This window comes from Nocardia sp. NPDC003999, assembly GCF_053604885.1.
In genome coordinates this window covers 57,672-115,070 of the sequence record NZ_JBSGIB010000014.1, presented here as the reverse complement: position 1 = coordinate 115,070, position 57,399 = coordinate 57,672, and the positions used below count along the sequence as shown (strand labels likewise).

The following is a 57,399-nucleotide window of genomic DNA, read 5'->3' as shown; positions in this document are numbered from 1 at the left end:
CGGCGCGGCGCCCCGAGACGCACGGCGCGTCACCGAACGCGCACCGCTCGCTGCTCGCCGCGGCCTCGGTCCACCTCCCCGTCGCCGCCGCCGCCGCACTGTCCGCCGTGGCCCGCAAATGCGACGATCCCGCCTGGCAACGGGCCTTCGACCAGCTCGCCCATGACCTCAACAACCGCTCGATGATGCTCGAGGAGTTGCGATGACCACCACCGACCCGACGCCGGATCTGCTGCGCCCCCATGCCGAACAGGCGTACGCCGACGAGCTGCGCGCCCTCGCCGCCGCCGACGACCGGCCACGCCCGCCGTCGTGGCGGCTGTCGCCATGGGCGGTGGTCACCTACCTGCTCGGCGGCACCCTGCCCGACGGCACCGTGATCACCCCGAAGTATGTCGGCCCGCGCAGGCTCATGGAGGTCGCGGTCGCGACGCTGGCCACCGACCGCGCACTGCTGCTGCTCGGGGTGCCGGGCACCGCCAAGACCTGGGTGTCCGAGCATCTCTCCGCCGCCATCAGCGGTGCGTCGACGCTGTTGGTGCAGGGCACCTCGGGCACCGCCGAGGAGGCGATCCGCTACGGCTGGAACTACGCGCGGTTGCTCGCCGAGGGACCGAGCGATGCGGCGCTGGTGCCGTCGCCGGTGCTCACGGCCATGCGGACGGGCTCCATCGCCCGCATAGAAGAGCTCACCCGCATCCCGTCGGACGTACAGGACGCGCTGATCACCGTCTTGTCCGAGAAGACGCTGCCGGTGCCCGAACTGCGCACGGAAGTGCAGGCCGCGAAGGGCTTCAACGTGATCGCCACCGCCAACGATCGCGACCGCGGGGTGAACGAGTTGTCCTCCGCGTTGCGCCGCCGGTTCAACACAGTCGTGCTGCCGCTGCCCGCGAGCGAGGACGAGGAGGTCGCCATCGTCAGCAGGCGGGTCGAGCAGCTCGGCTCCGCGCTGGAACTGCCGACCGTGCCCGCGGCGGCCGAAGAGGTGCGGCGGGTGGTGCGGGTCTTCCGCGAGCTGCGCTCCGGCAGTACGGCCGACGGCCGGACCAAGCTCAAGTCGCCGTCCGGAACACTGTCCACGGCCGAGGCGATCTCGGTGATCACCAACGGAATCGCGCTCTCGGCGCACTTCGGCGACGGCGTGCTGCGCGCCTCCGACATCGCGGGCGCGCTGCTCGGCTCGGTGATCAAGGACCCGGTGGCCGACGCGGTGGTGTGGACGGAGTACTTGGAGGCCGTGGTCCGCGAGCGACCGGATTGGGCGGATTTCTACCGCGCCTGCCGCGAGGTCACCGGGTGACCTCCGGTGTCGAAACCGCCCCTGTGACCAGGGTATTCGGCATCCGCCACCATGGTCCCGGCTCGGCGCGCTCGCTGCGGATGGCCCTGGCGGATTTCCGGCCCGACATGATCCTCATCGAGGGGCCCGCGGACGCCGATCCGCTGGTGGGCTTCGCCGCCGCCGAAGGGATGGCCCCTCCGGTCGCGCTGCTGGCGTACGTGCCCGACGCCCCCGCCACGGCCGCGTTCTGGCCGTACGCGGTGTTCTCCCCCGAGTGGCAGGCGCTGCGGTACGGCGCGGACAACGCGGTGCCCGTACGGTTCTGCGATCTGCCCGCGAGCGTCACGCTCGCGACCGAGGACGAGCCCGGCGACCGGTTCGATCCGCTCGCCGCGCTCGCCGAAGCGGGCGGCTACGACGACGCCGAACGCTGGTGGGACGCCGTCGTCGAAACCGTGCCGGACGCGGACGCGTTCGACGCGATCACCGAGGCGATGGGCGCGCTGCGGGAAGGCGCCGAGCGCGACGCCACGCATGGCGACCCGACGTCGGCCGCGCAAGACAGCCCGGCGCGCCAGGGGCCTGCGGGCACCGAACCGGCTGATGACCGACCGACCGCCGAATCGGGACGCGATCGAATGGACTCTACGTCGGAGTTGGATTCGGTCGCGGAGGCAGTAGCCGAATCGGCCCTCGTGCCGGAACCACCGCCCGAACCACTCGTGGTCGACGCCCACACCCTCCGGCGCGAGGCTTATATGCGCCAGACGATGCGCAAGGCCCTCAAAGACGGTGCGATGCGGCTGGCGGTGGTGTGCGGGGCGTGGCACGCGCCCGCGCTGACCGGCGCGCTCGGTCCCGCCGCGCCGGACGCACGGATGCTCAAGGGCCTTCCGAAGATCAAAACCAGGCTCACCTGGGTGCCGTGGACGCATTCGCGGCTGTCCACGACCTCCGGCTACGGCGCGGGCGTCACCTCACCGGGCTGGTACCACCACCTGTTCACCGCCACCGAGCGGCCGATCGCCCGCTGGCTGACCAAGGTCGCCGGTGTGCTGCGCGCCCACGATCTGCCCGTCTCCAGCGCCCACGTCATCGAGGCCGTCCGGCTCGCCGACACCCTCGCCGCGCTGCGCGGTCGCCCGCTCCCCGGTCTGTCGGAGGTGACCGAGGCCACCCGGTCGGTGCTGTGCGGCGGCGACGAGACGATGCTGCGGTTGGTGATCGGCGAACTCGTCGTCGGCGAGGCGCTCGGGGCCGTTCCGGAGCAGACGCCGACCGTGCCGCTGGACGCGGACCTGCGCGCCACCATCCGGTCGCTGCGGATGAAGCAGGAGCCCTCGATCCGTACCGTCGACCTGGATCTGCGTAAGGATCGCGAGGTGCGGCGGTCGCGCCTGCTACATCGGCTGCGGGTGCTCGACATCGAGTGGGGCACGCTCACCACCAGCGACGTGCGCAGCACGGGCACCTTCCGGGAAACCTGGACGCTGCGATGGCAGCCCGAGTACGCGATCTCCATCATCGAGGCCTCTCGCTGGGGCACCACCATCCGCGCCGCGGCGGAGGCGAAGATTCTCGACACCGCGAGCCGCGCCGACCGCTCGGTCGGCGAATTGACCGCCGCGCTGGAAGTCGCGCTGCTGGCCGACCTGGGCGGCGCCACCGACGGATTGATCGCCCGGCTGGAATCCACCGCGGCGCTCGACCACGACGTCACCCACCTGCTGGCCGCGCTGCCCGGCCTGATCCGCACACTGCGTTACGGCGACGTGCGCGGCACCGACACCAAAGCGCTGGCCCACGTGGCCGATGGGTTGCTGGTGCGTATCTGCGCCGGCCTGCCCGCGGCGGTCACCGGATTGGACACCGACGCCGCCACCGAGCTGCGCGGTCTGCTGGACGCGGCGCACACCGCCATCCACACCAGGGACGACGGCTGGGCCACCGGTGAGTGGCTCGCCGCATTGCGCCGGGTCGCCGACCGCGACGACGTACACGGCGCGCTGGTCGGTCGTGCGGTCCGTTTGCTCGCCGACGCGGGTCGCATCGATGACGCCGAATCCGCGCGCAGACTGTCCGCCGCCCTCTCGGTGGGCGCCACCGCCTCGGCCAAGGCGGCGTGGATAGACGGATTCCTCGGCGGTCGCGGCCTGCTTCTGGTGCACGATCGGGAGTTGTTGCGGCTCATCGACGACTGGCTGCGCGGACTCGGCGACGACACGTTCGTCGAGACGCTGCCGCTGCTGCGCCGTACCTTCGGCGCGTTCGAATCGGGTGAACGCCGCGCGATCGGGCAGGCGGTCCGCGACGGCGGTTCGGTGTCCGCGGCGGCGGCCGTCGCGGGCATCGACTCGGAGCGAGCCACCACCGCGGTGCACACGGCGGCGGAGATTCTGGGGGTCACGGTATGAGTGGTCGGAAAGAGCAGCGGTGCATGACGAGACGAGATCCCGCTCATGCCGGAATCGAACGCTGCGTGAGCGGTCAGGTGCGAAGGCCGCAGGGCAGCGTAACCGCACAGGGCCTCGCTGATGTCGAAGTCGGATACGGCATGAGCCGCCAGGAGCTGACGCGGAAGCGCAACGTAGCCGCACAGGGCCCCGCCCATGCCGAAAAGCGACGCTGCGGAAGCGGTCGGGCCCGAAAGCGGCAGCGCACCATGACCACGCAGGGCCCTGCTGATGCCGGAACGGGACACAGCATGATCGATCAGGCAGCGGGGCGACGCCACACCGACGCCAGCGCTCGCGCTCGGAAGGACACGCCGTGACCGGCGAAGCACAATCTCGGCGTTGGCGATTGGTGCTCGGCGCGGCCGCGGAGGAGGGACTGGGCGGGCTGGGCTCCGGCGCCGACGCGGCGATGGACCGGGCGCTGTCGGCGCTGTACAACACCGATGAGGAGACCTCGCCCGGCAAGCGCACCGGTGGTTTGCAGGGCTCGGCGCCGCGCGTGGCCCGCTGGCTCGGCGATATCCGCAGCTACTTCCCCGCCTCCGTCGTCGAGGTCATGCAACGCGACGCAGTGGAGCGGCTCGATCTCACCCAATTGCTGCTGGAGCCGGAACTGCTCGAGGCGGTGGAACCGGACGTGCACCTGGTCGGCACCCTGCTGAGCTTGAACCGGGTGATGCCCGAGACCACCAAGGCCACCGCGCGCATGGTGGTGGAGAAGGTGGTGCGGGAGATCGAGCAGCGCATCGCGGCGCAGACCGTCGCCGCGGTGTCCGGTGCGCTGAACCGCGCCGCCCGGGTCACCCGGCCGAAATTGCGGGATATCGACTGGGACCGCACCATTCGCAAGAACCTCGCCACCTACCTGCCCGAGCATCGCACCGTGGTGCCCGAACGCCTGGTCGGCTACGGCCGCAAGGCTCAGGCGGTCCGGCGGGACGTGGTGCTGGCCATAGACCAGTCCGGTTCGATGGCCGCCAGCGTCGTGTACGCGTCGGTGTTCGGCGCGGTGCTCGCCTCGATGCGGTCGCTGCGCACCTCGCTGGTGGTCTTCGACACCGAGATCGTCGACCTGACCGACAAACTCGACGACCCGGTAGAGGTGCTGTTCGGCACGCAACTCGGCGGCGGCACCGACATCAACCGGGCCCTCGCCTACTGCCAGTCCCTGGTCACCCGCCCGGCCGATACGTTGTTCGTCCTGATCTCCGACCTCTACGAGGGCGGCATCCGCGACGAGATGCTGCGCCGCGTCCGCTCGCTACAGGATTCCGGCGTGCAGGTCGTCGTGCTGCTCGCCCTCTCCGACGACGGCGCCCCCGCCTTCGACCACGACAACGCCGCAGCCCTCGCCGCACTGGGCATCCCGGCCTTCGCCTGCACCCCCGACAAATTCCCGGAACTCTTGGCACTGGCTCTCGACCGCGGCGACGTCCAGTCCTGGGCCCACGCCAACGCCGCCCAGCACTGACGCGAGTCCCTCCGGGTCTGCCACGCGGGACCAGCAAATCGCCACCGCGTAGGTCGACGGTGCGCCGTCGCAGCTCGAGCCGGTCGTTATGTCGCCAACCCACGTCGCCCGGGCTGGAAGCGCGAGGCCTGGGAAGGTGCAGCGGCGCAGGCTGATTCCGCGCCCCGTCTCAGCGGCTCGGTCAAGTGGTTTCGGTGAGTAGACGGCGCAGCGCCGTGGGGGTGTGGCCGAGGTGTTCGCGGACGGTGCGGGTCAGGTGTGCCTGGTCGGCGAAACCGAGGTGCGCGGCGAGGTCGGCGAGGCCGGTTTCTCCGTCGGTGAGCCGGTCGATGGTCCGGCCGACCCGTACTCGGTTGCGGTAGCGGGTCAGCGACAGCCCCATGTGCTGCGAGAACACCCGGCTCAGCCGGTACGGCGAGACCTTCAGTAAGGCGGCCAGAGATTGCAGGCCCACCGATTCCGGTGCGCCGTCGATGATCGCCTCGCGGGCCGCGGTAACCAGCGCCCGGTCGGTGGGCCGCGACCGAGGGATCGGCCATCCGGCGGCGAGTGCGACGAGCCGGACAAGCTCCTCGGTCAACGCGTAGTCGATGTCGCCGCCTCGGACGGCAGCGAGAACACGGTGGTGCGCGAGATCGATACGGGCATCGATGTACACCGCACGCGGATCGACGGCCCCTTCCCAACGGCCGGGCGCGACGGTCACCACGGTGCAGACGTCGCCGCCGGCGGGATGGGCGAACCGTTCCTCTTCGCCCGGTACGCCCAGGTAGCCGACTGTCGGATCCAGGTCGGCCCGGTCGCCGTCGGACTGTCGCTGGAACCGGCCACGGCGCACGAGCACGAGGCGATGGTCGTCGCGGACCTCCGGGTCCGAGAAGTGGGTGTGGTCGGAGCGGCAGTTCACCGTGGTCACGGTGAACTCGGGCCGGGCGGCAACGGTTGTCGTGGACAGCACCTGCGGACCGTACGCCGAGGGTACGACGAAAACGCCCGCAAGGATCTTCAAGACCCGCGGCTGGGCCGGCGGGAATGCTGAGACGGCAACCGAATCACCGCGGCCCGACCAGGAGGACCTCATGGCATCCGTTCACAAAGAATTCGACATCCACGCCACGCCCGAGCAGGTATGGGACGCTGTCAGCGATTTCGGCGCGGTGCACGAGCGCCTCGGCCCGGGTCTCGTCGCCGACGCACGGCTCGACGCGGACACCCGTACCGTCACCTTCGCCGACGGCACCGTCGTCGTGGAACGGCTCGTCGACCTCGACCCGGTGAGCCGGCGTATCGCGTACTCCATCGTCGGAGGCAGTCTGCATTCCTCCCATCACCACGCCTCGATGCAGGCGCTGCCCGGCAAGGAAGGCGGGACCCTGGTCGTGTGGCACACCGATGTCCTGCCCGAGGCTCTCACTGTGCCGATAGCCGAGTTCGTCGAACAGGCGTCGGCTGTCATGCGCCGGACCCTGGAGGCAAGGGGATCCCAGGAGCCGGGTGGCAGCGAACTCGCACCGTAGGGCGCTCATCGGGCAGGCTGCGTGGCCGCGTGCCGCCGCGGCCGGTCGGCCAGGGTGACCCCGCCCGCCGCGGCCGTGGCGACCGCGGCGAGGGCGATCAGACCGGGCCAGCCGAGCCAGCCGACGGCGGCGGCGCCGAATGCGGTTCCCAGGCTGCCTCCGACGAAGTACACAGACATATACGCACTGTTGAAGCGGGCAGGCGCGGACGGGTCGATGGCCAGGACCGTGCTCTGGTTGGCCACCTGGGCCGCGAACAGTCCGGCATCGAAGAGCCCGAGGCAGGCCAGGGTCACCACAGTGTTCGAGAGGGCGACGCCCAGGACAACCGTCGCGACAAGGGCGAGCGCGAGCCCCACCAGGATCACGTTTCGCGGGCCGACCCGGTCGGTCCATCCGCCGGCGATCCGGGTCGCGAGGACACCGGCGAGTCCGGCGCAGGCGTACAGGCCGATCCGTTCGGGTGAATATGAGTACGGAGGCTGCGACAGCGCCACCGCGAGACCTGCCCAGATCGCACAGAACGCGAAGAACCACAGCGCTCCCCGTGCCGCCGCCCGGCGCAGTGCGGCGAAGCGGGCGAAGAGCCCGGGAATTCCGCGCACCGTATCCAGATATCCGGCATACGTGCGACCCCACGCGGTCGGCAGGGTGGACAAGGACACCGCCGCGACCACGACACACGGCACAGCGAATACGAAAAGCATTGCTCGCCAACCGATCACATCGGCGAGCCAGCCGCCGACGATGCGCCCGGCGAGGATTCCGGCAGATATGCCCGCGGTCACGATACCCAAGACCGTGGCCCGCCGACGACGCTGCGCGAAACGCCCCGCCACCGAACTCAGCTGAGCCCCGACCGCCGACCCCGCCCCGACCAGGCCCATGACGAATCCAAGGCCCCAAGGCGATCCCGCTACCGCACCGGCGGCGGAGGCAACCGCCAGCGCCACGAACTGGGCCGCCACCACGGCCCGTGGCGCGAACCGGTCGACGAGCGGCACCAGCAGAACCAACCCCACCAGATAGCCGACCGGCCCGCACGCCAAAGCGGTGCCGGTCGCCGCCGTAGAGGCGTGCAGGGAACCGGCAACCTCCGCGACGGCCGGTTGCAGTAGGTAGACACTCGCCGTCCCGAGCGCGGCCGCCAGCGCCATGAACCACACGACAGGCGTCCGCAACTCAGCATTCCCGACATCCGGGATCCGTTCGCTTTCCATTGCATCGACGGTAGGAATCCCGGCATCAGGGTTCCGGCGAGAAATAGACAACACCGTCCCGTTCCCGGCCGCGCATGTATTCGCGACAGCAAGTCGGCGAGGAACGTCCCATGACGGCGCTTTCGCGTTCCGCGATCAAGACGGACGGACCGCGGTGACCTGGACCTATTCGTTCCAGCCCACCGCGGTCCCGTTGCGACCACTGGTATCGGCCCTCGTCGGCCGGACCATGCCCGCGCTCATGCGGGAGACACTCGCCGCGATGAAGAGCGGCGCGGAAGCAGCGGCAACGGATCAGCCGGGGTAACCCCCGGGGAATCCGCCCAACAGGGCGAACACCTGGATGGCAAGCGAAGACAGCAGATCCGCGATGGTCATCGGTTCCATGGCAACTCCTTGTCCGGATGGGCGAACAGGACGGCTCTGCGATCGTACGCGCGACGGAGCGCTTTTCCGGTGAGCGCCGCCGGGTGCGTGATGGACTGTCAGGAGCTGGTCAGCATGGGTTTCGACGAAACGGGACCCATCACGCCCCACGCCGTGGCCGCCGCGGGCACCACGAGGGGATGCAGTACGGCGGCCACCGCGAGCAACATGACAGCGACAATGGTGTCCAGCCAGTAGTGATTGGCGGTGCCCACCACCACGAGCGTGGTCAGCGCCGGATGGGCCAACGCGAGCCAGCGCCACGGTGTGCGAGTCGCGGCGACGACGGCAACACCGAGCAGCAACGCCCAACCGACGTGCAGCGAAGGCATGGCCGCGAACTGATTGGACAGACCGCCGGAATCGGCGGCGCCGTAGACGGATTGGCCGTATCGCACGGCCAGATCGACGAAACCCTCGTCGGGCAGCATGCGCGGCGGCGCGAGCGGGATCAGGATGTGCACCGCGAGCGCGGCTCCCGTCAGCGCCGCCATGAGGTTCCTGGTCCAGCGATAGTGCTCCGGCCGGAACGTCCACAGCCACAGCAGGACTCCGACGGCCACGGTGAAATGCGCGCTGGCGTAGTAGAAGTTGGCCGGAACCGCGAGGAATTCGCGGTTCAGGAACAACGACTGCACCGTCTGCTCGTCCAGCAGGCCGAGCCGGTCTTCGAGTCCGAGCAAGCGGTGCGCGTTGACCAGGGCACGCCCCGTGTCGTCGGCGGTGATCAGACGGCCCGCGCGATACCCGAGGTAGAGCACCGTGATGAGAAGAAGCTGCCCGACCGCCTCGCCCCCGCGACCGCGCACGGCCGCGCGCACCCGTTCGACGACTCCGCCCGACGCGAGCTCGAGCCCGGCGCCCGGACCCCCGAAGTCCACAGCGACCATCGCGCGGCCTCCTTCCCCGTTGAATCAGGCCGTTTACCGAGAATTAAGTGGAGTGGTAACCTCCGTTTAAACTAGCACTACCGAACGGACAACTTCAGCAAGATGTGACGGGGTATACAGCCGCCTGCCACCAATTCGAGTTTGCTTGCAAGACAGGCGATCTCGCGATCTTCGCTACCCATCGACCGCACCGCCGAGCACGCCAGAAGCATGGCTGACGACCTGGCGTGGCCACCGGCTCCAGCCGTTCCACGGGCGATCCGCGCTTGCCTCCACCGGTGGGCGAATGTGGCCCCAGAGGGCTGAGCTTTCGCCGACATCGATCCGGCCCGATTCACGGCCTCTCATTCCGCCGGTGTGAATCCGGCACAACCCGCCCTGCGGCCACCAGCACACCCCAGGCGGCGCGTTTGCGGGCACACCCGTGTTCGCGGTGCCACTGCATGGCGACATGAGCTTCGGCGACCGTGAAGGGCTCCGGCGGTGCCGTGCAGGTCCATTCCGCAGGCCACCGGAACGCCACCCGCTTCGCGGCGTCCGGGAGGCGGCGACGCCCATCGGAGCGTCCCGGCGAACCGGTCGGCCACAGACAGGCCAACGCGAGCGCCACACACGATCCGCCGCCGACAGTCGCGGCGGCACTGCACACCAGATCCCACACACTCAAGGCATCACGCCCCTTCGAGCGGCGGCACGACCTCCCGTCCTGGCGGTAGCAAGGACTGATTCAGCATGTCCAACACGTGCCGCAACGTTCGCGGCGCCACACCGACCTCGGTCGAGGCGCGAACATCGTCCATCGGAGGGAACGGGATGTTCCTCTCGGCGGCACGCTCACGCGGACTGAGCGTTTGCGGCACGATCCGGCCACGCACGACAAGCGTGTAATACGCCAGACGTTTCCATGCGCACCGGTCGATGCGGCATGCCCGATGCCGCCGCATGATCCGATGAGCGATTTCCACGTCCACGTCACCGCAGATCAGCGGTGGCTCGACAACGGTCTCGACCCCCATCACGCCCCCTCGCCGGACACGAGCCTGGACGAGCGCGTCCATGTGCCCTGCGGGCTGACGGTCTCGAGATCGAATCCCCTGTCGCAGATCAAGGCCGGTCGATCATCCACATGCCCCAGCTCGAACACGACGATCACATCGACACCGAGCCCTGCGGCGAGGCCGAGCACGTACTCGATCGGACTGTCCACATCGACCGGTGGACGAACGGTGTACACGTAATGGTGCCCCAGTCCGAGAGCATGCCGCCACACCTCGGCGGCATGACGTGGGGCATGGATGCCGGACAGGTCATTCCGAATGAATCCCAATGATTTCGGCCTGCCCGCGATGGGCGGCTCGATTGCGTTCGCGTAGGTCATTGATTCCCCTCGAAGCTGGTCGGAGTACTGGAAGCACACCACCGCCTGAGCAGGCTGCCGCTGTCTAACAGAAAATTTCAGCAATTCGGCCCAAATCCCCTGGATCACCGCCAAACTGAGAGTGAAAGGCGATCGAACTGATAATGCCTACCAGGGGGTCGGAATGGGGAAGCAAGGCACAAGCGCGTCGCTGCCGCGCCGACAGATGGGTCGCTACCTGCGTGAATCGCGCGAGGAGCAGAACCTGACGCAGGGACAGGTAGCCACCATCATGGATTGGAGTGTGAGTACCCAGTCCAGGCTGGAGCGGGGAGATGTCGGCCGGCTGCGCGCACGTGACATCGAATTGCTCTGCCAGAATTTAGGTCTGGATCACGAGAAGAGCGCCGCGATGGTCGGCCTGTTCAAGCAGGGAGCCGAGAAGAGCTGGTGGCACAGCTTCGGCGATCTCATTCCGGAGACGTTCAATGTCTACATCGGCCTGGAAGCCAGTGCTCGCCAGATCGAGATCTTCCGACCCGACATCATTCCCGGGCTGTTGCAGACCAACGACTACGCGGCGACGCTCGACCGGATCTACTTTCCGAAAGACTCCGAGGAAGAACGCCGACGCCGCATCGAACTGAAGACCAAGCGTCAAGCGATCATCACACGCAAGGCGAACCCGGCGACAATCGACGTCATTCTCGGCGAAGCCGTCCTGCACGCGGTCGTCGGCAATCCCAAGATCATGTCCGCGCAACATCGTCACCTTGCGGAGCTGAGCACGTGCCCGAACGTCACGATTCGAGTTCTTCCGTTCGGTGCGGGCTTTCCGGTCGGCGGACCCGTCGGACCATTTTCGATCCTCGACTACGGCCTCGACGCCGCAGGTGGCGTCGCGGAACCGACAGTTGTCTACGTTGAGGGCTTCACTGGTGCGATGTACTTTGAGGGAGAGTCGGATCTTCGGCGGTATCGCGAGGCCCTCACGATCATTCGACATACCGCGCTGGACGCAGTCGCGAGCAGGAGGCTGCTTCGGCAAAGAATGAAGGAGTACTTGGCGTGAACATCGACCTATCCGGAGCCGAGTGGTTCAAGAGCACCCGTAGCTCGATGGGCCAAGATTGCGTTGAGGTCGCCTTCTTGGAGCAGGGCATGGTGGGGGTTCGTGACAGCAAGAACCCCAACGGTCCCGCCCTGGTGTTCGCTCCGGGCCAGTGGGATACGTTCACCAATGCCGTTCGACTCGACGGTTCCACCGGCGCAGCCTGAGCCCACAGCAGTTCCCGCGAGGACACGCCGCAGTCACGTGCGGCGCACAATGATTGTGCGCCGGTTGTCGCAGCACGGGATATTCGAGTCGTTCGCCGACCAGTTCGAACAGATCTGGGGCACCATCACCCCGTACTCAACTACGCAAGGATTCGCCAATGGGCTCACGGCGTGACTACTACCGAGATCCGAACGCACCACGGCCGAACTCGCTGAAGCCGGGAGCGTCCGCGTTGGTGACCGACGAGCACGGGCGCGTGCTGATGCAACGCCGTGGCGACTCGGGTAACTGGTCTCTACCCGGCGGAATCATGGAAGTAGGCGAGACCCTTGAGGATTGCGCGGTTCGGGAGACCCGCGAAGAGACCGGGCTGGACATAGAGATCACTGGTTTGCTCGGTATATACACCGACCCTGAGCACGTGATCGAACACGCGGACGGAGAGGTCCGGCAAGAGTTCGCAGTGGTCTACTTCGGCAGGGTGACCGGTGGGGAAATCTCCGTATCCGATGAATCGACCTCCGTCGAGTTCCTACGACTCGAAGAACTCGAGACGCTGCCCGTGCACGAGACTGTCCGGCTCCGGTTGCAACACCACGCCGAACAGCGCACGAGTCCGTATCTTGGTTGAGCGAGATAGCTTTCTACGGCCGAGCGTTCGACGTCCTGGCGAAACAAGCCGCAACCCGGGAAGGGGCGGCGGTTGCAGAAGATCACGAAACGGAATCGCCGATATCAGCCGCGAAACTCTGCGTCAGATCCTCGAGGCCGAGGGGGTTCACTCCAGGTCAGTGGGACACGTTCATCGATGCCGTTCGGCTCGACGGGTCCACCCGTCGAGCCCGGGTCCGCGAAAGCTCACGTGAGAACTTGCCGCAGTCCGTGCGGCGCACAATGATTGTGCGCCGCACGGACCTGTCAGAGATCGGCGATCGCGGCCAGTGGTGGCGTGCGCGCCGCCCGCACCGCAGGCCACAGCGCGGCCAGTACTCCGACGACCGCCGAGCTGACCAGGACCAGGACCAGCTGGCTCCACGGGATCGCGATCTGGTCGAGACCCAAATCCCTTAGCGTGCGCAGGAATCCGACGCCGAGTCCCAGGCCGAGCACCATGCCGACGATCGCGCCGAACACCGCTATCAGCATCGACTCCAGATAGATCGTCCGGCGCACCTGGGCGCGCTGCATGCCGACCGCGCGGAGCATGCCGATCTCCCTGCGGCGCTCCACCACCGACAGCGCCAAAGTATTGACGATGCCCAGGATCGCGATCACCACCGCCAAGGCGAGCAGTCCGTAGAGAATGGCCAGCAGGGTGTTGATCTGCTTGCCCTGCGCTCCCTTGAATTCCTCCCGGTCCTGCACCTGCACCACGACGAATTGCTCGGTGGCCTTCTCCAGGTCGGCGCGCATCGCGCTGGTATTCGCGCCCGGTTGCGCCTTGATCAGCACGAGGAAGTTGGTCCGGAAGTTGAGCGGGACCACCTCGTCGTAGACCGTCTGCGACACCACCATCGGGCCGAGCAGCGGGTTCTTCTTGTACACACCGGTGACGGTGAGCGGCACCTTCTTGCCGTCGACGCTGGTCGGGGTCACCTCTTCGCCGACTTTCCAGCCGCGGTCGTTCGCTTCGTCCTCGGACACGAGCATGTCCCTGGCGCCGAGAGTGTCGCTGCCGCGCACGATCTCGTAGTTCAGCACACCGGTCAGCGGACCGTCCGGTGAGGACGCGAACACCTGATCGCCGCCGAGCTTGAACGCGGCCCCCCGCATTCCGACCACCTGCGCCACGTTCGGCACCTTCGTCCGGGCGGCGTCGGCGGCACCGAACGGCACCCCGAGCAATTGCGGGCCCGCCAGCACGTAGTCGGCCCGCACGCCCTTGTCGACCAGCACGCCGACGCTCTCCTTCGCCGAAGCGCCCAGCATGCCGATCGCCGAGACGAGCATCAGACCCAGCGTGAGCGCGAAGGCCGTCGCGGCGGTGCGGCGCGGATTGCGCGACGCGTTGTTGCGCGCCATGCGACCGATCGGCCCGAACGGGCGCACCAGCACCCCGAGCCCGCCGACCAGCGGTCGCGACAACGCGGGCGCGGCCAGCAGCACCGCGAAGATCAACCCGAGCGCGCCGACGCCGACCGTCGCGGCCGCCGAGCCACCGGTGCGCTGCGCGCCCAGCACGACGAGGACCGCCCCGAGCACCGCGAGCACCGCGCCGAAGATCGTGCGCAGGCGCAGCGACTCCCCGATGGACGCGAATTCCTCGCGCATGGCCTGCACGGGCGGGATGCGCGAGGCGCGGCGCGCGGGCGCGTAGGCGCTGACCATCGTCACCGCGAGGCCGACCAGCAGCCCGACCACGACGGTGCGCGGCCGCACCGCCATCGATCCGGTCGGCAAGCCGAGATCGAAGGCGTTGAGCACCGCCGACAATCCGAACGCCAGCGCGACGCCGCCCGCGAGGCCGACCACACTGCCGATCAACCCGATGACGAACGCTTCCGCCACCACCGACGTGCCGACCTGCTGCCTGCTCGCGCCGACCGCGCGCAGCAGCGCGAGCTCCCGCAGGCGTTGCGCGACGATCATCGAGAACGTGTTGTAGATGATGAACGTGCCGACGATCAGCGCGATCGCGCCGAAGGCGAGCAGGAAGTAGTTGATGAAGTTGAGCGCGTTGGAGATTTCCTTCTTCAGGTCGGCACGCACCTGATCGCTGTTCTGCACTTTGTAGCCGGGCAGTGCCTTGGCGAGGTTGTCGCGCAACTCGTCGCCGGGAATGCCGGTGGCCGCCAGGTCGACGTAGGCGACGTGCAGGCCGTCGGTGAACAGCTTGCGCGCCTGCGTGTCGTCGAACAGCACGCCGATGAACCCACCCGTGTCGGAGGGAACCTCGTAGATGCCGGTCAGGGTCACGTCGATCGGATCGGCCTGGGAGGGGATGAGGATCTTGGTGCGGTCACCGATCTTCAGTCCGGCCCGGTCGGCCCCGCCGGTGTTGAGCGCGATCTCGCCGGGCCGGGCGGGCGGGACGCCTTGCAGGAACTTCTCCGGCTCCGCGACGGCCTTTTCCGGCGGCAGGTACGACTTGCCGAACGTCGGCGCCCCGCCGGTCTGCACGGCCTTCTTGCCGGTCGGATCGAGCAGCACCACCGGTCCGTTCACGCTCGGCGCGACCGTGCGGACGCCGGGGTACTTCCCCAGCTCGTCCACCACATTGTTCGGAACGCCTTGCGCCTGACGTTCTTTCGGGCTGACCCGAACGTCGACGCCCTTCGCCTCGTTGGCGAAGATTCCGTCGAAAGTGCTCTGCAGGGTGTCGGTGAACACGAACGAACCCGCGATGAACGCGGTGCCGAGCACCACTGACAAGAGGGTCAGCGCGAGCCGCACCTTGTGCGCGGCGAGATTGCGCAGCGCGACCTTGCGCATCGGACTTCCAGCCATTACGCCCGCCCCCGAATCTTCCGCGAACGCCCGGTCACGCCTGCTCCAACGCTTTCATCCGGTCGAGCACGGTGTCGGCGGTCGGATCGCGCATTTCGTCGACGATGCGTCCGTCGGCGAGGAACACCACCCGGTCGGCGAACCCGGCCGCGTGCGGTTCGTGGGTGACGATGACGACCGTCTGCCCGAACTCGTCCACCGCCGCGCGCAGGATCGACAACACCTCCTCCGAGGAGCGCGAGTCCAGGTTGCCGGTCGGTTCGTCGCCGAAGATTATGTCCGGCTTACCCACGAGCGCGCGGGCGCAGGCCACCCGCTGCTGCTGTCCGCCGGACAACTCGCTGGGGCGGTGGGTCAGCCGACCGACCAACCCGAGCCGCCGCACCACCGTCTCCAGCCATTCGCGATCGGGTGTTCGCCCCGCGATGTCCAGCGGCAATGTGATGTTCTCCAGCGCCGTCAACGTCGGCACCAGGTTGAACGCCTGGAAGACGAAACCGATGCGGTCGCGGCGCAAGCGCGTCATCTGCTTGTCGGACAGCGAGGTCAGGTCGGTGTCACCGATGCGGACGGCGCCCGAGCTGGCACTGTCCAGTCCGGCCAGACAGTGCATGAGCGTCGACTTGCCCGACCCGGAGGGACCCATGATCGCGGTGAACTCGCCCTTCGCGAACTCGGCCGACACCCCGTCCAATGCCCTGACCTGGGTGTCGCCCGATCCGTAGACCTTGGTCAGTTCGATAGCGTGGGCCGCGACATCGGTCGATGCCGCCAGGTCGGCGGTGTCGGCGCCCAAGGCTTGCGAAGTCATGCCGTCCAGTCTTACCGGCATCGCCGCCGCACGCCATCAGGGAACACCCTGTGTTTCAGGCCTCACCTACGACCCACTCGAAGGCGGACGCTCTGGATCGGGCGCCTTCGAGGGTGCGGGAGCGGTTGGGTTCGCCGAGTTCGGACAGCAGGTCCTCCGACAGGTTGACCAGGGCGGCCAGGGCGGTTGGGGTGAACCAGTCCGGCCTGGTGGCGAACAGGATGTCCTCGGAGGCGGTGTTTCCGCTGGCACCCGGCGCGAAGGGGCAGCCGCCGAGGCCGCCGAGCGCGCCGTCGACCATGTCCGCGCCGGCCGCGACCGCGGCGAGGGTGTTGGCCACGCCCATGCCCCAGGTGTCGTGACCGTGGAAGACGACGCGCCGGGGAGGCGTCCGGTCCCGCACCGCCGCGACCAGCGCGGACACCTCACCGGGGTGGGCCTGTCCGAGCGTGTCGGCCAGGACGATGTCGTCCGCGCCCTCGGTGCGCGGGTCGCGGGCGATGGCCAGTACCCGTTCCGGGTCGACCGGGCCGTCGAACGGGCAGGTGAACGCCGTCGCCAAGCAGAGCTGGATCGACCCGTCCACCTCACGGGCCAGGCGCACCGCGTCCGGCATGGCGGCGACGCTGGCCTCGGTGTCGCGTCCGATGTTCGCCCGATTGTGCGCGTCGGAGACCGAGAAGCAGTACTGGAAATTCCGCACTCCCGCCGCGGCGGCCTTCTCCACATGGCGCGGCGTCGCCACCCATACCCAGCAGCGGCGCAGTTCCTCCGGCGTCAACGCGGCGACCAGCTCCATGGTGTTCGCCATCGGCGCGACCAGGTCCGGGCGCGCCATCGAGCCGATCTCCAGCGCGGGCACCCCCAGCGCGAGCAGGCGGCGCACGATGTCCACCTTGCGCTGCACCGGCAACAGCTTGCCGGTCAGCTGCAGTCCGTCGCGCAACGTGACATCGCGCAACAAAGGCGCGATCATCGCTGCTCCCGCGCCCGGTGGTGGCCGCACATCACGCCGCCCCATGGCTTCTCGCCCGCCCCGGTCGGATTCGGCTGCACGGTGGGCCTGCTGGTGCCCGGCGTGCGCGGTTCCCTCGCGTCGCGCCCCTTCGGACGCCTCCGGTCGTGTGGCCGCGTGCTCATCGCGCCTCCAACGCATCGATCTCGGCTTCGCTCATGCCGAGCAGGCCGGACAGCACCTCTCGGGTGTGCTCACCCAGATCGGGTCCGACGCTGCGGATGGGCAAGGACTGTTCGCCGATCACCGGGACGATGCCGGGGAAGCCGACAGCCTTGGGCTCCGGCGCGCCGACGTCCACGGTGAACGACTGGATCATGTTGCGCGCCCGGTACTGCTCGTCGGCCACGATGTCGGCCGCGGTGTAGATCGGGCCACACGGAATAGCGGCGGCGTCCAGCAGCTTCAGCGCCTCGTCGCGGGTATGCCGAACCGTCCACTCCCCGATCGCCGCGTCCAGCCGCTCGCGATTGCGCCAACGGCCCGCGTTGTCCTGCAGGTCCGGATCGGCGGCCAGGTCCGGCCGATCGATGACCGCCATGTAGCGCTGGAAGATGGCGTCGCCGTTGCCGCCGATGATGATGCTGGTGCCGTCCGCGCACGGGTAGGCGTTGCTCGGCGCGATGCCCTCCATCCGGCCGCCGACGCGTTCGCGCTGGATGCCGTAGGCGAGATAGTCCGGCACCAGCGATTCCATCACCGACAGGATCGCCTCGTTCAGCGCCACGTCGATCACGCGCTCCCGCAACGGGACCGGCGTGTCCGACTCGGCGCGGCGCTCGCGCTGGAACAGCGCCATCACGGTGCCGAACGCGGCGTAGATACCCGCGATGGAGTCGCCGATCGAGACGCCGGTGCGCACGGGTGGGCGGTCCGGATCGCCCACCAATTCGCGCAGTCCGCCGATCGCCTCGGCCACCGCCGCGAAACCGGGACGCTCCGACAGCGGGCCGGTCTGCCCGTAAGCGGAGATCCGGGTGATCACCAGATCCGGATTCGCCTCGTTCAGCACCTCCGGCCCGAGACCCCACTTCTCCAGCATGCCGGGCCGGAAATTCTCCAGCAGCACGTCACAGCGCCGGATCAGGTCGAGGACGATCCCGCGCCCCGCCTCGGTGCGCAGATCCAGCGTGATCGACTTCTTGTTCCGGTTGATCGTCCGGTAGAGCATCGAGGTGTCGCCGCCGTAGAGCCGCCAGTTGCGCAGCTCGTCGCCCGCTTTCGGGCGTTCCACCTTGATCACCTCGGCACCGAAGTCGCCGAGGATGCGCCCGGCGGTCGGCGCGGCGATGTAATTGCCGAGCTCCAGGACGCGCACCCCGTCCAGCGGCCGAATACTCATGGCAACCAGTATGGGCTGTGTTCGATTTGCAGCGCCTGCGGCGCTGCGTGTTCGCGGCCCCGGGGAGTCTCGCGGCCGAGCGACCGAGACTCGCGACTGCGTCGCATGCGCTTCGGTCACTCGGCTGTGTTCGATTTGCAGCGCCTGCGGCGCTGCGTGTTCACGGCCCCGAGAAGTCTCGCGCCCGAGCGACCGAGACTCGCGACTGCGTCGCATGCACTTCGGTCACTCGGCCGCGAGACGGGCCGCGAACGGCGCTCGTAAGACTCGCACCCGGCGGGGCTGGGTCGGTTCGGTTCAGTCGTCTCCAAGTTGTTGAGGCGACCTAGGTGTACCTAGGGCGCCGGGGCAATACTCGTGTACTCCTAAGACCGCCTGGCCAGTCGACCGAAGCCGCGGTTCGCGGTCAGGTCACTTACGGCATTTCGTAGCCCGACCTGCATATATGGCAGGCCGGACTCCTCGGCGACGGCTCACAGCGACCCGAAGACACCGCATGGCCCCTCAACAGCCGGAGGCCCGGCAACCATGCGGGGTCCGCGTTCAGGACGCGAGCAGCTGGGTGTCCTCGACGATCGAGTAGTGCTCGGCGTTGCCCGCGATGATGGTGCTCGTCGAGCCGTCGACGCCGACCGGGACATCGCCGGCCAGGGTGATGCGGGTCAGTTTGCGTGGCTGGTCGTCGTAGTCGTCGATGGCGTAGTGCTGGGTGGCGCGGTTGTCCCAGATGGCGACGTCGCCCGGCTCCCAGTTCCAGCGGGCGGTGTTCTCCAGGCGGGTCACCCGGTCCTGGAACAGCCGGAACAGCGCGTGCGACTCCGTGCTGGACAACCCGACGAAATGCTTGACGAAATGGCCGAGCAGCAACGCCCGCTCCCCGGTCTCGGGGTGCACGCGCACCACCGGGTGCTCGGTCTCGTAGTAGGTGGACTCGAACTCGGCGCGGTAGGCGGCCGTGTTGGGACGCGGCGTCTCCTCGGCGCGGGCGTAGTCGTAGACGTTGGTGTGCACGGCGCGCAGGGATTCGGCGAGCCGCTTGAGCGGCTCCGGCAGCGACTCGTAGGCCGCGACGGTGGACGCCCAGGTAGTCGCGCCGCCGTAGGACGGCAGGTGCACCGCGCGCAGGATGGACGCCTTCGGGACGCGGTCGACGAAGGTGACGTCGGTGTGCCAGCTGTTGGCGCGGCCGTGCTCGGAATCGATCGCCAGGCTCTTCACACCATGCGAGGTGACCGTCGGGTGCGGGGTGGTCGGCGAGCCGAGCAGCTGGGCGAACTCGTACTGCCCGTCCTCGGTGAGGTGGTCCTGACCGCGGAAGAAGATGACCTTGTGCTCCAGCAGCGCGCGACGGATCACGTCGATGGTGGCCGGATCCAGGTCTCCGCCGAGCCGGACGTTGTCGATCCGCGCGCCGATACGAGCGCCGAGCCTGGTCACCGAGGCTGTGGATGGGGTGGCGGGTGCGACCGTCATGAGATCACCTTCGCTGTCGAGATCGGTTACTGCTCCGGAGAGCAGACCACCCAAACGACCCCCCTGACCAGGGTTTTCGTCGCACTGATCGCAAACGGCGCGCAAGCACCACCACTTCGGCCCACCGAGCGCGAGCCCGAACCGGACACCGCCCAGCTCCATTCCGTTCTGCCGGGCGCTCCCCAAACATCGTCGGGACGACCGAGCTGACCAAGCCCCGCCGGGTGCGAGTCTTACGAGCGCCGCAGGCGCTGCAAATCAGACACAGTGCTCGCGCAAGTACGCCAAGTCCTCCGCCAGGCCGTCCGCTGGAGTCTCCAGCACGACCGGCGCGTCCGCCGTACGGCACACCTCGGCGAGCAATTGCGGGTCGATGGTGCCGTCGGCGAAGTTGGCGTGCCGGTCGGCGCCGGAGTCGAATTCGTCGCGCGAGGAGTTCAAGTGGACCAGGTCGATCCGGCCGGTGATCGCCTTGATCCGGTCGACGACGCCGATCAGCTCCTCGCCGCCCGCCCAGGCGTGGCAGGTGTCCAGGCAGAATCCGGCGCCGTACTCGCCGACCGCGTCCCACAGCCGGGCGATGGAATCGAAATGCCTGGCCATGGCGTGATTGCCGCCCGCGGTGTTCTCGATCAGGATCGGCACCGCGAAGCCGCCTTTGTCCTGCTGACGCTCGAACAGTTTGCGCCAGTTGTCGATTCCGGTCTCCAACTCGGCGTCGGAACGCACATGCCCGCCGTGCACCACCAGACCGAACGCGCCGAGTTCGGCGGCCGCCTTCGCCTGCTGGGCCACCGCGTTGCGCGAGGGCATGCGCAGGCGGTTGTTCAGGCTGGCGACGTTGATCTGATAGGAGGAGTGGACCACGACCTCGATCGGGCTGGCGAGAATCTCCTCGGTCCGCGGATGCGGGGTGGGTTTGTCCCAGCTCTGCGGATCGACCACGAACATCTGGATGACGTCGGCGCCGAGTTTCTCCCCGAAGCCGATCGGGTCGCTGTCGAGCCGGACGTGTGCTCCAATGCGCATGCGGGTCACAGTACTGGCTGCTACCGACGACAATCGAGGTTGCGCCGCGAGGTGTTGCATCCCGATGGCTCATCGAGATACATGGGTAGTGTCCGCGCGCTCGACTCGACAAGGGGGTGTACAGGTGTTGCAGACCGGCGAGATCTTCGCGGGCTACGTCATCAAACGCGTCCTCGGCCATGGCGGCATGGGCACGGTGTACCTGGCCCAGCATCCTCGGCTGCCCCGCCTGACGGCGTTGAAGCTGCTCAAACGCGAACTGTACGCCGACACCGACATCCGCCGCCGCTTCGAACGCGAGGCCGATCTGGTGGCACGGCTCGATCACCCGAACATCGTCACGGTGTTCGATCGAGGCGCCGAGGACCGGCAGCTGTGGATCTCGATGCAGTACGTGCCCGGCGCGGACGCCTCCTGCGCGGACGTCGACGTGCTCGCTCCGTGGCGCGCGGTGCAGATCGCGGCCGACACCGCCGCGGCGCTGGATTTCGCGCACGCGAACCAGGTGCTGCACCGCGATGTGAAACCGGCCAACATCCTGCTGGCCAAGGCGCCGATAGGTCAACCGGAGCGGGTGCTGCTCACCGATTTCGGGATCGCGGGCATCCGCGGCGCGGAGAGCACGATCGGCTCGTCCGGCACGATCACCGCGACACTCGCCTTCGGCGCCCCGGAACAGCTGATCGGCAGGCCGCTGGACGACCGCGCCGATCAGTATTCGCTGGCGTGCACACTGTTCTGGATGCTCACGGGGGCGCCGCCGTATCCCGGCGCCAACCCGGCGGCGGTGGTGAACAGCCATCTGTACGCACCGATCCCGGTGCTCAGCCGCGCACGTCCCGGTTTGCCGCCCGCGCTGGATCCGGTGCTGGCTCGTGCGATGGCCAAGCGGCCAGAGGATCGTTTCAACAGTTGCGCCGAGTTCGCCGCCGCCGCGAAATCCGCGCTGGCCGAACAGCGGGCCGGGCATCGGACGGCGCCGCACGGCATTCATCCCGACGGGTATCCGACCGCGCCGACGTACCACGCGTCCGCGCCGCAGCACCGACCGAGGCCGCGGGAAACCCCTCGACCGTCCCCGAGTTTCCTGCCGCCGCGCCGCCCGGCGCATCCCGGCCTGATCGAGTTGCCGAACTTGCCCATGCGCCCGGGCTCGGCGGTGCGACCGCACCAGCAACCTCCGGACGCTCGGCCTCCGCCGGGCGGTCCGACGCATGTCGATCGCCCGCGCCGCACCACGCTCGACGAGCGATAGGTGAGGCGCGATTACTGCTATGGTTTCGATGTTTTCCGTGGTCGGGCCCATCTCCGGCCACGCGTTCTTTTGCTGTACGCCTGTTCGCCGGTGGGTCCCGGCGGGCGGCGGGAAGTGGAGCAGTCATGCTGGCCAGCGGTGACGTTTTCGCCGGCTATGTCATCGAGCGGCAACTGGGCCGCGGTGGCATGGGCTCGGTATATCTGGCGAAACATCCGCGGCTGCCGCGGATGACCGCGCTGAAGCTGCTGAATCGGGAGATGTTCTTCGACAAGGAGGTGCGGGCGCGGTTCGAACGGGAGGCGGATCTGGTCGCCCAGCTCGATCACCCGAACATCGTCACGGTTTACGACCGCGGGCTCGAGGACGAGCAGCTGTGGATTTCGATGCAGTACGTCGACGGCATCGACGCCGCATCGGTGGAGCCGAAGTCGCTGCCGCCCGTACGCGCGGTGCAGATCATCAAGGAGACCGCCGACGCGCTGGACTACGCGCACGGCAACGGGGTGCTGCACCGCGACGTGAAACCAGCCAACATCCTGCTGGCCCGCTCCGGCGCCGGTCGCGGTGAGCGGGTGTATCTCACCGACTTCGGCATCGCGCGGCTGCGCGACGACACCGGCCACCTCACCCAGACCGGCACCTTCACGGCAACGCTGGCCTACGCCTCGCCCGAGCAGCTCACCGGCGCGTCGCTCGACCACCGTTCCGATCAGTATTCGCTGGCCTGCTCGCTGTTCTGGTTGTTCACCGGCACCGGCCCGTTCTCCGCGACGAACCCCGCCGCGGTCATCCAAGGGCATCTGCAGGGCGCGCCGCCCGCGCTGAGCGGCGTCCGGCCGGGCCTGCCCTTCGCGCTGGACGGCGTGCTGGCCAAGGCGATGGCCAAGCGACCCGACGACAGGTACGGCAGTTGCGCGGAATTCGCCGCGGCCGCCAAGCAGGCGCTGACCGGTTCCAGCGCGCCGTCGATGCCGGTGGTGGGCGGTCCCCGCCCGGTCACCGGGCCGCAGCACCCCACCGCGGGCCCGCGCCCGGCCACCGGGCCGCAGATCCCCACCACGGGATCGCCGTATCCGGCTGCGCAAGGTCACTACGTCAGCGGCCCTGGCCACCAGGTGCACACCCCGCAAACCAGCGGGCCGAACGCGCTCGCCTCGGCGTCGCCCGCGACTCCGCCGCCCACGCCGGTGGTGAACTCACGGCCGCACACCGGTCCCGCGCCCCAGCCGACGGCCGCCAACCCGTATCCCCAGCAGCAGGCCGGGTTTTCCACCTTCGCCCCGCCGCACGGCGCGCATGTGCACCACTCGGCCGCGCCGCCGCGCAAGAAGAACACCGGCCTGATCATCGGCCTGGTGGTGGGCGTGGTCGTGTTGATCGTGGTGGTGCTCGGCATCATCGGCGCCGTCTCCGATTCGGGCTCGAGCAACGCGGGCACGACGACCACATCGGCGGTGAAGCCGAATCTCGTCGACGCGACCCCCGAGTCGGTCAGCGCGGAGTTCCCCCGGATGGTGCCCGCCTCCAAGTCCGAGGAGGTCGGATACAACGGCGCCGAATGCTGGCTGGCCTCGCCGAGCTCGCCGCCTTCGCCGTCCAAGGGCGAACCGGACTTCGGTGACTGGGCCGCGCAGTGGCGCTGCTTCAAGGGCGGCAACAACGAGGATCCGTACTACCGGATCTACGTCTACAAAGCCCCCGCCGATGTGCAGGCGGTGCTGAAGGGCCTGCCCTCGTCGGCCGCCAAGTCCACCGACACCAACGGCGGAAAGTCTTACACCAATTACAAGTACGTCGACGACGGCGCCAAGATGGTCACCGCGTTCACCGGCGATCCCGATCGGACCCAGTACCTCATGTACACCGACGGCTTCTCCCACACCACCGTCGACGAGCTGCTGCGCTGGTGGCGCTCGGCTCCGCTGAACTGACCGATGCACCACACCGGCGAAGTCTTCGCGGGGTACACCATCGAACGCCTGCTCGGCCGCGGCGGGATGGGATCGGTGTACCTGGCCCGGCATCCGCGGCTGCCCCGGTTGACGGCGATGAAGCTGTTGAACCCGGACCTGTTCGACGACACCGAGTCCCGCACCCGCTTCGAGCGGGAGGCGGACCTCGTCGCACGGCTGGATCACCCGAACATCGTCACGGTGTTCGATCGCGGCGTCGAGGGCGACCAGCCGTGGATCTGCATGCGCTACATCGACGGCACCGACGCCGCGGCGCTGGACGCGTGGACGCTGCCGCCGCCACGGGCGGTGCAGATCATCGCCGAAACGGCCAAAGCGCTGGACTTCGCGCACAGCCGCGGCGTGCTGCACCGCGACGTGAAACCGGCGAACATTCTGCTGGAGCGCGTCGAGGGAGACCAGGAACGGGTCTTCCTCTCCGACTTCGGCATCGCCCGATTCCGGGACGACACCGGACGGCTCACCCAGACCGGCACCTTCACCGCCACCCTCGCCTACGCCGCGCCGGAGCAATTGTCCGGTGCGCCGCTGGATCACCGCGCCGACCAGTATTCGCTGGCCTGCACGCTGTTCCGGTTGCTTACCGGCACGGTGCCGTTCGACGCCACCAATCCGGTCGCGGTGATCCAGGGGCATCTCAACGCACCGCCGCCCGCGATCAGCAGGCTGCGGCCCGGATTGCCGGTGGCGCTGGACGGCGTGCTCGCCAAGGCGATGGCCAAGCACGCGGCCGATCGCTTCGACTCGTGCGGCGAATTCGCCGCCGCCGCGTGGCAAGCGCTGACCGCGCCCGCGGCGTGGCCCGCACCGAGTCATCCTCCGCTGCACGCGGAACCACCGCTCCCGAGCGCGGGCGGGGGCCTTCGTCCGCAGCGGCGTCCCGGACGGAGAGCGCGACTGGAGGCCGTGATAGGTCTGGTGCTGGCGCTGGGCCTGGCCGCTGCGCTCGCCGCGCCATCGTTCCACGACACCTCATCCGGCTCCGCCGCATCGACCACCACGGTGGCCACGCGGAACACCGACGCCACCACGCCGCCGACCGCCCAGCGCCCGACGACGAGCGTCTCGGCCACCGCGGACCGTGCCGCCATCGGCGCCCGCGCGGCCGAGCTGAGCGCCGCGTTCCCGGACATGCTTCCGGAGACCTCCGCCCAGCGCCTGGTCCACTCCGGAACCGGGTACAACAAGGCGGGCTGTTTCGCCCACGCACCGGATTCCGCGACGACGCGCGACCACGAGGATCCGGATTTCGGCCCCTGGCTGGTGATGTGGAGCTGCTTCGGCGGGCCGAACAAGGCGTCTTTCGACTTCTACCTCTATGGCTCCCCGGCCGACGCGCAGGCCGCGCTAGCGGCGTTACCGGCCAACGACCGCGCGACCGCCACCAACAACGGCGGGCACAGCTACACGAATTACACCCTGCGCGACAGCCGGAACCTGCGGCCGCGAATGGTCACCGCCTTTTCCGCGGACCCGGGACGGGCCGCCATGCTGATGTACAGCGCCGGATTCATCGCCACCGAAGCCGAGTTCATGAATTGGTGGAAATCCGCGCCGCTGAATTGAGTTTCCCCCAGGGGGAGACGCGAGGGTAGGCACATGGACGACACCCGCTTCACCATCGGCGCCGTTGCCGAACGCACCGGCCTCAGCGTCAAGACGATCCGGTTCTACGCCGACAAGGGCGTCGTCCTGCCCACCGAAATCAGCCCCTCCGGCTACCGCCTCTACGACGTCCGCGCGCTGGCGGAACTGGATCTGGTGCGGACGCTGCGCGCTCTCGGACTCGACCTGGCCACCGTCCGGCGCGTGCTCACCCACGAGCTCGCGCTGTCCGAGGTCGCCGCGGCGCACGCCGACGCACTCGACACCCAGATCCGGATCCTGCGTCAGCGACGAGCGGTTCTGCGCGCGGTGGCCGGGCAGGGCTCGACCCCACAGGAGTTGGATCTCATGCACAAGCTCGTCACCTTGTCGGCTGCCGAACGTCATCGACTGATCGAGGATTTCGTTGAGGCGACCTTCGGCGGACTCGACGCCAACCCGGAACTCACCGAGTTGCTGCGCACCGCACTGCCGGACCTGCCCGACGATCCCGCACCCGAGCAGGTGGCCGCGTGGGCGGAACTGGCGGAACTTACCGCCGACACAGACTTTCGGGCGGCGATCCGGCGGATGGCCGAGTACCAGGCGCGCGAACGCGCCGAGGGCGATGCGACGGGTCTGCACCACGCACTCACCGAGGCCGTGCGCGACCGGGTCGAGGCGGCCATGGCGGCGGGTGTCACGCCCGGCTCTCCCGCGGCGGCCGAGGTGGTGGCCGACCTCGCCGCGCGTTACGCGGCCACGTTCGGCAGGCCCGACGATCGCGCGCTGCGCGAGTGGATGCTGGAACGCCTCGCGGTGGCCGATGACGAACGCGTGGAGCGGTACTGGCGGTTGCTCGCGGTGATCAACGGCTGGGCCGCGCCGCCGAGCCTGACGCCGGTGTTCGCCTGGTTCACCGCCGCCCTGCGCAGCGTCCTGGCGGGCTACTCGAAGACGTAGTGCGCGAATTCGTGGGTCGGGTGGAAGCCGATCGCGCGGTAGATCCGGTTGGCCGTGGTGTTGTCGGTGTCGGCGAAGAGACAGACCTCCAGGTTCTGGGCTCGCAGCTGCTTCGCGACGTGCGCGGTCACCGCGCTGGCGTACCCGTGTCCGCGGGCGTCCGGCGGGGTGTAGACCGGCCCGATCCGCGACCAGCCCTGGATCGGGATCTGATGCGCGGCAAGACTGACCGGTTGCCCGTCGCGTTCCCACAGCCACCACCGGCCCGCTTCGACGCGGCGCCGGATCGCGGCCTCGTCCAGTCCGGCCGCCATGCCGGACTCCGCGCGCATGGCCGCGAGCCAGTCCCCGCACAGGGCGACATCGGATTCCAGGGCGCGGCGTGGCGCTCCGGCTACGTCCGGGATCCGCAGCGCGCCGAGCCGGTGCAGCCGGGTGCGGTACGACTGCTGAAAATCTCTCCCCAGCAGTCCACACCAGTGCTGGGCGAAATCGGTCGCGTCCGCGACGACGCCCTCGACGCCCGCGCTTTCGGGGACGACCTCGGCCAGCGCGCGAGCCACCGCCGGAATGCCGTCGGGCGGTAGCGCGCCGAGATACACGTCGCGACCGGACACGCGCATGGCGGCGCCTACCACCGCCGCATCCTCGCCGTGGACGGTAAGAAATCGCGATGGCTCAGCCGGGGCATCCATGCCCGTGACATGGTTGGCGACGCTCGTGGTGAGCACGGTGTGCCGCAGCGGATCGCGGAGCAGGAACGCCCCCGCGACCGAGCGGAACTCGGCGGCGTCGGTGGTGATCTCGATCCTCATACAGATCACGGTAGGCGCCTGAGATCTTGCGCGCCTTCGTTTCTCACGCCCGTCGCCGGGCCTGCGGGCGGCCGACCGGCCGGTTTACGGTCCGTCCGCTTCGCCGCCACCCGCGCGGAGTTTGAGCAGAACCAGTCCCGCGGTGCAGGCGAGAATGAGTCCGGCGACGGTGATTTCGACGTGCAGTCCGGCGATGCCGAGCACCGCCCCGACGAGTCCGCCGATGAAGATCAGCCAGGCGAGCGTCCGCGACACGATCGTGGACAGCGAGCGGCCCTGCTGGTTCGACGCGGGATGCTGTGCCGTTGCCGACACGGCATCTTCTGCGGCGCGGGACGAACCACGCCGCGACGCTGTCGAGTAAGCTCCCATCATCTACTCCTCGATGACGCCGGTCAGAGAACCACAATCACGTTCTCACACAACGTGTCTCTCATCCTTAAACCGGCGTCTCACGCGTAACTTTGCTCACACACGCTACGACTCCGGGACGCCGGAAGATAGCGACACGTGCCCACGACACGCCGAAGAGACCAATTCGATATCTGAATCAGAACTGTTTTAAATGCGCCGTCCGGCGCATACCCAGCGACCACTCGCCTCGCCGGACCGACCGGCCTCGAGTAAGGTGAGTCCACTCGATACACACCGAGGAGCGTCACCGTTGGAAAGCAGCAGGGCCAAGATCGCCGGTCCGGCGATCGCCGTAGGAGCGGTTTCCATCGGGCTCGTCCTGATCGGCGCCTGTGGCGTCGGTAAGCACGACACCTACGTGCCGCCCCCGCCGCTCAAGGCAGGCGAGTACGCCGAACCCGTTGTCCACGAGAACACCACCGGCTCGACGACCCCCAAGGTCGTCATCCCGCCGTCGCCCAGCTGGCGGATCGCACCGGCCGACCAGCGGCACCCCACCCCATTTTCGGGCTTCATGAGCAGCACCACCGCTGAGCCGTCCCCGGGAAATCCGCACGACGACCCCACGCAGGCGGCGCCCCCCGAGGAGCCGAGGCCGACGGCCGCGCGAGCGCCGGCGAGCGACTCGACAGACGAAGCGCCCACCCAACTGCGGACGACGCCGCGAGACGACGAATGACGCGGTGGTGCGCGAAACGCACCACCGCGGCACTCCTTACAGTTCGGGCAACTCGTAGTCGCCGACCCGCGAGCTGAGCACCCGCAGATGCTCGAGGCCGCTACCGAGGGTGCGCTCGATCGCGGTCAGCCGGGCCACGTAATGGCTCACCGGGTACTCCGCGGTGACGCCGATGCCACCGTGCATCTGGATCGCCTCCTGCCCGATGTGACGTGCCGCGCGACCGACCTGCAGCCGTGCGCGCGACGCGATCACCGGATCGTCGGCCCCGTCCGCCAGCGACGCCGTGGCGTACAGGCTCATGCTGCGCGCCAGTTCCAGCGAGACGTACATGTTGGCCGCTCGCTGTGTGAGCGTCTGGAACTTCGACAGCGTGACACCGAACTGCTTGCGCTGCTTGAGGTAGTCGGTGGTCAGTCGCAGCGCCTCTTCCATCGCGCCGACCGACTCCGCGCACAGGCTCGCCTGCGCGTGGGTCAGCACCGACTCGATGGCCTCGGTCGCGTCCGCAGCGCCGAGCCGCTCGGCGGGCGCGTCGGTCAGCTCGACCTGCGCGCCGCGCTGGCCGTCCACCGTGCGGTAGGACTTGCGGACCACACCCGTCGCGTCCGGCGCAACCAGGAACAGACCGACGCCGCCCTCGGGCAGCGCGGCGCTGACCACGAGTTCGTCGGCGCTGTCGCCGTGCGCGACGGGGTTCTTCACGCCGGTCAGCGTGTACGAATCGCCCTGCGCCGTGGCGGTGGTCGCCAGTTCCGCGGCCGGCCAGCGCACCCCGGGCTCGGCATGGGCGAAGGCCAGCAGCTTCGCACCCGAGGCCACCTCGGGCAGGATCCGCTGCCGCTGTTCGGCGCTGCCCGCCGCGGCGACCAGGCCACCGGGCACCAGCACCGCGTCCAGGATCGGTTCCGGCGCGAGCCTACGGCCCACCTCCTCGAGCACGACCATGGTCTCCACCGGACCGGCGCCGACGCCGCCGTCCTCCTCGGTGAAACTCAGGCCGAGCACGCCCAGTTCGGCGAGCTGACGCCACACGTCGCGGCTCCAGCCCAGTTCGGAGTCCACCACCTTCAGACGTGATTCGGCGTCGTAGTTGCGCGCGAGCAGGTCACGGACCGTGTCGCGGAGCATGACCTGTTCATCGGTGAGATCGAAATCCATGGTTGCGCCTCACAATCCGAGGATCGTGGAGGCGATGATGGTGCGCTGCACCTCGCTGGAGCCTCCGTAGATGGTTGTCTTGCGGTAGTTCAGGTAGGAGGGGCCGCTGCGCTGCGCCCAGCCGGGCGAGGCGATGTCGTCCGCGCCCACCGGGATGGCGTCCGGTCCGGCGATGTCCAGCAGCAGCTCGGTGGCGGCCTGCTGGAGTTCCGAACCGCGCAGCTTCAGCACCGAAGAGGCCGGATTCGGCTTGCCGTCGGAGGAGTTGGAGACCACCCGCAACTGGGTGAGTTCCAGCGCGAGCAGCTCGTTCTCCAGTTCGGCGATCCGCGCCGCGAACACCGGGTCCTCCAGCAGCGTGCCGTTGCCCGACTTGATCTTCGCCGCGTACTGCTTCGCCACGCCGATCTTGACCTTGGTGCGGCCGACGCCGGTGATTCCGGTGCGCTCGTTGCCGAGCAGGAACTTCGCGTAGGTCCAGCCCATGTTCTCCGCGCCGACCAGCTGATCGGCGGGTACCCGGACGTTCTCGAAGAAGACCTCGTTCACTTCGTACCCGCCGTCGATCAGCTTGATCGGGCGGATGGTGACACCGGGCGACTTCACGTCGAACAGCAGGAAGGAGATGCCCGCCTGCTTCTTCGCCGCGCTCGGGTCGGTGCGCACCAGGCAGAAGATCCAGTCCGCGTACTGGGCCAGCGTGGTCCAGATCTTCTGGCCGTTGACGATGTAGGAATCACCGTCGCGAACCGCCGTCGTGCGCAGCGACGCCAGGTCGGAGCCCGCGTCCGGCTCGGAGAAGCCCTGGCACCACCAGATGTCCAGTGCCGCGGTGGGCGGCAGGAAACGCTCCTTCAGCTCCTGCGAGCCGAAGTGGGCGATCACCGGGCCGACCATCTGCGCGTTGAACGTCAGCGGCTCCGGCACCGAGGCCAGCTGCATCTCGTCCTGCCAGATGTGGCGCTGCATCGGCGTCCAATCCTTGCCGCCCCACTCCACGGGCCAATTGGGCACCGCGAGGCCGTGGTCGTTGAGGATCTTGTGCGCGGTGACGATGTCATCTCGGGTCAGCTCACGGCCGTCCCGGACGCGCTCGCGAATGTCGGCCGGGATCTCGGTCCGATAGAACTTGCGCAGTTCGTCGCGGAAGGCGACGTCGTCTGGGGACAAGGATAGTTTCATACGCATCTCCCTGCGTGTCTCGTACGTCCGCGTCCAAACTACCCCCCGGTAATCCTCGCCTGTCGACTGGATCACAGGTGCGGGACTCCCTCGCCGTTCGCGGCGTCGGATTCCGCACCGCTCCCCGGGACGGCGACCGTCGCGAGCTGGTACGTTGCTGCAGGTGGGCCGGGGGCCCACAGGGTTCGGTATCGAGGAGAACGAGTGAACGGCAGGACCATCGCACGCGCCGCGGCCGCCGCGGCATCCCTCGGCATCGGCGCGGTTCTCACCTTCTCCGCGCCCGCCACCGCCGAGCAGACCCAGGCGCCGGTGGACACCGGCCTGGCGCATCTGACCGACATCGCGGGGGCCGACCCGTCCGCACAGGAGGGCATCGCCGCGCTCACGCGCTACGCGGGCTTGATCGACGCCGCGCACCTGCGCGAGGTCTCCAGTGTGTTCACCCCGTTCTCCTACGCCGCGCCCACCTTCGGCTGCGGCAGCAACGGCCCGATCACCACGATCATCGCCGCCGCGACGACCGAGGGGACCGGCAACGGCCGTGACCTGAACGTGGAGCCCGGCGAGCTGCGGTTCAGCGCGACTCCTTCGCACTCCGGCGCTCCCCTGGCCTCCGGGCTCGTGGTCGCCTGGGTGAACGTGAACACCGGCGCCAGCGGCATCGACCCGCTCGACGACGTGACCGAGTACCGCCAGCCCACGCTGTCCAAGACGGTCCGCAGCGGTCCCGGCACGGTGCTCGCTTCGATGTGGGGCATCATCGACTACCCGTTCGCCCACTGTGTGATGACTCCCACCGTGGGACTTTTCACGGTGCCGGACAACCCGCCCCCGCCGCCTTCGGCTCCTGCGCCCAACCCCGCCCCTGCTCAGCCCGCGCCGAGCGGCTCCGGCGGCGAACCCACCCCGTAGCAACGTTTCGTCGCTGTCGGCCGACCGTCGTGTCCGGCCCCGACCGTCCCAGGCCCGGCCGCTCGATGCGACCGCGCCGTCGCGTCGGTAATCGAACGGCCAGGATGGCCCGATCCGCCGCATGGACTCCCGCCACCCGTCGAGCAACCGGGCACCGGCTGCTCCACGCATCGCCGAACCGACCGCGTGCCGGGCAGGTGCCTCTCCCTATCGGACGGCGGCGAAGAACGCGCGGATGTCGGCGACGTGCGCGTCCGGGCGTTCCATCGCGATGAAGTGGTTGCCCGTGTTGCCCTCCGGCCAGTGCACGATGGTGTTGTCGCGCTCGGCGAGCCGCCGCATCAGCGCGGAGCCGCCGCCGTACGTGCCGGTCGGCACCGCTTTCTGTCCCTTCGGCCAGGTGAACCCGCCGTCGCCGAGGCCGTTGTACATCGGCCAGGACGACGAGGCCGCCGTGCCGGTGAACCAGTACAGGCTGACGTTGGTCAGCAGCTGATCGCGGCTGATCACGTCCTCCACCCGGTCGGCGAGCGGGGCGAACTCGGTGAACTTCTGCATCAGCCAGGCGAGCAGGCCCACCGGTGAATCGGTCCACGCGTGGGCGAAGGTCTGCGGGGCGGGGCGCAGCAGGACGTGATGGTCCACGCCGCCGGTCATCCACTGCTGCATGAGGTCCCACTCGGCACGTTCGTCCGGCGTCATGGTGGGCACGTCCGCTTCGGTGGGCATCCCGATCCCGCCGTCGAGGTGCACGCCGATCACCCGGTCCGGCGCGGCGATGGCGAGTTCCGGCGCGACGTAGGCGCCGAGATCGCCACCCTGTGCGCCGAAGTGCCGGTAGCCGAGCCGATCCAGCAGGGTCAGCCACATCCCGGCCACTTTCGCCGGTGTCATGCCTGGCTCGCGCGGCCCGTCGGAGAAGCCGAAGCCCGGCACCGAGGGCACCACGACGTGGAAGGCCTGCGCGGGATCGAGTCCGTGCGCACGCGGATCGGCGAGCGGGCCGATGGTCCCCGCGAATTCGGCGAACGAGTTCGGCCAGCCATGGGTGAGGATCAGCGGCGTCGCGTCCGGTTCCGGCGAACGCACATGCAGGAAGTGCACGTCCAGCCCCTCGATGCGCGTCTTGAACTGCGGGAACTCGTTCAGCGCCGCTTCCTGTGCCCGCCAGTCGAATCCGGTCCGCCAGTACTCGGCCAGCTCGCGCAGATAGTCGACCGGCACGCCGCGATCCCAGCCCGTGCCCGGCAGCTGGGCGGCCCAACGGGTGCGAGCGAGCCGATCGTGCAGGTCGTCCAGGTCGGACTGCGGAATCTCGATGCGGAACGGGCGAATGGCGGTGGTCATCGGTACGCCTCCTCGGCGGTCGGTGCTGCGGTACAGCGATGACGTTAAGCAGCATCTAGGACCGAACATGTCCTAGATTTCCGGCATCATCTGATTCGTGAACGACACTCCCGCCCGACTGCTTCGCCTGCTGTCGCTGCTCCAGACGCCACGGGAATGGCCGGGCAGCGAATTGGCCGAACGCCTCGGTGTCACCGACCGCACGGTGCGCCGCGACATCGATCGGCTGCGCGAACTCGGCTATCCGGTGACCGCGACGCTCGGCGCTGCGGGCGGATACCGCCTCGCGGCGGGCACGGCGATGCCGCCGCTGCTGGTCGAGGACGACGAGGCCGTCGCCATCGCGGTCGGGTTGCGTGCCGCCGCCGGGTCCGCGGTGGCCGGGATCGAGGAGGCGTCGGTCCGGGCGCTGGCCAAGGTGGAGCAGGTGCTGCCCGCGAAGTTGCGACGCAGGGTGCGGGTACTCGCCGTCGCGCTGACCCCGCCCACCGCCGACGGGCCCACGGCCGACCCCGAGGTGCTCGCCACGCTCGCGGCGACCGTGACCAACCGGGAGCGGGTGCGTTTCGCCTACCGCGACGAGGCGGGCGGCGAGACCAGGCGCAACACCGAGCCGGTCGGCCTCGTACCCGCCCGGCGGCGCTGGTATCTGGTCGGCTACGACCTCGATCGGGCAGGCTGGCGGGTCTACCGCGTCGACCGGATCGACCGTCCGCAGCCCACCGCCGCCCGCTTCTCGCCGCGTGCGCTACCCGCCGCCGATGCCGCCGCCTACGTCGCGGGCCGCCGCACCGACTGGGGCACACCGTCCTTCCGGCTCCGAGTGACCGTCCACACCTCCGCCGACCGTGTCACGGGGCGGCTGGGTGAAAGCCCCGGCGATGTCGTCGCGATCGACCCGGACACCTGCCGGATCGACGCCCGGCGCGACGACGCGCCGGAATGGTTGGCTCACCGGCTGCTCGCGCTGGGAGCGGACTTCGAAGTTCACGAGCCTCCGGAACTCATCGCCCATCTGCGGGCCATCGCTGACCGCGCCGAGCGCGCGATCAACCCACGGCAGGGACCTATGATCTGAGCTCGCCGGTCCCGCTTGCCGATGACAGCATCACCGGCCGCTTGCACAAGCAAGGCGTAATCAAAACCTCTGCCGGACAGCATATTCACCTCGCTGCGGTGTGTGGACCGCGCGTTCGGTGCCGGCTCGTGGACACGCGGTCCTCCTGGCCCTGCGGCGCGATACCCGCGCGGCCGGATTGCCGGGCGCGCCGACACGGTGCCGCCGATCGATGTGGAGATGGACGCCGCTTCGCTCCCCTCTTCGCGCGGATACCGCGACGGCGCCGAAGCCTGTGATCCCGACGACGGCGGCTCGACCTCAGCGAGAGAGCTGGATTCGGAGGAGAGCGCCGGATTCCGTGCTCGCCGTCAATTCGTCCGGACGGCCGGGGACGGCGGCGACCGCGGTGAGCGGCTGGCCGTTGAGCACGGCGCAGGTAGCGCCGGAGGTCGGATCGACGCGGATCAATTGGCCGGTGAGGGTGGTGACGTAGAGGATGCCGCTCGGATCGGCCAGAAGATCGTCGGCGAAATCCGGGAGACCGGCCAGTTGCGAGGACAAGTCGGCGACGGTGCTGCGGGACGCGGGCGCGTCGAGCGGGATGCGAACGATCCGGCCGAGCGGGCCGCCGTTCGCGGTCACGTAGAGCACGCCGTCGTGCACGACCGCGCCGTTGGCGGCCAGTCCGGCCAGCGGCGCCGCCCACTCGGTGTCGAGGGAGGCGTCGGGACGGACCTTGATCACGCCGGAGAGGGTCGCGACGTACAGGTTGCCGCTCGGGTCGAACGCCGCGCCGTTGGGCATCGTGAACCCGGAGACGAAGACCTCCGGCTTCGGCACGGCCGCCGCCGGATCGAATCGGAGCACGCCGCCGGGACGGACGACGCTGACCGGCGCGTCACCGTAGACCACGTACAGCAGTCCGTCGGGACCGAGCCGCACCGCGCCGGGGAACTCCACCGGAACAGTCGCCGTGAGGTTGCCGGCGGTGTCGTAACGCTGCACCTCATTGCGGTAGAGCCGCGATACCCACAGATTGCCCTGCGCGTCGTAGCCCAGGTTCTCCGCCCAGTCGAGCACCGGCACTCGCGCCGCGACGGCCGTGACCGCCACCGCGGGGTCGCAGGCGGCGATGGATGGCGCGGCGCCCGCGCCCGGCGCGAGCACTCCGGTGAGGGCCAGCGCCACGGCGGACAAGAGGAAGGCGCCTCGACGGCGGAGAGTTCGCAACGCGGGCACCTCGGGCTCCGGTAGGTATGAGTCGCCGCGGATCTTAACCGTTTCCGGCGCGGAATCGCGCGGTCCCACCCGCGACACGATCTTTGGCACTATCGGTGGATGCCATTCTTCGACGGCGCGCGCGGCCGGATGCACTATCGGCGGTGGCCGATCGAACACCCGCGATACACCGTGGTCCTGCTGCCCGGAATCGGCCAGCACAGCGGCCACTACCACCGCTTCGCGCGCGGTCTGCGCCCCGCCGGTGAGGTATGGGCGCTGGACACCGCCGGGCACGGGTTGAGCGAGGGCGATCCGGAACGGCCCGGCACGCTCGCCGAGCTGGTGGCGGACGCGGTGCGACTGGTCGAGCTGGCTCGTGGCGACCGGCCGCTGATCCTGATGGGCCACTCGCTCGGCGCGGTGACCGCGCTGGGCATGCTCGGGGCCGCCGTGCCGGAGTCGGCCGATGCCGCAACGGGTTCGACGGTGCTGGACCGGAACTATCCACTGCGGCCCGCCCTGCCCTCGGACGCGCTGGCGGGCCTGGTGCTGTCGGGCGTCCCGAAACGCGCGCTGGGCGGCGGGGCGCCGGGCGCGCCGGGAACGCCCCTGCCGCAGCGTCTTCCGGTGCTCGCGGTGCACGGCGTGGACGACCGGCGCGCGCCGATCGATGCGATCAGGGTCTGGACTAGCCGCCACGAATCGGTAGATTTACGGGAGTACATCGACGCCGGGCACGACCTGCTGCACGAGCCGGTGCACGCGCGGGTCACTGCCGACATCGCGGATTGGATGCAGGGTGTCGTCGTGGGGTTGGCACGACATCCGTAACCGCACTTCGGACGAGGAAGGGGGACGGCGCAGATGCCATCGCAAGAGAACGGGTTCGGCGGAGAGCCGCTCGCGGAAGTCACCGCACCCGGCGTCGACATCGCCGCGCTGAACCGAGCGGTCGACGACGGCTCGCTGTGGATCGACGGCCTCCTGGTCGCCGACGGCGCGCACGAACGGTGCGCGCGCCAGTACGAGTTGCTCGCCGATCGGGTCGACGAGCAGATCCGCATCCTGAGCGCCGCCACCGCGTTGCCCGGCTTCGGCGGATTCGCCTCCGGCGACGCGCTGCGCGCCGGTTTCGAGCGCAAGGCCGACGGCGCGATCACCCGACTGAACGAATACGCCGCCGCCGCGCGAGAACTCGCCCAGACCTTCCGCGCCGCGGCCGCCGTTTACCAGCAGGCCGACGAGGCGCTCGCGCAGGCGGTCGAACGGGTCGACGTGACGGGAGCCGCGCATGCGTGAGATGCCGCGCGCCGGGCAGCGGGCCACCCACCGGCGCACCGATCCCGCCTACGCGCCGAACGTCGAAGTGTTCGACAACCTCGCCCACGACGAGATCCACGCGAAGGTCCAGTTGCTGAACCCGGCCGTCCTCGCGGGCGGCGAGCAGGCGTGGAGCGACGCGGCAGCGCACCTGGCCGACGCGGTCTTCCAGGCGCACACCGAGATCCGCGCGGCCATCGCCGACGGCTGGCGCGGCTCCGCCGCCAAGAGCGCGGACGCGGTGGTGCGCGTATTCGAACAGAGCGGCCAAGACCTGGCCGACGTGTTCGCGGTCGTCTCGCAGCGCCTCGGACAGGCGAGCGACGCGGCGGAGGCGCTGCGCGCCGCGGTGACCGAGCCGTCCACCGGCGCACCGGATCTGGGGGCGGCACTGCTCGATCCGTCCCGGGCGACCAGCAATGTCGATGGGCAGAAGGCGAGCGAGCACGCCCGTCAGGACGTCGTGCGCGCGATGAACGACATCTACGCGGGGGTTTTCGTGCGCACCGGCACCGACGTGCCCGCGTTCCCCGACGAATCGGATCAATCGGCCGCCCCGGCTCCCACCGCCACGCCGACGAGCAAGATCGTCGGGACAACCCAGGTCGCACCCGACGCGCAGCCCACTTCGCTCGGGACGCACGCGCCGAAGCCGATCCACATGGTGGAGCAGAGCGTCTCGGCGACGTCCACCGATTCGACACCCGCCGACGAGACGCCCGCCACGTCCGCCGCCGCTGCCGCCGTGCCGACGACCGGCGCCGCGGTCGCGGACGAGACACCGGCCCCGGCCGCGCCACGAGTCGCACCCGCCGCCACGGCGGCGCTCTCGACGGTTGCGGCCGCCTCCGTTCTCCGCACCGCGCCCGCCACCGGATCGCCGGGTCCGGCGACCGCGCCCGCCTCGGCGACGAGCGAGCCGACGACGCTGCCCGCCGTGCCCGGCGTCGGCGGCCAGGTTCCGTCCGAAGAGCAGCGCAAGCGCGACGAGCGGCGAAAGCACGACGACAGCTCCGACGCGGCGGTCACCGGTCTAGGCGCCGGAGCGATGGGTGGCCTGATGGGTGGTGCGGTGGCCGCCGTCGACACCCCGCGCGGCGGTTCGAGTGTGGCCGCGAACGCCGCGAGCGCACGCTTGGCGCCGATCGATGACGAGGACGACGAGTTCGACCTCGATGATCTCCCCACGTTCCTCGAGCCCTCCGACGACGGCGGCGAACTCATCGGGTCGCTCGATCCGACCACACCGCCTGTGCTCGGTGAATGGACCGAGTACGAGTGAACTGGACGCTGACCCCGGATCAGTTCGCGCTGGCCTGGTCACGCACCGATGGGGATCGCATTCCCTATCCACTCGCCGTGCGCCTTTCGGCGCGCGACACCGCGGAACGCACCGCGCAACTTCCCGCGCTCGACCGCTGGTGCGCTCAGGTGCTGGACGCGGATCTGGAAGCGGCGCTGCGCATCCTCGCCCAGCCGGACCTGCGCGTCGAGGTGTTCGGTCAACGTGACGCGGCGTCAGAACCGCCGTCGCGCGAGAACGGTGGACCACGCCCACCGGCAATCGACACCGGGCGGCAATCCGAGGCGCGGCCGATCCGTATCCTCGGCGCCGCCGCCGGGAACATCGCGGTGGTCGCCGCGCAACGCCCCGGTGCGACGCCCGATCGCGGCGGCGACGTGCGATTGTTCGCGGGCAGCTCGAAAACCCTGTGCCCGCGGATCGTCTCGATGCTCCCGGAGAACAATCCCGGCATGCTGCCGCGCCTGACCGCTCCCCTGTCCCAGGTCGGCGAGGACAGCCGCAACCTGGTCACCGTTCCGGTCGCGGGCCCGTCTATTCCGTCCCGGATCCGCAAGCTGCTCCGGCAGCCGCGCGAAGGCATCGGCCAGATGGTCGTCTCCGCGCGCCGCGGCGTGGGCGAACCGCGCCCGTTCGGCGTGCTGTGCTGGATCGACGTGGTCGCCGACGGCCGATACGCGGTGCGCACCGGCACGGACGTCGACATCGTCGCGGTGACCGCCGAACGTTTGGCCGCCCAGCTGCGACCGCTCGTCGCCGCGGCCGCGCGCACCTCGACGGCCTACGCCGGGCGCTGAGCGGCGCGCAGACCCGACGCGAGTCCGACCCCGGCCCGGCACACCGACCGGCCGCGACGATCGGGGGCGCGCCACCCTGTCCGCATCGGATCCGTCGCTGAGCCACGCGGCGGATGCCCGACACCGCTCCGGTTGGCGCCACGGGACCATTTACGGTGTTCGAGTGCCACTCTACGAATTCGAAGGCAAACGTCCGCAGGTCGACCCGACCGCGTTCGTCGCGCCGACGGCGACCCTGATCGGCGACGTCCGGGTCGAGGCGGGCGCCTCGATCTGGTACGGCGCGGTGCTGCGCGCGGATCTGGCGCCGATCGTCATCCGGGAACGCGCCAACATCCAGGACAACGCGGTGCTGCACGTGCCGCCGGATGTGCCGATGGAGATCGGGCCCGGCGCGACGATCGCGCACAGCGTGGTGTTCCACGGCGCCGCGGTCGGCGCCGAGGCCATCGTCGGCAACGGGACCACGGTGCTGGACCTGGCCAAGATCGGGGCGGGCAGCATGATCGCCGCCCACTCGCTGGTGCCACCGGGGGCGGAGATCCCCGACGGCGTGCTCGCCGCCGGTTCTCCCGCCGAGGTGAAACGGCCGATCGAAGGCACCCAGGCGCAGATGTGGGTGCGGCTCAACCCGGGCTTCTACGCGGACCTGGCGCAGCGCCACCGCACGGGCATCACCGAGATCTGATCAGCACAGCAGCGCGGTGACCTCCGCGTCCTCGAGCTGGTGGAAATCGCGGTAAGCGCCGCCGACGCCGCCGAGCGAGCGCGGCACCCACGGGCAGACCGCCTCGTCGGCCTCGTCGGTGACCCGGCGCATCGCCTCGGTCGAGGAGACGGGGACGGCGGCGACGACGCGCGCGGGCCGGTGCAGGCGCGCGACCCGGCAGGCGGCCACGACCGTGGCGCCGGTCGCCATACCGTCGTCGACGATCACCACCGTGCGACCCGTCAGCGGGATCGGCCGCGACGCACCGCGCAGCACCTGCCTGCGCCGCTCCAGCTCGGCCCGCTCCCGCGCCTCGATCGAGTCGACCTTCTTGGGCGTTATCCCGGTGTGCGCCAATACATCCTGATTGAGCACCCGGACCCCGTCCTCCCCGATGGCGCCCAGCGCCAGCTCGGGCTGCCACGGCACACCCAGCTTGCGGACCAGCAGGATGTCGAGGTCACCGCCGATCACCGCACGGACCGCGGCGGCCACCGGAACTCCACCGCGCGGCAGCCCGAGCACCAACGGGTCCGACGCGCGTAGGTGTTCCAGATGCGCACCCAGCGCGTGACCGGCCGAGGTCCGATCGGTGTAGACCATCGATTCCGAACGCTACTCCGGTCCACGCTCGGTGATCGCGAATCGACGCAAGGCAAGACTCGGGTTGGTCGTGCGCACCTTGCTCAGGTACGCCAGGTCGATTCCGGCGGTCAGCACGCCCGGTTCGTCGCCGAGTTCGGCGAGCACCGCGCCGGCCGGGTCCACGATCATGGACGCGCCCGCGCCCCGGGGAGCGGCCTGGTCGGCGGCCGCGACGTAGACGGTGTTCTCGATCGCCCGCGCCCGCACCAGCGTGGTCCACTGGTCGACCTTGCCCGGTCCCGGGATCCACTGGGCAGGCAGCAGCAGCACCTGCGCGCCCGCCGCGGCGACCCGGCGCACGCCCTCCGGGAAGCGCAGATCGAAACAGGTCTGCATGCCGAATGTGATATCGCCGACGGTGAAGGTGGCGGGCGCCTCGATCGCGCCCGGCTCGACCACATCGGATTCGAGGTGGCCGAAGGCGTCGTAGAGGTGCACCTTCCGGTACCTGGTGACGAGGGAACCGTCGGGGCCGAGCACGACGAGGGTGTTGCGAATCCGGTCGCCGCCTGGCGCGACCTGTTCCACCGTTCCGGCGACCAGGAACACGCCGAACTCGCGGGCGATCGCGCCGAGGCCGGTGACGAACGGGCCGGTCAGCGGCTCGGCGACGGCGACGACCCGCTCATCGAGCCGGGTCACGGCGAACATCGAGTATTCCGGTGCAACGACCACGCGCGCGCCCCGTTCGCGCGCCGTGCGCACGTGTTCGCGCACCGCGGCCAGGTTCTCCGCGGGGGCGGTCGAAGGGGCGAACTGGACGACCGCCACGTCCAGCTGATCCGGCGTCGCATCCCGATGCGCGGGCGAGTTGTCCAGTTGCATAGATCTCACCGTATTGGGGCGGTGGCCGGGACGACCAGCAGGAGGCAGTAAACTGCTGCTCAATGAGCACCAATCAGGTCGACAGCGTTCCTGGCGACGACGACAGGGACATTGACGGCCCGTCCTTCGCCGATCTGGGTATCGATGACCGCATTCTGGCGGCCATCGCCGATGTCGGTTACGAATCGCCCTCGCCGATCCAATCCGCGACGATTCCCCCGTTGCTCTCCGGCGCCGACGTCGTCGGTCTCGCGCAGACCGGCACCGGCAAGACCGCCGCGTTCGCCATCCCGATCTTGATGGGGCTCGAGGCCACCGGTCGCAGCCCCCGCGCCCTCGTGCTCGCGCCGACCCGTGAACTCGCGATCCAGGTCGCCGAGGCGTTCGGCCGCTACGCCGCGCACATTCCCGGCCTGCACGTGCTGCCCATCTACGGCGGGCAGAGCTACGGCGTGCAGCTGTCGGGGTTGCGCCGCGGCGCGCACGTCGTGGTCGGCACGCCGGGCCGGGTGATCGATCACCTGGAGAAGGGCACGCTCGACCTGTCGCACCTGCAGTATCTGGTGCTCGACGAGGCCGACGAGATGCTGAAGATGGGCTTCCAGGAGGACGTCGAGCGCATCCTCGCCGACACGCCCTCCGACAAGCAGGTGGCGCTGTTCTCCGCGACCATGCCCGCCGCGATCCGCAAGATCTCCAAGCAGTACCTGCACGATCCGGTGGAGATCACGGTCAAGGCGAAGACCTCGACGGCCACCAACATCACCCAGCGCTGGGTGCTGGTGTCGCACCAGCGCAAACTGGACGCGCTCACCCGGGTGCTCGAGGTCGAGTCGTTCGAGGCGATGATCATCTTCGTCCGCACCAAGCAGGCCACCGAGGAACTCGCCGAGAAGCTGCGCGCGAGAGGGTTCTCCGCGGCGGCGATCAACGGCGACATCGCGCAGAACCAGCGCGAGCGCACCATCGGCCAGCTCAAGTCCGGCGCGCTGGACATCCTGGTCGCCACCGACGTGGCCGCGCGCGGGCTGGACGTGGACCGCATCTCGCACGTGGTCAACTACGACATCCCGCACGACACCGAGTCCTACGTGCACCGTATCGGCCGCACCGGACGGGCCGGGCGCAGCGGCGAGGCGCTGCTGTTCGTCGCGCCGCGCGAGCGGCATCTGCTCAAGGCGATCGAGCGGGCCACCCGCCACCCGCTCACCGAGATGCAGCTGCCGAGCGTGGAGGACGTCAACGCCCAGCGCGTCGCCAAGTTCGGCGATGCCATCACCGAGAACCTCACCTCGTCGAATCTCCCGCTGTTCCGCAAGCTGATCGAGGATTACGAGCGCGAGCACAACATCCCGCTGGCCGACATCGCCGCGGCGCTGGCGGTGGGCTCCTACGACGGCGACAACTTCTTCATGGAGCCCGAGCCGGAGCCGGTGGAGCGCCCGCAACGCGACCGGACTCCGCGCGAACGTCCCGCTCGCCGCTTCGACGAGGACCGGCAGAGCGCCTCGCACCACCGTGCCACCGGAACGGAGCTGGCGACCTACCGGATCAGTGTGGGCAAGCGGCATCGCGTGGTGCCCGGCGCCATCGTCGGCGCCATCGCCAACGAAGGCGGCCTGCGCCGCAGCGACTTCGGGCACATCAGCATCCGCCCCGACCACAGCCTGGTGGAACTGCCCGCGCAGCTGCCGGATGAAACGCTGGAAGCGTTGCGGCGCACACGGATCAGTGGCGTGCTCATTCAGCTGCAATTGGATCAGGGTGCGCCGCAGCATCGCACGTTCAGCCGCGGCCAGCGCCGGGAGCGCGAGGGCGGCAAGCGGCCGGAGCGCCGTAAGCCGCGTTCCTGAGCCGGGCAGGGTACGTCGAGGTCAGACGCGCTAGCTACAGTGTTGCGGTCCGTGTGTAATTCGGCGCACGCCTGCAGCGGGTGTCCCGCGAAGACACAGGAGGGCCGCGTTTGTTCGTGTTCGGTGATCGTGTCGTCTGCACCGCCGTCGATCTCGTCCGCGCGGCGCACTGCGAGTTCGCCCTGCTGCGCGCCCTCGACGCCGAACTCGGCACCATCCCGGCCGACCCCGGCAGCGCCGTATCGGGGTACGAACCCGCTCCGGGAACCGATGACGTCCGTCGACGCCTGTTCGACGACTACCGCGCGCGGTTCGGCGGCGCAATGGTCGAGATCGACCGCCCCCCGGACGAACCGGGCGAACCCGGCCGCCATGTCGCGGCGTTGACCGCCGCGCACGCCGACACGGTCGCCGCGCTGCGCTCCGGCGCGCACGTGGTGCACGGCGCGACCTTCTTCGACGGCCGATTCCATTGCTCCGCCGACTTTCTGGTGCGAGCCGAACATCGGGTCCGCTACACCGTGCACGGCATCGCGTCCACGACCGCCGATCGGGTGGCCGCCGCGCTCGAACTGGCCGCCTGCGCCGAGGCACTCGACCATTCGGGCGCGCTCACCGCACCGCTGGTCCGGCTGCATCTCGGCACGGAGAGCAGCGCCGGAGCGCTGAGCGAGCTGCTTCCGCTGTATCGGGCGCGCAGGAGCCGGGTGGAGCGCATCGTGGACGAGAAGCTCGGCGAACTGCTGCCCGTGCAGTGGGGCGATCCTCGTTATCTCGCCTGCGGCCGCTGCCGCACCTGTGTCGATGCCCTCTCCGCCGCGCGCGACCTGCTGCTCGTGGCCGGCATGCCGCCCGCCGCCCGCGCCCGGCTGCGCGAAGCGGGGGTGAACACCATCGATCGGCTGGCCACCACCGAGAGCTCGGTGCCCGGCGTGCCGCCGCGCACCGTTTCCGCGCTGCGCCGCCAGGCGCAAACCCAGCTGCGCCGCGAAGTTTCGGGCGAGCCGACCTACGCGGTGCTCGACGCGACCGTGCTCGGGGCTCTGCCCGCGCCTTCCCCCGGCGATCTCTCGCTCACCGTCTCGGGGGGCGGACGGACTCCGCTCGTCGTCGAGGTCGGCGGCCCGGACACGGTGCACCTCTCGTTGCGCGGACCGAGCGGTTCGAGCGAGCCCGGCCGCGCCGCGGCCGCCGAACGCCGCGTGCTCGAGCAGGTGCTCGATTACCTGACCCAGCGCCGCCGGATCGATCCGGACCTGCACGTCTACCACTACTCCGCGGCGGTGCGGACGGCACTGCTGCGCTGCACCGGACGGCACGGGGTCAACGAGGAACTGGTAGACGAACTGCTGTGCGAGGGCGTTCTGGTCGATCTGTATCCGATCGTCCGCGGCGCGCTGCTCGTCGGCGAGTCCTCCTACCGGCTCGGCGGCCTGCGCCGACTGCTTCCCGGTGTGACCGATCCGGCTGCCGCGGAACACGATTGCCACACAGTGCTGCGGTTGCGCGACTGGCTGCTCGATCGCGCGGCCGAGCAACGCATCGCCACCCGGACCCGGACTCCGGACGCGCGGTCCACCTCAGCGGTCGCCGGCGAGCCCGCACCGCCGTCGTCCCGGCCGTCGTCGCTGGAGGCCGCGCTCGCGGAATACGCCGCCGCGCAGGGCGATCCGCTGCATCCGGCCGCGTTGATGGCCGCGACGCTCGGCTACCACCGGCGCGAGCGGCAGCCGCTGTGGTGGGCGCACGCCGACCGGCTCAGTCATCCGGTGGAGGAATGGGCGCAGGCCCCGGGAGTGCTGGTCGCCGACTGGGGCACCGTCGACACCAAGTGGCATCGCCGCCCCGACCGCCCGGGGATGCGGCGCTATCTCACCCTGACCGGACGGATCGGCACCGGTTCCAGCGGCGCCCCCGGCCCGAGCGCGCTGACCCCGGGTACCGCCGTCTACACCTTCTACGATCAACCGATGCCGGCCGGCATGGTGACCGATGCGGGGCAGCGGGCGACCGCTACCGCGACGGTGCTCGGCTGCTCGGTGGACGCCGAATTCGACGACACCGTCCGGCTGGAGGAATCGCTGCCGGAGGGCTGCGAACCCTACGACGAACTGCCCTCCGCGATCGCGCCGGGCCTGCCGGACTGGGATGAGAACGCCGAACTGGCGATCGAACTCGCGGCGCAGCAATTGCTGATGACCTTGCCGGAAACGCCGCGTACGGCCGTGTTCGACATCCTCGCGCGCCGCCCGCCCCGGCTGCACGGCGACGTCCGGTTGCCCGAGGTGCACGGCGACTACGCCGCGGCGATCACCGCCGCGCTGTGCGCTCTGGATCACTCCTACGTCGCGGTGCAGGGTCCGTCGGGCACCGGGAAGACCGCGACCGCGGCCCGGGTGCTGGAGCGGCTGATCACTCGGAACAAGTGGCGGATCGGCATCCTCGCGCAAACACCCGCCACCGTGGAGAACCTGCTCGACGCGGTGGTGCGGGCGGGTGTGCTGCCGGAACTGGTCGCCAAGAAGGACGCGGCGACCGTCGCACCGGAGTGGGTGGTGATCGACGCCGTCCGCTACCCGCGATTCCTGGACAACGCGATCAGCGGCTGTGTCCTCGGCGGCGAACCGGCCGATTTCGCGAACGAGGATCTGGTGCCCCGCGCGGGCCTCGACCTGCTCGTGATCGCCGACGCGGGCCGCTTCCCGCTGGCCGAGACGGTGTCCGTCGCGGAGTGCGCGCGCAATCTGTTGCTGCTCGGCGATCCGGTGGCGTCCACCGCGCGCGGCGCGCATCCGGCCCCGGTCGGCGAATCGGTGCTCGGCTGGCTGGCGGACGGACGCCAGACCTTGCCCACCGAGCGCGGCTACTTCCTGGACCGCACCTGGCGGATGCACCCGGCGGTGTGCGAACCCGTCTCCCGCCTGTACTACGACGGCCGCCTGCGCGCCAGCGAGACGGTCACCCTGGCCCGGAAGCTGCACGGCGAGGACCCCGGGGTGGACACCGTCCTGGTGGACCACTACGGCAACGCCACCGAGTCGCCCGCGGAAGCGCGCGAAGTGGTGCGCCGGGTCCGCGCGCTGCTCGGCATGTCATGGACCAGCGGCGCGACCACGCGCAGGCTGCACCCCCACGACATCTTCGTGGTCGCTCCGTACGCCGCTCAGGTGGGACGCATCCGGACGCTGCTGGCCCGCGCGAAGATCGAGGACGTCCTGGTGGGCACGCCGGATCGCTTCCGCGGCCGGGAGGCGGCGGTGGTGCTGCTGTCCATGACCACCTCCTCCCCCGCCGACGCTCCCTACGGCATGCCGTCGCTGCTGTCGCGCGGGCTGATCCACGCGCTGTGCCGGGCCATGTGGAAGGCGATCGTCATCCGCTCACCGCTGCTCACCGAATACCTGCCCGCGAACCCCGACGAACTCGCCGATCTGGGCGCGTTCCTGCGGCTGACCGGCGCGGGTCAGCCGAAGCAGGCGCCCTCGCCTCGATAGGTCGGCGCGCTGACGCGGGAGCCGTCCTCGTCGACCAGATGCACGGTGCCGAATCGCTCGCACAGTTCACCGGCCTTCGCGTGCCGGAACCACACCCGGTCGCCGATCCGCAGTTCCGCGGCGCCGGACAGCGGGGTCTGCACTTCGCCCGCGCCCTCGGTGCCGATCAACTTCAACCCGCGCGGCCACACCGGTTTGGGCACTCGCGACCGCCCTGCGGGGCCGGAGGCGATGTACCCGCCCGCGAAGACGGTGGCGATGCCGGTGGCGGGACGCCGCAGCACGGGCATCGCGAAATACAGCGACGGTCTCGGCGTGAAGGACCGGTAGCCGTCGAACAACGTCGGCACGTACAGCCCGGACCCGGCGGTCACCTCTGTGACGTCCGGATCGGCGACGCTGACCTCGATGGATCCGCTGCCGCCGCTGTTGACGATCTCGAGTTCGCCGGTCACCGACCGGACCGCGGCGAGCACCTCGGCCCTGCGCTTGCGGATCTCCGCCGCGGACGCCCGCTTCACAAGGCGCACAGCGAGATTGGCGTCCGGGAGCCCCGCGATCTGCGCCTCGTACGTCATCACGCCCGCCACGTCGAAGCCTCGCCGCCGGGCCTCGCCCGCTAGCGTGGCCGCTTGCTGCGGCGTGCGAACAGGGGAACGCCGCACGCCCAGGTGCAGCGGGCCGATCCGCAGGGAGGCGTCCACGTCGAGGCAGACACGTGGCCGCACGCGATCGGAGCCGACGGCGGCGCGGATCAGGTCGATTTGCGCGGCGTCGTCGATCATCAGGGTGATGGAGCGCAGCGCGATGTCGTCGGCCGCCAGTTCGGCCAGCGCGGCGCGGTCCACGCTCGGATAGCCGAGCAGGACATCGCGCGCCCCGTGGCGCACGAGCCAGAGCGCCTCGCGCAAGGAATAGGACATGATGCCCGCGAAGCCGCCCGCCGCGGTGAGATCGGCGCCGAGGACTTCGGCGAGCACGGCACGGCAGCGCACGGATTTGCTGGCCACCCGCACCGGTGTGCCACCGGCTCGCCGCACCAGATCGGCGGCGTTCGCGCGCAGGGTGGACAGGTCGAGGGCGGCCAGCGGCGGGTCGAGTTCGGCGGTGGCCGCATGCAGCCCCGCGATCGGCGACGTCTCGGTCACCCGGACAACTCAACCACCAAGTTGGTCAAACGTCCAGTATTTGTCAGAGCTCCGCGGCCTTGGCGGCCAGCCCGCTGACCATCTCGTCGAGCACCACCAGCATGGTCTCGTCGTTGCAGTCGGCCAGCCAGCGCAGCACCGTGCCCTGCACGATCGACACGACATTGCAGGCGATCGCCTCCACCGGCTCCAGCCACTGGGTTCCGGACAACTCGGCACACATCTCCAGGAACGCGGTGACTTCCGCGTCCTTCTCCTGGTAGAACTCCGTGGCGATCGGATCGGGGAAGCAGTCGGCCTTGACCGCCCAGCGGGCGCGCAGCGCCTGCAGGGTCATCTCATACGACCTGATCTGCCTCTCCGGCGTGGCCTTGACCAGCGGCCAGTAGGCGCTGACTCCCGCGTGCAGCAGCACGCGCAGCGCACGGAGGCCTTTGTAGTCGACCGTGGCCGCCGCCGCTTCGACCGCCTCGATGACGGCAGGTCGTAGCCGGATTTCTGTTATCACTTCTCCACGTGCGCTCAACGACGACTCCCTCTCGGCGAAAGAACTCACGCACCTGCGTCGGCGCGACTCGCTGAACAGGGCGGACAACATCGGGAAACACCTGAGCTGCCCGGTCCAACATTCACCAATGGTAGAGCGTTTCCGGGGTTTGAGAACGGGTTCGATGGGTAATTCCAGACTGAAAGAATGTTTTGTTACCCAACCGCGATCGGTATGCGATCAGGCCGTGTCACCCGGAAATCGCGCTATGACGGTGGATCTCGGCGGTGCTCGGCCACTCGGCAGACCGTTGACAACGGTACGGTCCTGGTGCCGAGCAGCCCAAATCCTGTGGCGAATCCCACAGTGGAACCTCTCAAAACGGTCAGCTTATCGTGGGAGGTTCGATCCGCTACCGACACCTGTTCGTTCCGCGCTGCGGATAGCCTGGATCGGTGACTCTCTCGCCCCCCGCCGACCAGTACTTCCTCTCCGGCACGTTCAATTTCCGAGACACCGGCGGGCTGCGCACCGACGACGGCGCCAAGGTCCGTCCCGGCGTCCTGCTGCGCTCGGCGCAACTGAGCGGACTCGACGACGCGGGCCACGCCGCGCTGCGCGACCTGGGCGTCAGCGCCGTCCACGACCTGCGCGGACAGCGCGAGATCGACCACATCGGCGCCGACCGGCTGCCCGCGGACGTCCGGCTGAGCATCACCCCGTTCGACTCGCGCATGGCCGAGGCGCCGCCACACGAGGCGACCGCGCAGACCGCCTACACGCACATGCTCGAGGTCTACCGGATGTTCCCGGCACTTCCCGAGGCGCATGCCGCCATCGCGTCCCTCGCCGAGTCCGTCCTGCGCGGCGACGGCGCCGTGCTGGTGCACTGCGCGGCGGGTAAGGATCGCACCGGGTGGGCCGTCGCCACGCTGCTGCGCGCGGTCGGCGTCACAGAGACCGACGTGCAGGCCGACTACCTGCTCAGCAACGGAGCCGTCCCGGCGCTGCGCGCGCTCATGACGGCGAAGCTGCTCGGCGGTGAGGAACTCTCCATCGACCTGCTCGGCGTGCGGGAGGAATACCTGGACATCGCCACCGCCTCGATGCGCGAGTTGCACGGCGGCCTGGACGGCTATCTCGCGACGATCGGACTGACGCCCGACCTGCTCGGGCGGCTGCGCGAGCGAATGCTGGAGTGAGACAGGGTCACTCGACGGGCACCGGTTCCCTGCGCACCAAGCCGTCTTCGTCGATCGTCACCTGATCGCCGGTGTGGAACCAGGTCCCGGTGAACCGCGCCGCGGTCGTGGTCGGGTCGTCCCAGTAGCGCGGGGTGACATTCGGCCCTCGGCACAGCAGTTCGCCGCGCCCCGCCGTCGCCCGCGGGCCCCACAGCGCCAATTCCGTTCCGCCGAACGGGAAACCGAGTACCGCGGCGGCTTCGGACGAGTCCGCTCGCTCGGCGTCGTCCACCGCGAGGCCGATGCCGCTGGTCTCGGTCGCGCCCCACACCGACCACTGCCTGGCGGCGGGGAACACGCCGCGCAGTTCGGCCGCGAGGGCGGCCGGAGACGCGGCGCGATGACCGGCTTTACTGATCCGCGCGATGCCCTCGGTGCGCAACCCGTCGGAGCGCAGTTCCGCGAGCCGGGGCAGCAGGCCCGCGAAGATCCGCGGCGTCGCGGAGACCATGTCGACGCGCTCGGCGGTGACGGCTTCGGCCATGCCTCGGGTGTCCCGGGTGAGCACCACGGTGCCGCCGACGGCGAAGGTCGGCAACAGCTGATCGACACAGCCGCCCGCGTGCGCCAACGGCAACAGCACCAGGTTGCGCAGGCCGTCGGTCGGCAGGTCCAGCGCCGCGACCACCGAACGCACGGCCGACAGCAGGTTCTCGTTGGTCAGTTCCACGCCCTTGGGCGTGCACGTTCCGCTCGTGTAGCACAGCAGCGCCAGGTCGCCCAGTGCCGCGCCGTCATCGATAAAGGCGGCGCCGTCGGGCAGCTCGGTCTCGGCGCCCTTGCCGCCGAGCACGAAATCGGCACGGCTGTCGGCGATCACGCGCTCGGCCACCGACTCCGGGAGCCCGTCGTGCACCAGTACCGGTACCGCTCCGCTGAGCAGTGCGCCGAGGAATGCCTGCACCCATCGAGCGCCGGTGGGCAGGTGGACGGCGACTCGGTCCCCGTATCCGATGCCGTGCTCCTGCAAGCCGCCCGCGATGCGGGAAGCGGAGTGCCACAGCTCCCGGTAGGTCAGGCGCGGGCCGCCGACTTCCACCACGGCTTCGCGGCTCCCGAACGCGTGCACCTGAAGATCGAGTAATTCGGTGAGCGCGGGCGTGAGGTTTCCGTAGCGCAGCACCCCGTCGGCGCCCCGAGCTAGCGGGTTGTCCCAGACGTGCGGGCCGGTGAGGGGATATTCGACGAGCAACTGCGACATTCGTCCTCCGCGTGCCTCGAGTTATCAGGCACTGCGACTATATGACGCATGTCACAACTTCGCTGGAATAGGCGATGAACGTGTCCTAGCTGTCACCGGCCCGCGTAGCGCGCCTTCCCCGGACCCTGCTCGAGGAAACTGCGCACGCCGCCCCGCAGATCCTCGGTGCCGAACAGCTCGCCGGACACCTCCGGCGTCACCGAATCCGCATGTGCCACACCGCCGGAACGCCAGGCCTCGATGATCTTCTTGGTCGCCGCGTTGGCCTTCGTCGGGCCATCGGCCAGCCGGTGGGTCAGCGCGCGCGCCGCGGTGTCGAGGTCTTCGTGCACGGCGTTGACCACGCCCCACTCGGCCATGGTCGCCGCGTCGTAGAGGTCGCCGGTCATCACGAACTCGCGGGCCCGCCCCGAGCCCGCGCGCTCGGCGAGACGCTGCGGGCCGCCCATGGAGGGGGTCAGCCCGACCACGATCTCCACCAGCCCGAACTTCGCCTTCGGCGCCGCGAGCAGGATGTCGCAGGCGAGGGCGATCTCGAAGGCGGCGGTCAGGGTCAACCCGTGCGCGGCGAACACCACCGGGCACGGCAGCGCCTCCAGCGGATGGATGATCTGCGCGAACAGGGTGCGCCACAACTCGGCGCCCTGTTCGGGCGTCAGGCCGTCGAAGACGTGCACGTCGACGCCGCCGGAGACCACTTTGCCCTCGGCGCGCAGCAGCACCGCGCGCGGCGGCCGCGCCGACAGCTCGGCGATGTCCTCGACCAGCGCGTCCAGCATCGACCGGTCGAAGAGGTTGAGCGGCGGATGGGCGAGCGTGAGGGTCGCCACCTCCGCTCCGCCGTCGGTGACGTCTCGTTCCAGACGGGTGGCCTTCGTTTCACTCATCCGGTCAGCGTACGAGGTCGATCTGGAAGACTGTCGATGTGACCAAGTCGGCCAGCAAAACCGGTTCCTACGTCGAGCCCGGCGAGTTCAAACGCGACACGAACTACATCACCACCCGGATCACGGCCGACGGCCGCGACGGTTACCCGGTCGAGCCGGGGCGCTACCGGCTCGTCGCGGCGCGAGCCTGCCCGTGGGCCAATCGAACGCTGATCGTGCGCCGCCTGCTCGGACTGGAGCCGGTGCTCTCGCTCGGCTTGTGCGGACCCACGCACGACAAGCTGAGCTGGACCTTCGATCTGGACCCCGGTGGTGTCGATCCGGTGCTCGGCATCCCGCGGCTGCGCGACGCCTACCTGGCCAGGTTCCCGGACTACCCGCGTGGCATCACGGTGCCCGCCATCGTGGACGTGCCGACCGGCCAGGTGGTCACCAACGACTACGCGCAGATCACCCTCGACTTCTCCACCGAGTGGACCGCGCACCACCGGCCCGGCGCGCCGCAGCTGTACCCGGAGCCGCTGCGCGCGGAGATCGACGAGGTGAACCTCGCCGTTTTCCGCGACGTCAACAACGGCGTCTACCGCTGCGGGTTCGCCGGTACGCAGGACGCCTACGACGCCGCCTACGACCGGCTCTTCGCGCGGCTGGACTGGCTCTCCGAACGCCTTGCCGCACAACGGTATCTGGTCGGCGACACGATCACCGAGGCCGACGTCCGGCTGTTCACCACGCTGGCCCGCTTCGACGCGGTCTACCACGGGCACTTCAAGTGCAACCGGACCAAGCTCGCCGAGATGCCGGTGCTGTGGGCGTACACGCGCGACCTGTTCCAGACCCCGGGCTTCGGCGACACGATCGACTTCGGGCAGATCAAGCGGCATTACTACGTGGTGCACCGGGACATCAACCCGACCGGGATCATCCCCAAGGGCCCCGACCTGGCGAACTGGCTGACCCCGCACGGCCGAGAGGCTCTCGGCGGCAGGCCGTTCGGCGACGGAACCCCACCTCCCCCGCCGGCATCGGGCGAACGCGTGCCCGCGATCCACACTTCCGCGTAAGGACGCACCCGCCCGGGTCGAAAGCGAGGCAGCCGCCGGTGGAACCGATGCGGCTGGGTACTTCGTTGTCATGACGAGCTGACGGCAACCGGTGCCATACAGTTCTACCCAGCAGACCGGAAGAGGAGGATGCCGCCGATGCTCAAAGGCGCGTTCGAGAAGACGGTGGTCGAACTGCTCGACACCGGGTCCCGCCTGCAGGCCCCCGCGGTCGCCAAGTACGTGGACCGCATTCGCCGCTCCCACCCTGGTGAGAGCCCAGCACAGATCGTCGACCGACTGGAGAAGCAGTACCTGCTCGCGGTGACCGGCAGCGGCAGCGCGGTCGGCGCGACCGCAGCCTTCCCCGGCGTCGGCACCGTCGCGGCCATCGCCGCGGTGAGCGCGGAGACCACCTTCTTCATGGAGGCGTCGGCGGTGTTCACCCTCGCGGTGGCCTCGGTGCACGGCATCACGCCGGAAGACCAGGAGCAACGCAGGGCGCTCGTGCTGGCGGTCGTGCTGGGTGAGAGCGGCATGCAGATCGTGCAGAAGAGCGTCGGCACCTCCGCGAAGAACTGGGGCTCGGCCTTCGCCAACCGCATCCCCGGATTGTCGAGCATGAACGATTCGCTGCTGAAGCGGTTCATCATCCGGTTCATCACCAAGCGCGCGGCGCTGATGGCGGGCAAGGTACTGCCCGCAGGCATCGGCGCGGTGATCGGCGGCGCGGGCAACCGCGCCCTCGGCAAGGCCACGATCACCAACGCGCGCAAGGCATTCGGGCCGCCGCCCACCACCTGGCCGGTCGACCGCCATTTGGTCATCGAGGCCGATCCGCTCACCGCGATCGACCCGGCGAAGCCGCGACCTCCGGCCACTCCGCGATGAGCGGGACGCGGCCGATCGCGTTCGCGGTCCGGGGACTGACCAAGCAGTACGAGCTGGCGACCGCCGTGACGGACGTCAGCTTCACCGTGCCCTCCGGCACCATCGCCGCACTGGTGGGCCCGCGCGGCGCGGGCAAGACCACTATCTTGCGGGTGCTGCTCGGCCTGCTCGCTCCCACCTCGGGAACGGCGTCCGTCGGCGGGCCCGGTTCCCGGGGAAACACCGCGGGCTCCGCGAACGTGCTCGGCGGCGTCCTCGCGCCGCGCGGACTGCATCCGGCCCGCACCGCGCGCGAACACCTGTGGGTCTACGCGGCCGCGGCGAACGTCGTCGACAGCCGGGTGACCGAAGTGCTCGAGCTGGTCGGACTGGACGAACACGCCAGGACGAAGATCGGCGCCCTGTCGATCGGGCAGCAGACCAGGCTGGCCCTGGCCACCGCGCTGCTCGGTGACCCCCCGCTGCTGGTGCTGGACGAGCCGATGGACGGACTCGACCCCGCCGAACGCGGCTGGCTGCACGACTTCCTGCGCAAGCACGCCCGGCGCGGCGGCAGTGTACTGCTGACCAGCGAGAGTCTCGGCGCGGTGTTGCCCGCCGCGGACCAACTGGTCGTGCTGAGCGAGGGCACGGTGGTGTACCAGGGCACTCCGGCGCGCTTGCGGCGCGGGCATCCGGACCGGCTGGTCGTCGCCGCGTCCACCCCCATCGCGCTGGCCACCACGCTTGCGGCACAAGGATTCACGGACGCGGTGATCCGGCCGGACGGCCGCCTCGCCGTCGCCGAGGCGAGCGAAGCGCAGATCAGGACGGCGGCCACCGCGGCGCAGGTGCGGATCGATAGCATCGTGCCCGACCCGATCCACCCCGACCGCGTGCTCGCGTCGCTGACCAGACCCACCGCCACGCCCGCGCCGCACTACCCGGGCCTCTCCGCGCCCGCCCAGCCACCCTCGCCGACGCCCTACGGGATCCCACGATGATCGCCATCCTGCCCACGGACCTGGTGCCGAACGTCAACTCCGAGGTGCGCAAGGTCGTCACCATGCCGCGCGGCCGGACGCTCGCCGCAGCGCCGATCGTCGTGGCGCTGCTGGCGAGCGTCGCGTCGGCGAGCCTGGCCGGGCCGCCGGATCCGCGCGGCCAGCCCGCCACCGGCGCCGCGACGATCGGGCTCTACTTCGGCCTCGCCTTCGTCGTGCTGGCGGCGGCGGTCTTCGGCGCGCTGGCGACCGGCGCGGAGTACCAGTACCGCAGCATGGCCGTGACCACGCTGTTCAGCCCTGACCGCGACCGGCTCGCCGCCGCGAAGTTCCTGGTCATCGGAGGCTGCGCGCTGGCCGCGGCGCTGGCGGTGGAACTGGTGTCGGCCGGCGCGCTGTTCGGCGTGGGGCGCGGCAAGGTCCCGGTCACCGGGGAGTTCTTCGCGGTGCTCGGCGGCGGGCTGCTCGCCGCGGTCTGCTGGTCGTTGATCGGCGCGAGCGCGGGCATCCTGCTGCGGTCCTCGACCAAGGCGGCGGCGCTGCTGCTCGGTTGGAGTGTCGTCGCCGAGCCTTTGATCTGGCTGACCGCGCGCGGTCTCGGCATTCCGGGCGTGGTCACCCTGCTGCCCGTCTCCGCCACCGTCGGCACCGTGGCGGTCGGTTCCTATCCCGACAGCGACTTTCTCGCCCCTACTCCGGCCGCCGTGGTGGTCCTGCTGCTGTGGACCATCGGCCTGGGCGCCGCGAGCTGGTGGAATCTGCGCACCCGCGATCTGTGATCCGAGGACCCGCCGGGAACAACGACTTGTCGGCCGGTGTCGGTACCGTCGATGACGAACGCGGTACGACGAAGGGGACGGGCGAACGACGTGGACGGGGGATGCAGTCCGGGCTGGATACGGAGGCTGTGGGCCGAATGCCTACCGCACCGCGCGGTGCTGGGCGGCCTCGCCGCCGCGGTACTCGGCGGGGCGATCGTCGAGACAGCGGGTCCGCTGCTGACCAAGCGGGCCGTCGACGCGGCCGGGATCGGTGACACGGCGGCGATCAGCGTGGTCGCCGGGCTGATCCTGGTAGTGGCCGTGAGCCGGTCCGGGGCCGGATTCGGACGGCGCTGGCTGGCCGGGCGGCTGTCGCTGGACGTGCAGCACACCCTGCGGGTGCAGCTGCTCGGCGCACTGCAGCGGCTCGACGGCGTCGGTCAGGACACCCTGCGCACCGGCCAAGTGGTGTCGCGATCGATCACCGATCTACAGCTCGTCCAAGGACTGCTGGCCATGGTGCCGCTGTCGGGCATGGCGCTGCTGGAATTCGGGCTCGCCGCCGCGGTCATGCTCTGGCTCTCCCCGCCGCTGGCCGCCGTCGCGTTGCTCGTGGTGCCCGCGGTCGGCCTGGTGGTCTACCGCATGCGGCCGCGCCTGCACGCGGCGACCTGGTCCGCGCAGCAGCGTGCCGCCGATCTGGCCCAGCACGTCGAGGAGACGGTCACCGGGGTACGGGTGGTCAAAGGCTTCGGCCAGGAAGCGCGGATGGTCGACCTGCTGGAGCGGCACGGTCGCAAGCTGTTCGCGGAGCGGATGCGCGCCGCACGGATCGACGCGCGCTTCGCGCCGACCGTCGCGGCGATCCCGCAGCTCGGGATGGTCGCGGTCATCGCGCTCGGCGGACTGCTCGCGCTGCACGGCAGCATCGGCATCGGCACCTTCGTCGCGTTCGCCGCCTACGTCGCCGTCATGACCGGCACCGCGCGCATTCTCTCCTCGGTGATCGTCATGGCGCAGCTCACCAGGGCGGCGGCCGAGCGGGTCTTCCAAGTGATCGACACCGCCCCGGTCATCGCCGATCCCGAACGCCCGGTCGAGCTGCCGGACGGCCCACTCGGCATCGAGCTCGATGCGCTGAGTTTCGGCTTCGATCCCGAGCGGCCGGTGCTGCGCGAACTGGATCTGCGCGTGCGGCCCGGCGAGACGGTGGCGGTCATCGGTCCGGCGGGCTCGGGCAAGTCGACACTCGCTCTGCTGCTTCCGCGCTTCTACGCGCCGGACGCGGGCCGTATCCGGCTGTTCACCGACCCCACCGCGCCGCACGCGGGCGCGGTCGACGCGATCAAAGCCCCGACTTCGCGAGCCGGGACCCGAATCGGCGAGGCCGTCGACATCGCCGACGTGCGCGCCGCCGACCTGCGCGCCGCCATCGGCGTCGTCTTCGACGATCCGTTCCTGTTCTCCGACACCATCGCGGCCAATATCGCGCTCGGGCGACCGGACGCCACCGACGAGGAGATCAGGCAGGCGGCCGTCCAGGCCGCGGCGGACGAATTCATCGCCGAGCTACCCGACGGCTACGACACGGTGGTCGGCGAGCGCGGCCTCACCCTCTCCGGCGGCCAGCGTCAGCGGATCGCGCTGGCCAGGACGCTGCTGGCCCGTCCACGCATCCTGGTGCTCGACGACGCCACTTCCGCGGTGGACGCGGTGACCGAGGCGGCGATCTTCGACGCGCTGCCCGATCAGGGCGGACGGACCACACTCATCCTCGCGCACCGGGAGTCGACGCTCGCCCACGCCGATCGCGTGATCCGGCTGCCCGCGCCCGCCGGGCACCCCGCTCCCGAGCCGGACGCGAGTTCGGCCACGGGCAGGCGAGTCGGCGACGGATCCGCCGGCCGTCGCTTCGGTGCGGCGGCGGCCGACATCAGCGAGACGCCCGAGCTGCGCCGGACCATCGAGCGGCTGCCACCTGCCACCGAGCAGCCGGACGCGGACAGCGAACGCATTCGCGAGCCGGATCCCGGTTTCCGGCTCACCCGCCTGCTGCGTCCCGTCCGCGGGCTGGTGCTGACCGTGATGGCGCTGCTGGCCGTGGACGCGGCGATCGCCATCGCGTTCCCGCCGCTGGTGCGCTACGCGATCGACGGCGGCGTGCTCGGCGACGACGCCGGAGCACTCGTCCGAGCGACACTGCTCGGCGCGGTACTGG

53 protein-coding genes (2 of these 53 running past the window's edge) are annotated in these 57,399 nt (G+C 69.8%); 29 read left to right on the top strand and 24 right to left on the bottom strand.

Annotated features, from left to right (window positions below; all coding sequences use genetic code 11):
- The 4 genes from ACWESM_RS25060 to ACWESM_RS25045 all read left to right on the top strand — a co-directional run.
- Positions 1–206: the final stretch of a DUF5691 domain-containing protein gene (locus tag ACWESM_RS25060; protein ID WP_452493885.1), read on the top strand. The gene continues 2,653 nt to the left of window position 1, outside the view; the window shows 206 of its 2,859 coding nt (coding positions 2,654–2,859); the start codon falls outside the window, past its left edge; the stop codon is at positions 204–206.
- The gene (locus ACWESM_RS25055) at positions 203–1,303 is read left to right on the top strand and encodes an ATP-binding protein (RefSeq protein ID WP_452493883.1); all 1,101 of its coding nucleotides are present in this window, start codon (positions 203–205) and stop codon (positions 1,301–1,303) included. Before ACWESM_RS25060 ends, ACWESM_RS25055 begins: the two co-directional genes overlap by 4 nt.
- The gene (locus ACWESM_RS25050) at positions 1,282–3,699 is read left to right on the top strand and encodes a DUF5682 family protein (protein WP_452493924.1); all 2,418 of its coding nucleotides are present in this window, start codon (positions 1,282–1,284) and stop codon (positions 3,697–3,699) included. Before ACWESM_RS25055 ends, ACWESM_RS25050 begins: the two co-directional genes overlap by 22 nt.
- Before the next feature lie 355 nt (positions 3,700–4,054).
- A complete protein-coding gene (locus tag ACWESM_RS25045) occupies positions 4,055–5,212 on the top strand; it encodes a VWA domain-containing protein (RefSeq protein ID WP_364432563.1) in 1,158 nt (385 codons plus the stop codon).
- A 181-nt stretch (positions 5,213–5,393) separates the two neighbouring features.
- Here ACWESM_RS25045 and ACWESM_RS25040 read toward each other — a convergent pair whose 3' ends face one another.
- Entirely contained in the window at positions 5,394–6,170 is a 777-nt protein-coding gene (locus ACWESM_RS25040; RefSeq protein ID WP_364432566.1) for a helix-turn-helix domain-containing protein, read from the bottom strand.
- Between the two features lie 121 nt (positions 6,171–6,291).
- Between ACWESM_RS25040 and ACWESM_RS25035 the strand changes: the two genes are divergently transcribed.
- Positions 6,292–6,729, top strand: a complete 438-nt coding sequence (locus ACWESM_RS25035) for an SRPBCC family protein (RefSeq protein ID WP_364432569.1) — start codon at positions 6,292–6,294, stop codon at positions 6,727–6,729.
- Positions 6,730–6,734: 5 nt separating this feature from the next.
- Here the strand turns inward: ACWESM_RS25035 and ACWESM_RS25030 are convergent, their stop codons facing one another.
- Complete coding sequence (locus tag ACWESM_RS25030; protein ID WP_452493880.1) at positions 6,735–7,949, bottom strand: MFS transporter; 1,215 nt, start codon at positions 7,947–7,949, stop codon at positions 6,735–6,737.
- Positions 7,950–8,103: 154 nt separating this feature from the next.
- On the opposite strand from ACWESM_RS25030, the gene ACWESM_RS25025 reads away from it, so the two are divergent.
- Positions 8,104–8,256 (top strand): hypothetical protein, encoded by a 153-nt coding sequence (locus ACWESM_RS25025; protein ID WP_412806819.1) that lies wholly within the window; start codon positions 8,104–8,106, stop codon positions 8,254–8,256.
- 178 nt (positions 8,257–8,434) lie between these two features.
- Here the strand turns inward: ACWESM_RS25025 and ACWESM_RS25020 are convergent, their stop codons facing one another.
- The 3 genes from ACWESM_RS25020 to ACWESM_RS25010 form a co-directional block, all read right to left on the bottom strand.
- A complete protein-coding gene (locus ACWESM_RS25020) occupies positions 8,435–9,265 on the bottom strand; it encodes a phosphatase PAP2 family protein (RefSeq protein WP_452493878.1) in 831 nt (276 codons plus the stop codon).
- 671 nt (positions 9,266–9,936) lie between these two features.
- Positions 9,937–10,281, bottom strand: a complete 345-nt coding sequence (locus ACWESM_RS25015) for a hypothetical protein (protein WP_364432578.1) — start codon at positions 10,279–10,281, stop codon at positions 9,937–9,939.
- Complete coding sequence (locus ACWESM_RS25010; protein ID WP_397280433.1) at positions 10,281–10,757, bottom strand: hypothetical protein; 477 nt, start codon at positions 10,755–10,757, stop codon at positions 10,281–10,283. Before ACWESM_RS25010 ends, ACWESM_RS25015 begins: the two co-directional genes overlap by 1 nt.
- A 49-nt stretch (positions 10,758–10,806) precedes the next feature.
- On the opposite strand from ACWESM_RS25010, the gene ACWESM_RS25005 reads away from it, so the two are divergent.
- The 3 genes from ACWESM_RS25005 (at position 10,807) to ACWESM_RS24995 (ending at position 12,532) form a co-directional block, all read left to right on the top strand.
- Positions 10,807–11,694 (top strand): helix-turn-helix domain-containing protein, encoded by an 888-nt coding sequence (locus tag ACWESM_RS25005; RefSeq protein WP_364432584.1) that lies wholly within the window; start codon positions 10,807–10,809, stop codon positions 11,692–11,694.
- Positions 11,691–11,900 carry a DUF397 domain-containing protein gene (locus tag ACWESM_RS25000; protein WP_364432587.1) on the top strand — a complete coding sequence of 70 codons (210 nt, stop codon included), beginning with the start codon at positions 11,691–11,693 and terminating at the stop codon, positions 11,898–11,900. Before ACWESM_RS25005 ends, ACWESM_RS25000 begins: the two co-directional genes overlap by 4 nt.
- A gap of 158 nt (positions 11,901–12,058) precedes the next feature.
- On the top strand, positions 12,059–12,532 hold the full coding sequence (locus tag ACWESM_RS24995) for an NUDIX domain-containing protein (RefSeq protein ID WP_364432590.1): 474 nt from the start codon (positions 12,059–12,061) through the stop codon (positions 12,530–12,532).
- Between the two features lie 287 nt (positions 12,533–12,819).
- On the opposite strand, the gene ACWESM_RS24990 is transcribed toward ACWESM_RS24995, so the two are convergent.
- The 7 genes from ACWESM_RS24990 to ACWESM_RS24960 form a co-directional block, all read right to left on the bottom strand.
- A complete protein-coding gene (locus tag ACWESM_RS24990; RefSeq protein WP_452493876.1) occupies positions 12,820–15,348 on the bottom strand; it encodes an ABC transporter permease in 2,529 nt (842 codons plus the stop codon).
- Between the two features lie 34 nt (positions 15,349–15,382).
- A complete protein-coding gene (locus ACWESM_RS24985) occupies positions 15,383–16,159 on the bottom strand; it encodes an ABC transporter ATP-binding protein (RefSeq protein ID WP_355077231.1) in 777 nt (258 codons plus the stop codon).
- Between the two features lie 55 nt (positions 16,160–16,214).
- Positions 16,215–17,135 (bottom strand): hydroxymethylglutaryl-CoA lyase, encoded by a 921-nt coding sequence (locus tag ACWESM_RS24980; protein WP_452493873.1) that lies wholly within the window; start codon positions 17,133–17,135, stop codon positions 16,215–16,217.
- Entirely contained in the window at positions 17,132–17,299 is a 168-nt protein-coding gene (locus ACWESM_RS24975) for a hypothetical protein (protein WP_397280441.1), read from the bottom strand. Before ACWESM_RS24975 ends, ACWESM_RS24980 begins: the two co-directional genes overlap by 4 nt.
- Positions 17,296–18,516: a CaiB/BaiF CoA transferase family protein gene (locus ACWESM_RS24970; protein WP_379254864.1), complete on the bottom strand. Its 1,221-nt coding sequence runs from the start codon at positions 18,514–18,516 to the stop codon at positions 17,296–17,298. The genes ACWESM_RS24975 and ACWESM_RS24970 overlap by 4 nt, the downstream gene beginning before the upstream one ends.
- 543 nt (positions 18,517–19,059) lie before the next feature.
- Positions 19,060–19,989: a TauD/TfdA dioxygenase family protein gene (locus ACWESM_RS24965; protein ID WP_412806812.1), complete on the bottom strand. Its 930-nt coding sequence runs from the start codon at positions 19,987–19,989 to the stop codon at positions 19,060–19,062.
- Between the two features lie 258 nt (positions 19,990–20,247).
- On the bottom strand, positions 20,248–21,018 hold the full coding sequence (locus tag ACWESM_RS24960; protein ID WP_355077239.1) for a deoxyribonuclease IV: 771 nt from the start codon (positions 21,016–21,018) through the stop codon (positions 20,248–20,250).
- A 124-nt stretch (positions 21,019–21,142) separates the two neighbouring features.
- Here ACWESM_RS24960 and ACWESM_RS24955 point away from each other — a divergent pair, with 124 nt between their 5' ends.
- The 4 genes from ACWESM_RS24955 to ACWESM_RS24940 all read left to right on the top strand — a co-directional run bounded on the left by ACWESM_RS24955 (position 21,143) and on the right by ACWESM_RS24940 (position 26,796).
- Complete coding sequence (locus ACWESM_RS24955; protein ID WP_397280445.1) at positions 21,143–22,273, top strand: serine/threonine-protein kinase; 1,131 nt, start codon at positions 21,143–21,145, stop codon at positions 22,271–22,273.
- 125 nt (positions 22,274–22,398) lie between these two features.
- Positions 22,399–24,207: a protein kinase domain-containing protein gene (locus ACWESM_RS24950; protein WP_452493870.1), complete on the top strand. Its 1,809-nt coding sequence runs from the start codon at positions 22,399–22,401 to the stop codon at positions 24,205–24,207.
- A gap of 3 nt (positions 24,208–24,210) precedes the next feature.
- A complete protein-coding gene (locus tag ACWESM_RS24945) occupies positions 24,211–25,815 on the top strand; it encodes a serine/threonine-protein kinase (protein WP_397280449.1) in 1,605 nt (534 codons plus the stop codon).
- Between the two features lie 33 nt (positions 25,816–25,848).
- Positions 25,849–26,796, top strand: a complete 948-nt coding sequence (locus ACWESM_RS24940; RefSeq protein WP_452493868.1) for a MerR family transcriptional regulator — start codon at positions 25,849–25,851, stop codon at positions 26,794–26,796.
- Here ACWESM_RS24940 and ACWESM_RS24935 read toward each other — a convergent pair.
- Both ACWESM_RS24935 and ACWESM_RS24930 read right to left on the bottom strand, forming a co-directional pair.
- Positions 26,781–27,611, bottom strand: a complete 831-nt coding sequence (locus ACWESM_RS24935; protein WP_355077247.1) for a GNAT family N-acetyltransferase — start codon at positions 27,609–27,611, stop codon at positions 26,781–26,783. The genes ACWESM_RS24940 and ACWESM_RS24935 overlap by 16 nt on opposite strands.
- 84 nt (positions 27,612–27,695) lie before the next feature.
- Positions 27,696–27,926, bottom strand: coding sequence for a hypothetical protein (locus ACWESM_RS24930; RefSeq protein WP_355077249.1), 231 nt, complete (start codon positions 27,924–27,926; stop codon positions 27,696–27,698).
- Between the two features lie 349 nt (positions 27,927–28,275).
- On the opposite strand from ACWESM_RS24930, the gene ACWESM_RS24925 reads away from it, so the two are divergent.
- The gene (locus ACWESM_RS24925) at positions 28,276–28,704 is read left to right on the top strand and encodes a hypothetical protein (RefSeq protein WP_355077250.1); all 429 of its coding nucleotides are present in this window, start codon (positions 28,276–28,278) and stop codon (positions 28,702–28,704) included.
- Between the two features lie 36 nt (positions 28,705–28,740).
- Here ACWESM_RS24925 and ACWESM_RS24920 read toward each other — a convergent pair whose 3' ends face one another.
- Both ACWESM_RS24920 and ACWESM_RS24915 read right to left on the bottom strand, forming a co-directional pair.
- Positions 28,741–29,865 (bottom strand): acyl-CoA dehydrogenase family protein, encoded by a 1,125-nt coding sequence (locus ACWESM_RS24920; RefSeq protein ID WP_355077252.1) that lies wholly within the window; start codon positions 29,863–29,865, stop codon positions 28,741–28,743.
- Between the two features lie 9 nt (positions 29,866–29,874).
- Positions 29,875–31,047 (bottom strand): acyl-CoA dehydrogenase family protein, encoded by a 1,173-nt coding sequence (locus tag ACWESM_RS24915; protein WP_355077254.1) that lies wholly within the window; start codon positions 31,045–31,047, stop codon positions 29,875–29,877.
- 204 nt (positions 31,048–31,251) lie between these two features.
- On the opposite strand from ACWESM_RS24915, the gene ACWESM_RS24910 reads away from it, so the two are divergent.
- Positions 31,252–31,962 (top strand): hypothetical protein, encoded by a 711-nt coding sequence (locus tag ACWESM_RS24910; RefSeq protein WP_355077256.1) that lies wholly within the window; start codon positions 31,252–31,254, stop codon positions 31,960–31,962.
- Between the two features lie 207 nt (positions 31,963–32,169).
- On the opposite strand, the gene ACWESM_RS24905 is transcribed toward ACWESM_RS24910, so the two are convergent.
- Entirely contained in the window at positions 32,170–33,309 is a 1,140-nt protein-coding gene (locus ACWESM_RS24905) for an epoxide hydrolase family protein (RefSeq protein WP_452493864.1), read from the bottom strand.
- A gap of 97 nt (positions 33,310–33,406) precedes the next feature.
- Between ACWESM_RS24905 and ACWESM_RS24900 the strand changes: the two genes are divergently transcribed.
- Positions 33,407–34,387, top strand: coding sequence for a helix-turn-helix transcriptional regulator (locus ACWESM_RS24900; protein WP_452493862.1), 981 nt, complete (start codon positions 33,407–33,409; stop codon positions 34,385–34,387).
- Positions 34,388–34,687: 300 nt separating this feature from the next.
- Here ACWESM_RS24900 and ACWESM_RS24895 read toward each other — a convergent pair whose 3' ends face one another.
- On the bottom strand, positions 34,688–35,599 hold the full coding sequence (locus ACWESM_RS24895) for an SMP-30/gluconolactonase/LRE family protein (protein WP_452493860.1): 912 nt from the start codon (positions 35,597–35,599) through the stop codon (positions 34,688–34,690).
- 108 nt (positions 35,600–35,707) lie between these two features.
- Between ACWESM_RS24895 and ACWESM_RS24890 the strand changes: the two genes are divergently transcribed.
- From ACWESM_RS24890 to ACWESM_RS24870, 5 genes are all read left to right on the top strand, one after another.
- A complete protein-coding gene (locus tag ACWESM_RS24890) occupies positions 35,708–36,421 on the top strand; it encodes an alpha/beta hydrolase (RefSeq protein WP_364432630.1) in 714 nt (237 codons plus the stop codon).
- A 33-nt stretch (positions 36,422–36,454) separates the two neighbouring features.
- A complete protein-coding gene (locus ACWESM_RS24885) occupies positions 36,455–36,889 on the top strand; it encodes a hypothetical protein (protein WP_356967244.1) in 435 nt (144 codons plus the stop codon).
- Entirely contained in the window at positions 36,882–38,192 is a 1,311-nt protein-coding gene (locus ACWESM_RS24880; protein WP_397280457.1) for a WXG100 family type VII secretion target, read from the top strand. Before ACWESM_RS24885 ends, ACWESM_RS24880 begins: the two co-directional genes overlap by 8 nt.
- Entirely contained in the window at positions 38,174–39,010 is an 837-nt protein-coding gene (locus ACWESM_RS24875; RefSeq protein WP_355077269.1) for an ESX secretion-associated protein EspG, read from the top strand. Before ACWESM_RS24880 ends, ACWESM_RS24875 begins: the two co-directional genes overlap by 19 nt.
- A gap of 163 nt (positions 39,011–39,173) precedes the next feature.
- Positions 39,174–39,698: a gamma carbonic anhydrase family protein gene (locus tag ACWESM_RS24870; RefSeq protein WP_355077271.1), complete on the top strand. Its 525-nt coding sequence runs from the start codon at positions 39,174–39,176 to the stop codon at positions 39,696–39,698.
- On the opposite strand, the gene ACWESM_RS24865 is transcribed toward ACWESM_RS24870, so the two are convergent.
- Both ACWESM_RS24865 and ACWESM_RS24860 read right to left on the bottom strand, forming a co-directional pair.
- Positions 39,699–40,322, bottom strand: coding sequence for a phosphoribosyltransferase (locus ACWESM_RS24865; RefSeq protein ID WP_355077273.1), 624 nt, complete (start codon positions 40,320–40,322; stop codon positions 39,699–39,701).
- Between the two features lie 12 nt (positions 40,323–40,334).
- Complete coding sequence (locus ACWESM_RS24860; protein WP_355077275.1) at positions 40,335–41,189, bottom strand: carbon-nitrogen hydrolase family protein; 855 nt, start codon at positions 41,187–41,189, stop codon at positions 40,335–40,337.
- 62 nt (positions 41,190–41,251) lie between these two features.
- Between ACWESM_RS24860 and ACWESM_RS24855 the strand changes: the two genes are divergently transcribed.
- Together ACWESM_RS24855 and ACWESM_RS24850 are read left to right on the top strand one after the other, a co-directional pair.
- Positions 41,252–43,042, top strand: coding sequence for a DEAD/DEAH box helicase (locus ACWESM_RS24855; RefSeq protein WP_452493856.1), 1,791 nt, complete (start codon positions 41,252–41,254; stop codon positions 43,040–43,042).
- A 116-nt stretch (positions 43,043–43,158) separates the two neighbouring features.
- Positions 43,159–46,536: an AAA domain-containing protein gene (locus ACWESM_RS24850; protein ID WP_452493922.1), complete on the top strand. Its 3,378-nt coding sequence runs from the start codon at positions 43,159–43,161 to the stop codon at positions 46,534–46,536.
- On the opposite strand, the gene ACWESM_RS24845 is transcribed toward ACWESM_RS24850, so the two are convergent.
- Both ACWESM_RS24845 and ACWESM_RS24840 read right to left on the bottom strand, forming a co-directional pair.
- Positions 46,506–47,684, bottom strand: a complete 1,179-nt coding sequence (locus ACWESM_RS24845) for an amino acid deaminase/aldolase (protein WP_452493854.1) — start codon at positions 47,682–47,684, stop codon at positions 46,506–46,508. The two genes, ACWESM_RS24850 and ACWESM_RS24845, sit on opposite strands and share 31 nt — an antisense overlap.
- Positions 47,685–47,727: 43 nt before the next feature.
- Positions 47,728–48,210, bottom strand: coding sequence for a TetR family transcriptional regulator (locus ACWESM_RS24840; RefSeq protein WP_355077281.1), 483 nt, complete (start codon positions 48,208–48,210; stop codon positions 47,728–47,730).
- Between the two features lie 416 nt (positions 48,211–48,626).
- Here ACWESM_RS24840 and ACWESM_RS24835 point away from each other — a divergent pair, with 416 nt between their 5' ends.
- Positions 48,627–49,373 (top strand): tyrosine-protein phosphatase, encoded by a 747-nt coding sequence (locus tag ACWESM_RS24835; RefSeq protein WP_355077283.1) that lies wholly within the window; start codon positions 48,627–48,629, stop codon positions 49,371–49,373.
- A 7-nt stretch (positions 49,374–49,380) separates the two neighbouring features.
- Here ACWESM_RS24835 and ACWESM_RS24830 read toward each other — a convergent pair whose 3' ends face one another.
- Positions 49,381–50,616, bottom strand: coding sequence for a class I adenylate-forming enzyme family protein (locus ACWESM_RS24830; protein WP_397280468.1), 1,236 nt, complete (start codon positions 50,614–50,616; stop codon positions 49,381–49,383).
- A 92-nt stretch (positions 50,617–50,708) separates the two neighbouring features.
- The gene (locus ACWESM_RS24825) at positions 50,709–51,503 is read right to left on the bottom strand and encodes an enoyl-CoA hydratase/isomerase family protein (RefSeq protein ID WP_364432651.1); all 795 of its coding nucleotides are present in this window, start codon (positions 51,501–51,503) and stop codon (positions 50,709–50,711) included.
- Between the two features lie 38 nt (positions 51,504–51,541).
- On the opposite strand from ACWESM_RS24825, the gene ACWESM_RS24820 reads away from it, so the two are divergent.
- The 5 genes from ACWESM_RS24820 to ACWESM_RS24800 form a co-directional block, all read left to right on the top strand.
- Positions 51,542–52,567, top strand: coding sequence for a glutathione S-transferase family protein (locus ACWESM_RS24820; protein ID WP_355077288.1), 1,026 nt, complete (start codon positions 51,542–51,544; stop codon positions 52,565–52,567).
- Positions 52,568–52,705: 138 nt separating this feature from the next.
- A complete protein-coding gene (locus ACWESM_RS24815; RefSeq protein WP_355077290.1) occupies positions 52,706–53,437 on the top strand; it encodes a hypothetical protein in 732 nt (243 codons plus the stop codon).
- The gene (locus ACWESM_RS24810) at positions 53,434–54,420 is read left to right on the top strand and encodes an ABC transporter ATP-binding protein (RefSeq protein ID WP_452493850.1); all 987 of its coding nucleotides are present in this window, start codon (positions 53,434–53,436) and stop codon (positions 54,418–54,420) included. The genes ACWESM_RS24815 and ACWESM_RS24810 overlap by 4 nt, the downstream gene beginning before the upstream one ends.
- Positions 54,417–55,199 carry an ABC transporter permease gene (locus ACWESM_RS24805; protein WP_397280471.1) on the top strand — a complete coding sequence of 261 codons (783 nt, stop codon included), beginning with the start codon at positions 54,417–54,419 and terminating at the stop codon, positions 55,197–55,199. Before ACWESM_RS24810 ends, ACWESM_RS24805 begins: the two co-directional genes overlap by 4 nt.
- A gap of 51 nt (positions 55,200–55,250) precedes the next feature.
- Positions 55,251–57,399: the 5' portion of an ABC transporter ATP-binding protein gene (locus tag ACWESM_RS24800; protein ID WP_452493848.1), read on the top strand. 1,652 nt of this gene lie beyond the right edge of the window; 2,149 of the gene's 3,801 nt are visible here — the first part of the coding sequence; its start codon is at positions 55,251–55,253; the stop codon falls past the right edge of the window.

Excerpts from the sequence above, each read along its gene's own strand:
- ACWESM_RS25055 (WP_452493883.1), top strand. The coding sequence starts at position 203 with ATGACCACCACCGACCCGACGCCGGATCTGCTGCGCCCCCATGCCGAA.
- ACWESM_RS25035 (WP_364432569.1), top strand. The coding sequence starts at position 6,292 with ATGGCATCCGTTCACAAAGAATTCGACATCCACGCCACGCCCGAGCAG.
- ACWESM_RS25030 (WP_452493880.1), bottom strand. The coding sequence starts at position 7,949 with ATGGAAAGCGAACGGATCCCGGATGTCGGGAATGCTGAGTTGCGGACG.
- ACWESM_RS25020 (WP_452493878.1), bottom strand. The coding sequence starts at position 9,265 with ATGGTCGCTGTGGACTTCGGGGGTCCGGGCGCCGGGCTCGAGCTCGCG.
- ACWESM_RS25015 (WP_364432578.1), bottom strand. The coding sequence starts at position 10,281 with ATGGGGGTCGAGACCGTTGTCGAGCCACCGCTGATCTGCGGTGACGTG.
- ACWESM_RS25005 (WP_364432584.1), top strand. The coding sequence starts at position 10,807 with ATGGGGAAGCAAGGCACAAGCGCGTCGCTGCCGCGCCGACAGATGGGT.
- ACWESM_RS24995 (WP_364432590.1), top strand. The coding sequence starts at position 12,059 with ATGGGCTCACGGCGTGACTACTACCGAGATCCGAACGCACCACGGCCG.
- ACWESM_RS24990 (WP_452493876.1), bottom strand. The coding sequence starts at position 15,348 with ATGGCTGGAAGTCCGATGCGCAAGGTCGCGCTGCGCAATCTCGCCGCG.
- ACWESM_RS24985 (WP_355077231.1), bottom strand. The coding sequence starts at position 16,159 with ATGACTTCGCAAGCCTTGGGCGCCGACACCGCCGACCTGGCGGCATCG.
- ACWESM_RS24980 (WP_452493873.1), bottom strand. The coding sequence starts at position 17,135 with ATGATCGCGCCTTTGTTGCGCGATGTCACGTTGCGCGACGGACTGCAG.
- ACWESM_RS24975 (WP_397280441.1), bottom strand. The coding sequence starts at position 17,299 with ATGAGCACGCGGCCACACGACCGGAGGCGTCCGAAGGGGCGCGACGCG.
- ACWESM_RS24970 (WP_379254864.1), bottom strand. The coding sequence starts at position 18,516 with ATGAGTATTCGGCCGCTGGACGGGGTGCGCGTCCTGGAGCTCGGCAAT.
- ACWESM_RS24965 (WP_412806812.1), bottom strand. The coding sequence starts at position 19,989 with ATGACGGTCGCACCCGCCACCCCATCCACAGCCTCGGTGACCAGGCTC.
- ACWESM_RS24960 (WP_355077239.1), bottom strand. The coding sequence starts at position 21,018 with ATGCGCATTGGAGCACACGTCCGGCTCGACAGCGACCCGATCGGCTTC.
- ACWESM_RS24950 (WP_452493870.1), top strand. The coding sequence starts at position 22,399 with ATGCTGGCCAGCGGTGACGTTTTCGCCGGCTATGTCATCGAGCGGCAA.
- ACWESM_RS24945 (WP_397280449.1), top strand. The coding sequence starts at position 24,211 with ATGCACCACACCGGCGAAGTCTTCGCGGGGTACACCATCGAACGCCTG.
- ACWESM_RS24940 (WP_452493868.1), top strand. The coding sequence starts at position 25,849 with ATGGACGACACCCGCTTCACCATCGGCGCCGTTGCCGAACGCACCGGC.
- ACWESM_RS24935 (WP_355077247.1), bottom strand. The coding sequence starts at position 27,611 with ATGAGGATCGAGATCACCACCGACGCCGCCGAGTTCCGCTCGGTCGCG.
- ACWESM_RS24920 (WP_355077252.1), bottom strand. The coding sequence starts at position 29,865 with ATGGATTTCGATCTCACCGATGAACAGGTCATGCTCCGCGACACGGTC.
- ACWESM_RS24915 (WP_355077254.1), bottom strand. The coding sequence starts at position 31,047 with ATGAAACTATCCTTGTCCCCAGACGACGTCGCCTTCCGCGACGAACTG.
- ACWESM_RS24905 (WP_452493864.1), bottom strand. The coding sequence starts at position 33,309 with ATGACCACCGCCATTCGCCCGTTCCGCATCGAGATTCCGCAGTCCGAC.
- ACWESM_RS24890 (WP_364432630.1), top strand. The coding sequence starts at position 35,708 with ATGCCATTCTTCGACGGCGCGCGCGGCCGGATGCACTATCGGCGGTGG.
- ACWESM_RS24885 (WP_356967244.1), top strand. The coding sequence starts at position 36,455 with ATGCCATCGCAAGAGAACGGGTTCGGCGGAGAGCCGCTCGCGGAAGTC.
- ACWESM_RS24880 (WP_397280457.1), top strand. The coding sequence starts at position 36,882 with ATGCGTGAGATGCCGCGCGCCGGGCAGCGGGCCACCCACCGGCGCACC.
- ACWESM_RS24875 (WP_355077269.1), top strand. The coding sequence starts at position 38,174 with ATGGACCGAGTACGAGTGAACTGGACGCTGACCCCGGATCAGTTCGCG.
- ACWESM_RS24865 (WP_355077273.1), bottom strand. The coding sequence starts at position 40,322 with ATGGTCTACACCGATCGGACCTCGGCCGGTCACGCGCTGGGTGCGCAT.
- ACWESM_RS24860 (WP_355077275.1), bottom strand. The coding sequence starts at position 41,189 with ATGCAACTGGACAACTCGCCCGCGCATCGGGATGCGACGCCGGATCAG.
- ACWESM_RS24855 (WP_452493856.1), top strand. The coding sequence starts at position 41,252 with ATGAGCACCAATCAGGTCGACAGCGTTCCTGGCGACGACGACAGGGAC.
- ACWESM_RS24830 (WP_397280468.1), bottom strand. The coding sequence starts at position 50,616 with ATGTCGCAGTTGCTCGTCGAATATCCCCTCACCGGCCCGCACGTCTGG.
- ACWESM_RS24825 (WP_364432651.1), bottom strand. The coding sequence starts at position 51,503 with ATGAGTGAAACGAAGGCCACCCGTCTGGAACGAGACGTCACCGACGGC.
- ACWESM_RS24815 (WP_355077290.1), top strand. The coding sequence starts at position 52,706 with ATGCTCAAAGGCGCGTTCGAGAAGACGGTGGTCGAACTGCTCGACACC.
- ACWESM_RS24810 (WP_452493850.1), top strand. The coding sequence starts at position 53,434 with ATGAGCGGGACGCGGCCGATCGCGTTCGCGGTCCGGGGACTGACCAAG.
- ACWESM_RS24805 (WP_397280471.1), top strand. The coding sequence starts at position 54,417 with ATGATCGCCATCCTGCCCACGGACCTGGTGCCGAACGTCAACTCCGAG.